46 protein-coding genes, 2 tRNA genes and 2 pseudogenes (1 of these 50 running past the window's edge) are annotated in these 56,963 nt (G+C 34.2%); 10 read left to right on the forward strand and 40 right to left on the reverse strand.

The window, feature by feature from the left end; translation table 11 throughout:
• The 7 genes from ACWG42_RS00880 to ACWG42_RS00910 form a co-directional block, all read right to left on the reverse strand.
• Positions 1-145 carry the beginning of a DUF2752 domain-containing protein gene (locus tag ACWG42_RS00880; protein ID WP_455789566.1) on the reverse strand. The gene continues 254 nt to the left of window position 1, outside the view, so the window shows 145 of its 399 coding nt (coding positions 1-145); the start codon lies at positions 143-145; its stop codon lies beyond the left edge, outside the window.
• Positions 146-149: 4 nt separating this feature from the next.
• Positions 150-482 (reverse strand): DUF4234 domain-containing protein, encoded by a 333-nt coding sequence (locus tag ACWG42_RS00885; protein ID WP_455789567.1) that lies wholly within the window; start codon positions 480-482, stop codon positions 150-152.
• A gap of 161 nt (positions 483-643) precedes the next feature.
• Positions 644-2,581, reverse strand: coding sequence for a molecular chaperone HtpG (gene htpG, locus ACWG42_RS00890; RefSeq protein ID WP_455789569.1), 1,938 nt, complete (start codon positions 2,579-2,581; stop codon positions 644-646).
• A gap of 115 nt (positions 2,582-2,696) precedes the next feature.
• Entirely contained in the window at positions 2,697-3,629 is a 933-nt protein-coding gene (locus tag ACWG42_RS00895) for an AEC family transporter (RefSeq protein ID WP_455789570.1), read from the reverse strand.
• A complete protein-coding gene (locus ACWG42_RS00900) occupies positions 3,622-4,002 on the reverse strand; it encodes a VOC family protein (protein WP_455789571.1) in 381 nt (126 codons plus the stop codon). Before ACWG42_RS00900 ends, ACWG42_RS00895 begins: the two co-directional genes overlap by 8 nt.
• A complete protein-coding gene (locus ACWG42_RS00905) occupies positions 3,983-4,486 on the reverse strand; it encodes a YbhB/YbcL family Raf kinase inhibitor-like protein (protein ID WP_455789572.1) in 504 nt (167 codons plus the stop codon). Before ACWG42_RS00905 ends, ACWG42_RS00900 begins: the two co-directional genes overlap by 20 nt.
• A 76-nt stretch (positions 4,487-4,562) precedes the next feature.
• Positions 4,563-4,922, reverse strand: coding sequence for a winged helix-turn-helix transcriptional regulator (locus ACWG42_RS00910; protein WP_455789574.1), 360 nt, complete (start codon positions 4,920-4,922; stop codon positions 4,563-4,565).
• 109 nt (positions 4,923-5,031) lie between these two features.
• On the opposite strand from ACWG42_RS00910, the gene ACWG42_RS00915 reads away from it, so the two are divergent.
• The 4 genes and pseudogenes from ACWG42_RS00915 (at position 5,032) to ACWG42_RS00930 (ending at position 8,006) form a co-directional block, all read left to right on the forward strand.
• A complete protein-coding gene (locus ACWG42_RS00915; RefSeq protein WP_455789575.1) occupies positions 5,032-5,163 on the forward strand; it encodes a hypothetical protein in 132 nt (43 codons plus the stop codon).
• 12 nt (positions 5,164-5,175) lie between these two features.
• A pseudogene (locus ACWG42_RS00920) lies at positions 5,176-5,871 on the forward strand (carbon-nitrogen hydrolase family protein); the annotation flags it as partial.
• A gap of 96 nt (positions 5,872-5,967) precedes the next feature.
• Complete coding sequence (gene proB / locus ACWG42_RS00925) at positions 5,968-6,771, forward strand: glutamate 5-kinase (protein WP_455789576.1); 804 nt, start codon at positions 5,968-5,970, stop codon at positions 6,769-6,771.
• The gene (locus ACWG42_RS00930) at positions 6,762-8,006 is read left to right on the forward strand and encodes a glutamate-5-semialdehyde dehydrogenase (protein WP_455789577.1); all 1,245 of its coding nucleotides are present in this window, start codon (positions 6,762-6,764) and stop codon (positions 8,004-8,006) included. Before proB ends, ACWG42_RS00930 begins: the two co-directional genes overlap by 10 nt.
• Positions 8,007-8,158: 152 nt before the next feature.
• Here the strand turns inward: ACWG42_RS00930 and ACWG42_RS00935 are convergent, their stop codons facing one another.
• On the reverse strand, positions 8,159-9,160 hold the full coding sequence (locus ACWG42_RS00935) for an isocitrate/isopropylmalate dehydrogenase family protein (protein ID WP_455789578.1): 1,002 nt from the start codon (positions 9,158-9,160) through the stop codon (positions 8,159-8,161).
• Positions 9,138-10,496 (reverse strand): citrate synthase, encoded by a 1,359-nt coding sequence (locus ACWG42_RS00940; RefSeq protein WP_455789580.1) that lies wholly within the window; start codon positions 10,494-10,496, stop codon positions 9,138-9,140. The genes ACWG42_RS00935 and ACWG42_RS00940 overlap by 23 nt, the downstream gene beginning before the upstream one ends.
• Before the next feature lie 119 nt (positions 10,497-10,615).
• Here ACWG42_RS00940 and ACWG42_RS00945 point away from each other — a divergent pair, with 119 nt between their 5' ends.
• Entirely contained in the window at positions 10,616-12,538 is a 1,923-nt protein-coding gene (locus ACWG42_RS00945) for an aconitate hydratase (RefSeq protein WP_455789581.1), read from the forward strand.
• Positions 12,539-12,728: 190 nt separating this feature from the next.
• Positions 12,729-13,787 (forward strand): annotated as a pseudogene (locus ACWG42_RS00950) (serpin family protein).
• Between the two features lie 53 nt (positions 13,788-13,840).
• On the opposite strand, the gene ACWG42_RS00955 reads toward ACWG42_RS00950, so the two are convergent.
• The 3 genes from ACWG42_RS00955 to ACWG42_RS00965 form a co-directional block, all read right to left on the reverse strand.
• Positions 13,841-15,163 carry an MFS transporter gene (locus ACWG42_RS00955; protein ID WP_455789583.1) on the reverse strand — a complete coding sequence of 441 codons (1,323 nt, stop codon included), beginning with the start codon at positions 15,161-15,163 and terminating at the stop codon, positions 13,841-13,843.
• A gap of 17 nt (positions 15,164-15,180) precedes the next feature.
• A complete protein-coding gene (locus ACWG42_RS00960; RefSeq protein ID WP_455789584.1) occupies positions 15,181-15,723 on the reverse strand; it encodes a metallophosphoesterase family protein in 543 nt (180 codons plus the stop codon).
• Between the two features lie 175 nt (positions 15,724-15,898).
• Positions 15,899-17,536 carry a DUF1653 domain-containing protein gene (locus tag ACWG42_RS00965; protein ID WP_455789585.1) on the reverse strand — a complete coding sequence of 546 codons (1,638 nt, stop codon included), beginning with the start codon at positions 17,534-17,536 and terminating at the stop codon, positions 15,899-15,901.
• A 130-nt stretch (positions 17,537-17,666) separates the two neighbouring features.
• On the opposite strand from ACWG42_RS00965, the gene ACWG42_RS00970 reads away from it, so the two are divergent.
• Positions 17,667-17,750: transfer RNA gene (locus ACWG42_RS00970), tRNA-Leu, on the forward strand.
• A gap of 417 nt (positions 17,751-18,167) precedes the next feature.
• Here ACWG42_RS00970 and ACWG42_RS00975 read toward each other — a convergent pair.
• From ACWG42_RS00975 to ACWG42_RS01010, 8 genes are all read right to left on the reverse strand, one after another.
• Positions 18,168-25,313: a discoidin domain-containing protein gene (locus tag ACWG42_RS00975; RefSeq protein WP_455789586.1), complete on the reverse strand. Its 7,146-nt coding sequence runs from the start codon at positions 25,311-25,313 to the stop codon at positions 18,168-18,170.
• 476 nt (positions 25,314-25,789) lie between these two features.
• Positions 25,790-29,653, reverse strand: coding sequence for a leucine-rich repeat protein (locus ACWG42_RS00980; protein ID WP_455789587.1), 3,864 nt, complete (start codon positions 29,651-29,653; stop codon positions 25,790-25,792).
• A gap of 410 nt (positions 29,654-30,063) precedes the next feature.
• The gene (locus tag ACWG42_RS00985) at positions 30,064-30,360 is read right to left on the reverse strand and encodes a hypothetical protein (protein WP_455789588.1); all 297 of its coding nucleotides are present in this window, start codon (positions 30,358-30,360) and stop codon (positions 30,064-30,066) included.
• An 11-nt stretch (positions 30,361-30,371) separates the two neighbouring features.
• Complete coding sequence (locus ACWG42_RS00990; protein WP_455789589.1) at positions 30,372-30,824, reverse strand: hypothetical protein; 453 nt, start codon at positions 30,822-30,824, stop codon at positions 30,372-30,374.
• Positions 30,825-31,169: 345 nt separating this feature from the next.
• Positions 31,170-32,372, reverse strand: a complete 1,203-nt coding sequence (locus ACWG42_RS00995; protein WP_455789591.1) for a hypothetical protein — start codon at positions 32,370-32,372, stop codon at positions 31,170-31,172.
• A gap of 3 nt (positions 32,373-32,375) precedes the next feature.
• The gene (locus tag ACWG42_RS01000; RefSeq protein ID WP_455789593.1) at positions 32,376-33,218 is read right to left on the reverse strand and encodes a DUF4097 family beta strand repeat-containing protein; all 843 of its coding nucleotides are present in this window, start codon (positions 33,216-33,218) and stop codon (positions 32,376-32,378) included.
• Positions 33,205-33,822, reverse strand: coding sequence for a DUF1700 domain-containing protein (locus ACWG42_RS01005; RefSeq protein WP_455789594.1), 618 nt, complete (start codon positions 33,820-33,822; stop codon positions 33,205-33,207). The genes ACWG42_RS01000 and ACWG42_RS01005 overlap by 14 nt, the downstream gene beginning before the upstream one ends.
• The gene (locus tag ACWG42_RS01010; protein ID WP_455789595.1) at positions 33,815-34,135 is read right to left on the reverse strand and encodes a PadR family transcriptional regulator; all 321 of its coding nucleotides are present in this window, start codon (positions 34,133-34,135) and stop codon (positions 33,815-33,817) included. Before ACWG42_RS01010 ends, ACWG42_RS01005 begins: the two co-directional genes overlap by 8 nt.
• A gap of 111 nt (positions 34,136-34,246) precedes the next feature.
• Between ACWG42_RS01010 and ACWG42_RS01015 the strand changes: the two genes are divergently transcribed.
• Positions 34,247-34,705: a GNAT family N-acetyltransferase gene (locus ACWG42_RS01015; protein ID WP_455789597.1), complete on the forward strand. Its 459-nt coding sequence runs from the start codon at positions 34,247-34,249 to the stop codon at positions 34,703-34,705.
• A gap of 35 nt (positions 34,706-34,740) precedes the next feature.
• Here the strand turns inward: ACWG42_RS01015 and ACWG42_RS01020 are convergent, their stop codons facing one another.
• The 4 genes from ACWG42_RS01020 to ACWG42_RS01035 all read right to left on the reverse strand — a co-directional run bounded on the left by ACWG42_RS01020 (position 34,741) and on the right by ACWG42_RS01035 (position 39,107).
• Positions 34,741-35,508: a GNAT family N-acetyltransferase gene (locus tag ACWG42_RS01020; RefSeq protein WP_455789599.1), complete on the reverse strand. Its 768-nt coding sequence runs from the start codon at positions 35,506-35,508 to the stop codon at positions 34,741-34,743.
• Between the two features lie 248 nt (positions 35,509-35,756).
• A complete protein-coding gene (locus ACWG42_RS01025) occupies positions 35,757-37,472 on the reverse strand; it encodes a peptidase M3 (RefSeq protein ID WP_455789600.1) in 1,716 nt (571 codons plus the stop codon).
• A gap of 149 nt (positions 37,473-37,621) precedes the next feature.
• Positions 37,622-37,697, reverse strand: a tRNA-Glu gene (locus ACWG42_RS01030).
• A 126-nt stretch (positions 37,698-37,823) separates the two neighbouring features.
• Entirely contained in the window at positions 37,824-39,107 is a 1,284-nt protein-coding gene (locus tag ACWG42_RS01035; RefSeq protein WP_455789601.1) for a neurofilament protein, read from the reverse strand.
• A gap of 273 nt (positions 39,108-39,380) precedes the next feature.
• Between ACWG42_RS01035 and ACWG42_RS01040 the strand changes: the two genes are divergently transcribed.
• Positions 39,381-40,730 carry a S1C family serine protease gene (locus tag ACWG42_RS01040; RefSeq protein WP_455789602.1) on the forward strand — a complete coding sequence of 450 codons (1,350 nt, stop codon included), beginning with the start codon at positions 39,381-39,383 and terminating at the stop codon, positions 40,728-40,730.
• Positions 40,731-40,752: 22 nt separating this feature from the next.
• On the opposite strand, the gene malQ is transcribed toward ACWG42_RS01040, so the two are convergent.
• From malQ to ACWG42_RS01105, 13 genes are all read right to left on the reverse strand, one after another.
• Positions 40,753-42,231, reverse strand: a complete 1,479-nt coding sequence (gene malQ, locus ACWG42_RS01045; protein WP_455789603.1) for a 4-alpha-glucanotransferase — start codon at positions 42,229-42,231, stop codon at positions 40,753-40,755.
• Complete coding sequence (locus ACWG42_RS01050; RefSeq protein ID WP_455789605.1) at positions 42,228-44,507, reverse strand: glycogen/starch/alpha-glucan phosphorylase; 2,280 nt, start codon at positions 44,505-44,507, stop codon at positions 42,228-42,230. The genes malQ and ACWG42_RS01050 overlap by 4 nt, the downstream gene beginning before the upstream one ends.
• Positions 44,508-44,695: 188 nt before the next feature.
• Positions 44,696-45,493, reverse strand: coding sequence for a ZIP family metal transporter (locus tag ACWG42_RS01055; protein ID WP_455789607.1), 798 nt, complete (start codon positions 45,491-45,493; stop codon positions 44,696-44,698).
• A 90-nt stretch (positions 45,494-45,583) separates the two neighbouring features.
• The gene (locus ACWG42_RS01060; protein WP_455789608.1) at positions 45,584-46,072 is read right to left on the reverse strand and encodes a PocR ligand-binding domain-containing protein; all 489 of its coding nucleotides are present in this window, start codon (positions 46,070-46,072) and stop codon (positions 45,584-45,586) included.
• Between the two features lie 87 nt (positions 46,073-46,159).
• Positions 46,160-46,831: an MBL fold metallo-hydrolase gene (locus ACWG42_RS01065; RefSeq protein WP_455789609.1), complete on the reverse strand. Its 672-nt coding sequence runs from the start codon at positions 46,829-46,831 to the stop codon at positions 46,160-46,162.
• A 78-nt stretch (positions 46,832-46,909) separates the two neighbouring features.
• Positions 46,910-48,217, reverse strand: a complete 1,308-nt coding sequence (locus tag ACWG42_RS01070; RefSeq protein ID WP_455789610.1) for an ABC transporter substrate-binding protein — start codon at positions 48,215-48,217, stop codon at positions 46,910-46,912.
• Complete coding sequence (locus ACWG42_RS01075; protein ID WP_455789611.1) at positions 48,217-48,888, reverse strand: response regulator transcription factor; 672 nt, start codon at positions 48,886-48,888, stop codon at positions 48,217-48,219. Before ACWG42_RS01075 ends, ACWG42_RS01070 begins: the two co-directional genes overlap by 1 nt.
• The gene (locus ACWG42_RS01080) at positions 48,881-50,203 is read right to left on the reverse strand and encodes a sensor histidine kinase (RefSeq protein ID WP_455789613.1); all 1,323 of its coding nucleotides are present in this window, start codon (positions 50,201-50,203) and stop codon (positions 48,881-48,883) included. The genes ACWG42_RS01075 and ACWG42_RS01080 overlap by 8 nt, the downstream gene beginning before the upstream one ends.
• The gene (locus ACWG42_RS01085) at positions 50,200-51,150 is read right to left on the reverse strand and encodes a substrate-binding domain-containing protein (protein WP_455789627.1); all 951 of its coding nucleotides are present in this window, start codon (positions 51,148-51,150) and stop codon (positions 50,200-50,202) included. Before ACWG42_RS01085 ends, ACWG42_RS01080 begins: the two co-directional genes overlap by 4 nt.
• Before the next feature lie 101 nt (positions 51,151-51,251).
• Positions 51,252-52,082 (reverse strand): PTS system mannose/fructose/sorbose family transporter subunit IID, encoded by an 831-nt coding sequence (locus ACWG42_RS01090; protein ID WP_455789614.1) that lies wholly within the window; start codon positions 52,080-52,082, stop codon positions 51,252-51,254.
• Positions 52,083-52,922: a PTS mannose/fructose/sorbose/N-acetylgalactosamine transporter subunit IIC gene (locus tag ACWG42_RS01095; RefSeq protein ID WP_455789615.1), complete on the reverse strand. Its 840-nt coding sequence runs from the start codon at positions 52,920-52,922 to the stop codon at positions 52,083-52,085.
• 20 nt (positions 52,923-52,942) lie between these two features.
• A complete protein-coding gene (locus ACWG42_RS01100; RefSeq protein ID WP_455789616.1) occupies positions 52,943-53,434 on the reverse strand; it encodes a PTS system mannose/fructose/N-acetylgalactosamine-transporter subunit IIB in 492 nt (163 codons plus the stop codon).
• Positions 53,435-53,450: 16 nt separating this feature from the next.
• Positions 53,451-53,867, reverse strand: coding sequence for a PTS sugar transporter subunit IIA (locus ACWG42_RS01105; RefSeq protein ID WP_455789617.1), 417 nt, complete (start codon positions 53,865-53,867; stop codon positions 53,451-53,453).
• Between the two features lie 317 nt (positions 53,868-54,184).
• On the opposite strand from ACWG42_RS01105, the gene ACWG42_RS01110 reads away from it, so the two are divergent.
• Positions 54,185-54,682, forward strand: coding sequence for a flavin reductase (locus ACWG42_RS01110; protein WP_455789619.1), 498 nt, complete (start codon positions 54,185-54,187; stop codon positions 54,680-54,682).
• Between the two features lie 80 nt (positions 54,683-54,762).
• On the opposite strand, the gene ACWG42_RS01115 is transcribed toward ACWG42_RS01110, so the two are convergent.
• From ACWG42_RS01115 to ACWG42_RS01125, 3 genes are all read right to left on the reverse strand, one after another.
• Positions 54,763-54,975: a hypothetical protein gene (locus ACWG42_RS01115; RefSeq protein ID WP_455789620.1), complete on the reverse strand. Its 213-nt coding sequence runs from the start codon at positions 54,973-54,975 to the stop codon at positions 54,763-54,765.
• 123 nt (positions 54,976-55,098) lie between these two features.
• The gene (locus ACWG42_RS01120; protein ID WP_455789621.1) at positions 55,099-56,145 is read right to left on the reverse strand and encodes a lysylphosphatidylglycerol synthase transmembrane domain-containing protein; all 1,047 of its coding nucleotides are present in this window, start codon (positions 56,143-56,145) and stop codon (positions 55,099-55,101) included.
• A gap of 117 nt (positions 56,146-56,262) precedes the next feature.
• Positions 56,263-56,670, reverse strand: a complete 408-nt coding sequence (locus ACWG42_RS01125; protein WP_455789623.1) for a hypothetical protein — start codon at positions 56,668-56,670, stop codon at positions 56,263-56,265.
• Positions 56,671-56,963: the final 293 nt, after the last annotated feature.

The raw sequence follows: 56,963 nt of genomic DNA on the forward strand, positions 1-56,963 counted from the left end.
TTAAAAGCCAATATAAAGCAGTAAACATATTACAGCCAGGACAAGGTATTCCAAACATATGTTCAATGGGACAGGCATTTCCAATAAAGAATAATAGAATGAAAATCCCAATACCTAATGCAATACGATCACGATACTTCTTCATAACACTAATAAGAACTTTGACGATCGATTAAGTTATTGATACTGCTTTGTAAAATAACCAATGATATGATTTGAAAACCAAGAACGGCTAAAATTACATTGATGATGGAGTTATCTTCTCCTCCAAGATTTACGAGTTTCTTAGAATACTTCCAATAACAGTAAATTCCCCAAAGACCACATGTAATGATCGTAAGAAGCAAATCTGTACCTGCTGTATCGTTCTCTTTACTAGCATAGTTGATATCCGACATTACTTGGTAAAAATATACTAATTGCATAATACCACAAGTAATAATGGATAATATAACCATACTTACAAGACTACGTTTTCTCATATTAAATCCTCCCTTTTTCTAACTAACATAGTACCATACACTATGTTATTTGCCTAGCAAAAATTCCCCTCTTATGAACTTTTTATTTTTTTGTTCCTGTATTATAGAAAATAACTTGCAAAAGAAAAGACACATGTTGTTTCATATGTCCTTTGCTCTTTTTATTTACTTGCGCGAATCATAAATTCACAGATTTTCTTAGAAAATTCTGTTGGACTTTCAATTGGGAACCCTTCGATCAACAACGCTTGATCATATAATAAGTCTGCATAATCTTTTACAGCATCCTTATCTTGAGCATAAACTTTTTGTAATGCTTTGAAGATTTCATGATCTGGATTAATTTCCAAAATACGAGTCGCTTTCATACCATATGGATTTGCATCTGGCATTGCGCTCAATACCTTTTCCATTTCAAAAGACATTCCCTCTTCACTACTCAAGCACACAGGATCATCAATCAAACGAGAGGATACTTTTACTTCTTTAACTTTATCACCTAATGCTTCTTTGATACCAGTTAACATATCCTTGTTTTCTTCACTTTTCTTTTCTAATTCTTTCTTTTCTTCTTCACTGCTTAAATCCAAATCACCTTGTGAGATATTTTTGAATTTCTTTTCTTTATAAGCACCTAGAATTTGCAATGCGAATTCATCTACGTTATCTGTTAGATATAAGATTTCATAACCTTTTTCTTTTACTTTCTTAACTTGTGGCAATTGGTTAATCGCATCAATTTTCTCTCCACTCATAAAGTAAATAGAATCTTGTCCTTCTTCCATACGATTGATATATTCATCAAGTGTTACAAGTTTCTCTTCTTTTGAAGAATAGAACAACAACAAGTCTTCTAACAATTCCTTATTGGCACCGAAATCGTTGTATACACCGAATTTAATCTGTAATCCAAAATTCTTCCAGAACGTTTCATATTCTTCACGTTCGTTCTTTAACATCAACAACAATTCTGATTTTACTTTCTTTTCAATACGATTTGCAATAACTTTTAATTGACGATCGTGTTGTAACATTTCACGAGAAATGTTCAATGAAAGATCTTGAGAATCAACCAATCCCTTAACAAATCGGAAGTGTTCTGGAATCAACTCTTCTGCATTGTCCATAATGAACACACCACGGCTATATAACTGAAGACCTTTTTTGTAATCTTGTTGGTAGTAATTGTAAGGAGCCTTACCAGGAATAAATAATAGTGTTGAAAAAGATACCGCACCTTCTACACTAGTATGAATGACTTTTTGTGGTTCGTGGAAGTCATTGAATTTATCTTGATAGAACTCATTGTATTCTTCCTTCGTAATATCAGATTTACTACGTTTCCATAAAGGAATCATAGAGTTTAAAGTTTTTAATTCATGAACAGTTTCATATTTTGGTTCTTCATTTTCTTTTTCATCTTCATTTTCAACTTCGATACGTTTTTGTTCTTCTACCATCATCTCAATTGGGAATCGGATATAGTCAGAGTACTTCTTAATCAAACGTTCAATTTCATATTGCTGTAAATACTCATCGTAGTTTTCATCTTCACTATTGTCTTTTAAATACAATGTGATAGTTGTACCATGTTCTTCTTTGGTAGTTTCTTCAATACTGTATCCATCTACTGCGTTGCTACTCCAGATATATGCTTTTTCTTCTCCATACTTTTTGGTATGCACTTCTACACGAGAAGCTACCATGAATGCAGAATAAAATCCAACACCGAATTGTCCAATGATATCTACAGCTTCATCTTTTGCGTCTTCCTCATTTAAGCCTTCTTTAAAAGCTAAAGAACCACTCTTCGCAATGGTACCAAGGTTTTCCTCTAACTCTTCTTTTGTCATACCAATCCCATTATCGCTAATGGTTAATGCACGGTTCTCTTTATCTACATCTAAATGAATCTTAAACTCACTACGATTAATTCCACTGATGTTATTAGATAAGGCTTCATAATATAGCTTATCAATTGCATCACTTGCATTGGAAATTAATTCACGTAAGAAAATTTCCTTATGCGTATAAATAGAATTGATCATTAGATCCAAAAGTCGTTTCGATTCTGCTTTAAACTGTTTGTTTTTTGCCATGTTCGCAACCTCCTATTAGCACTCTTTATATAAGTCTGCTAATAGTATAAAACATTATTTTAGCACTGTCAACATTATAGTGCTAAAAAGAATAAAAAAGTATAAGAGAAAAATCTCATACTCCTATCATTCTCATAAAACTAATCCATAAGAATAAAGACAGAATACTAAATAGCGTTGTAAACACAACGATTTGTCCTGCTAATTCGTGATCCATATTCATACTTTGTGCCATTGTAAAACTTGACACTGCCGTTGGACTTGCACTCATCGCTAGTAAAGCAATCAATGCTTCTTGTCGAAATCCAAACCACCATGCAAGTCCTACCACACATCCCGGTAAGATCAAAAGTTTTCCAATACTTACAAGCATCAATACATGAAGATTATGACGAACCTTAGCACATACAAAACTAGCCCCTAGTAGAAATAAGGCAAGTGGCGTTGCACTACTTGCAATCATTTGTACGCTAACTTCTATGGGTTTCAACAACTTTACATTGCATACGACGCATATAAAAGCACATACTGCCCCAATAATCAAAGGATTGCTACATGTCTTCTTCAATAAGGTCATTCCACTACATTTGCTATTTCCATACCCTTGTAAAACAAGAATTGATAAAACATTGTACAAAGGTATTATAAACGCAATTAATATAGCAGTCGTACCTGCATGTTGTTCACCAAAGAAAGAAATGGTTAATGGTAGTCCAAACAAAATGAAATTGCTACGAAACGTTCCTTGTACAACGACACCTTTACGAATATTTTCCATAGATGTACGCTGTATCAACCATAAAACAAGTAGAAAAGATAGGAGCACTACACCCAACGCAAATAGAATCAACTTCCACGATATGTTTTCCCACGAGCTATGATACACGCTTGAAAATAAAGACATTGGTAAAAACAAATAAAAACAAACCTGATTCATCTGTCGTACACTTGTCTCTTGTATCCAACGAAGCCTTTGTGCTAAAAAACCTAACATCAACATCGCACATAAAGGAAACACAGTTTCAAATGCAAATAGAAAGCTATTCATAACTACAGAATTCTAATAAATTCTGATCCGGATCACGCACATAAAAGGAATGCATCTCCCCCAATACTCCATGTTTTATTCCTATTTCAGAAGTCTTTATCCCCTGTTTATCCAACGCATGTATCATTTCATCTAAAGAGCCCTCAATTTCAAAACATAAATCCAATGTTCCAGGTTTTGCAAGATATGCATTGGGCTTTAACTCTTGTCCTTCTATATGCACATTCAATTTAAAATCTCCAGCATATAAGGCAAAACGCTTATCTTCCTCTACAGCTTTAAATCCCAACATTCTATAAAAGCCAAGACATTCTTCTACATGTTTGCTTGTTAACACTACATGATCAATCTTCTTAATTTTCGTATACTCCATATAAAACACCTTCTTCTAGGATATGTCCCTTCATCTTATGAAACATTTCATTCATATAGAATCCATTTTCTAATTGCAACAATGTATCCAATGCATAAACATGAAGTTCATATTCATGCGGCGCATTTGGTGGTGCCATACCTCCATAATAACGCGACAATTCTTTCGATTGTTCTCCTCCTTGTATACTTGTCCAACTATTGAGTCCTTGCACAAAATCTAGCGCACTTTGACTTTCATTTTCCATCATCTCTGTTCGAGTGATATTTGCCGCAACCCAATGTGTCCATACAAAACCACCAGATACTGGAATCGCATCTTTATCTTCTAATACAATCGCAAAACTTTTTGTTTCTGCTGGTGCTCCTTCGATTTTAAAAGGCAAAGAGTATGTTGGCATTCCATTTTCGTTAAACTGTGTGCCTCTTTTCCCATACACATTCTCGATCTTACCATTTATTATTCCTGTACTTGTTATGTCCATATAAAAATCCTCCTCGTTCTACCTATAGTGTAAACAAGGAGGATAACTTTGTAAATTACCCACTTTTTTGTGTGTATCAAAGAACCCCTTTTTCTTCTAATACATCTTCCATACCGTGGGTCTTCATATAATGTATTCCAATCCTTTGAAGAATACTCAGTGCTTGTAACATCTCATTTCCTAATTCCGGAGTAAGAAAATATTCCACACGTAAAGGATATCCTTCGTATACTTCTTTATCTACTATGGAAAAAGCCATCAGTTCTTTTAACTGTTCCAACAACATCTTCTGCGATATTCCTTCGATATCATGTTCTAGCTTAGACAAGGAAGTTGGTCCTAATCGTAAACGCCATACGATGATTGGTTTCCATTTCCCTTTCATCATATCATGTGTTAACTCCAAGGGACACGTATATACATCTCGTAATTTCATAAAACCACGACCTCTCTTATTGAATACAGTATATCATTCCTATTGCGCAAGTAAAACTCTTTTACTACTAGGTAGTTGAAAATTATGTTACTATGAATATGGTGATATTATGAAAAACTTTAAAATAGGTGTTGCTCAACTTTTATCAGAAAATGGAAACTTAGAAGGAAATACAAACAAAGCTCTTTTCTATATGGAACAAGCTGCCAAGGAACAGGTAGATTTACTTCTTTTCCCATAATGCTTTTTAACTGGTTATCATTTCCCTATTTCTACTTATGAAGCTCTAGAAGAAGATTCTTGTTATATACAGCGTATTCGTACCAAAGCGAAAGAACTTTCCATCAGTGTTGTGATTACGACGTTTACAAAAGGAATAAAGAAACCTAGAAACACTGCATTTATAATTGATTCTAAGGGAGATATTCTATTACGTTATGATAAAGTTCATACGTGTGATTTTGCGGATGAGAAAATGATAGAAAATGGAACTTCCTTTCCTGTATGTACATTAAATAATATACAACTGGGAGTGATGATATGTTATGATCGGGAATATCCTGAAAGTGCTCGAGAATTGATGCTAAACGGTGCAGAGATTATAATAGTACCAAACAATTGTGGATCTATGAAACCTCGCCTATGTGCACTACAAACACGTGCATACGAGAACATGACAGGAATTGTGATGGCAAATGCGCCAGGGAACAATGCTGGAAATTCTTGTGCATATTCTCCTATTGCTTGGGACAGGGATGGAAATTGTTTAGATATGGAAATGATGATGGCAGACGATATGAGTGAAGACGTATATTATGTAACATATGATATGGAACAATTACGCTTTTATCGTGAACATGAAATGATGGGAAATACCTTTCGAAAATGCATCGCATATAAAAACTTACAAAATGAGGAAGTAAAAAAACCCTTCCTACGTCATATATAAAGTCCTCCTACATATTCTAAAATGAATGAAATAGTTGCCTATGTGTAGATTCTCGTCTATAATATAAGAAAACATTTACAAAGGGGTTGTAAGAAAATGAAACAAATGAAAGATATTAACAGAATTGTTATAAAAGTAGGTTCATCTACCTTAACTCATGCAAATGGCGGATTAAATTTTCAAAAGATCGATCAATTAGCTATGGTGTTGAGTGATATTAAAAATAGTGGTAAGGATATCATTCTTGTATCCAGTGGTGCAGTTAGTGCTGGAGTAAGTAAACTACAAATGAAATCACGCCCAACTTTGATGCGCGAAAAACAAGCAGCTGCTTCTGTTGGTCAATGTGAATTGATGTTTATATATGATAAGTTTTTCTCTCAATATGGACAAAAAATCGCACAATTATTGATAACAAAAACAGTTACCAATGACGAAACATTGCGAACAAACGCAATTAACACATTAGAAACTCTTTTAGAATATGGAGTGATTCCTATTGTAAATGAAAATGATAGTGTCGCTGTAGATGAAATTGCATATGGTGATAATGATACATTAAGTGCTGTCACTGCTTCTATTATCCATGCAGATCTTTTAATATTGTTAAGTGATATCGACGGTCTCTTTGACGATGACCCTTCAAAAAACCCAAATGCAAATTTGATACCTGTGGTAAGCACTATCGATGAATCCATCGAATCTATGGCAAAAGGTGCTGGTAGTAAACATGGAACTGGTGGAATGGTTACGAAAATACATGCCGCAAGATTTGCGAATGAACGAGGTATTCCTATGATTATTGGTAATGGAGAACGCCCTGCCATACTGTATGATATATTAAACAATGACTATCGAGGCACTTTATTCGATATTGAGGAGGAATCATCATGCAATTAGAAGAACTAGGGAAACGTTGTAAATCTTCAAGTGCGCAGATTATGAACGCAAGTTCACTTGAAAAAAACAAAATACTAGAAACAATCGCAAATGAATTACGCAATCATAGCGCAGAAATTATAGAAGCCAATAAAAAAGATATGGAGGCTGGAATCGCAAATCAAATGAATGCTGGTTTGATTGATCGTATGAAGTTAGATCAAGCGCGTATTGAACAAATCATTGAAGGAATTTATCAAGTTATGCAACTAGAAGATCCTATAGGTGAAATCAGCGAAATGAAGACTACATCTAATGGATTGCAGATTGGTAAAATGCGAGTGGCGTTAGGGGTTGTTGGAATGATTTATGAAGCACGTCCCAACGTTACGGTTGATGCGGCCATTCTATGTTTAAAAGCTGGTAATGCAGTTATGTTGAGAGGGTCTAAGGATATTCTACATTCGAATGTAGTGCTTGTTTCTCTGATGCGAAAAGCATTAACAGATTGTGGATTCAACGAAGATATTATCACTTTGCTCGAAGACACTTCTAGAGAAACAGCAACAAAGTTTATGAAATTAAATCAGTATTTAGATGTTCTAATACCAAGAGGTGGCGCAAATCTAATAAAAACAACCGTGGATCAAGCAACTGTACCAGTGTTAGAGACAGGTACTGGTAATTGCCATGTGTTTGTTGATAAAGAAGCAGATTTAGAAAAAGCTACTGCTATCATACTGAATGGTAAAACAACAAGAACTTCGGTATGCAATGCGTTAGAAAGTGTTTTGATTCATGAATGTATAGCCGATGATTTCACCATAAAATTACTTCAAAAACTAAAAGAAAAACATGTTGTCATACATGCGGATGAATATATCACTAACCTTGATAAAGAGTGTATTCTTGCTACTGAAGAAGATTATTACAAGGAATATCTCGATTTGGAAATTTCTATTAAACGAGTTATTTCTCTTGATGAAGCTATCCATCATATTAATAAATATAGTACTCATCATAGTGAAAGCATCATTTCTGAAAACTATACGAATGTTAAAAGATTTTTGCGTGAAGTTGATAGTGCTTGTGTATATGCGAATGCTTCCACTCGCTTCTCAGATGGTTTTGAATTTGGTTTAGGTGCTGAGATAGGTATAAGTACACAGAAATTACATGCTCGAGGCCCTATGGGGCTTAAGTCTTTAACAAATGAAAAATTCATTATTCTTGGTGATGGACAAATAAGAAACTAGCACAGATGATGTGCTTTTTCTTTACTTCCAAACGTATAAAGGGAACGAGTGTCGCCTCGTTCCCTTTCTTTATGGTTGTTTTCACAACCTATGCCTGGTATCTATATAATAATCAAAACAACTAACGCTATCAATATGATATAAGATATATTCTAGTGCTCTAAATGTGAGATGATTGCATCTCGATAATCCTCTGTCTTAGCATTTCCATGTAAATCAGGAGTTAATGCATTTGCTTCCTGTAGTACTTCATCTACCGCTTTACGAATCTTAAATGCAATTTCATGTTCTCCAAGATGTTCTAACATCATACATGCAGACCATAACAATGCTGTAGGATTTGCAATATGCTTACCAGCAATATCTGGTGCTGAACCATGCACTGCCTCAAACATAGCATAGTCATTTCCAAGATTGCAACTAGGCAACAATCCCAATCCACCGATTAAACCCGAAGTCAAATCAGAAACAATATCACCATAAAGATTAGGCATTACCATAACATCAAATGTTTCAGGACGCATAACCAATTGCATACAAACATTATCCACAATTTTATCATCCGAAATGATACTTGGATATTCTTTGGCGATTTCCTGGAAGATATCCAAGAACATTCCATCACTCATTTTTAAAATGTTTGCTTTATGTACACAAGTAACTTTCTTACGATTATTCATAACTGCATATTCAAATGCATCATGGATGATTCTTGTACTTGCTTTACGTGTGATAATTTTCTTAGCATGAACTGTATCAGCATCTATTTGTTCTTCAATTCCAACGTATAAATCTTCAGTATTTTCTCTAAAAGTAACAATGTCTACATTTGGAAATGGTGTTACTACTGCAGTATTTGATTTTGCTGGACGAATATTTGCATATAAGTCATATTGATTACGCAAGGTAACATTTAATGAACGAAATCCTTTTCCTATTGGTGTTGTAATAGGTGCTTTTAAAAGAATCTTGTTTTTTTCAAAAGATGCGAATGCTTCATCCGGAATCAATTTTCCATTACGGTGATACTCAGCTTCACCAACTTCGAAACATTCATATGTAATTGGGGCTTTTGCAGCCTCCAATATTTTTAATACTGCATCACAGATTTCAGGACCGATGCCATCTCCTTTAAATACTGTTATCGTCTTCATTATTTCTCTCCTCCATTGGTATATATTTCTTTGTTGTTCCTACATATTTCGTCGCAGGACGAACAATTCTTCCATCGTACAACTTATTTTCAATATTATGAGCAAGCCATCCAACAGTTCTAGCCATGACAAACAATGGTGTAAATAAATCTTCAGGAATTCCCATCATTTCATATACAAAGCCACTATAGAAGTCAACGTTACTAGAAACATTAATTCCTTTCACATCTAGGATAACTTCTTTCGCACATTGTTCAAAGCGTTGATAGAAAGCATATTCTTTCTCTTTGCCTTTCTTTTCCGCTAATTTTTCGATATATCCTTGTAATACTTCACTACGTGGATCACTTAACGTATAAATTGCATGTCCTAATCCGTATACTAAACCAGAATAATCATAGAATTGCTTGTGCAAAATACGATAAATCAATGCTTTGATTTCGATTTCATTTTCACAATATCCTATTTCATCAATAACAGCACGCATCATTCCACTTACTTTTAAGTTTGCGCCTCCATGACGTGGCCCTTTTAAAGAACCAATAGCACCTACGATAGAAGCATAGATATCTGTTCCAGTGGAAGAAATCACCACATTGGTAAAAGTTGAGTTGTTACCTCCACCATGATCTGCATGAACAATTAAGATCATATCAAGTAATTGTGCTTCAAGTTTTGAAAAGCTATGGTCTTTACGAAGCATGTATAAAATATTTTCCGCAATTGATAAATGTGCTTGTGCAGGGTGGATTACCAATGACTCTTTATTGTATTTATGCATTTTACTTTGATAAGCGTAGCATAAAATAGATGGCAATTTCGCAACAATATTAATTCCCTGTTCCAATGTGTTTTCCACAGTGATGTTATCTGGAGCGTCATCATAATCATATAATCCAAGAACTGCTTGTTGGATACGATTCATAATGTTTTTACCAGGCATTTGTAAGAATTTAGATTCTAAAAAATCATTTGGCAATTCATAATGAGATCTCAACAATTCACAAAAACCATCCAGTTCTTTTTGACTTGGTAAGTACCCAAAAAGTAATAAAAAGCAGGTCTCTTCATACCCGCATATCGTTTCATAGTTTCTACCCTTGATTATATCACGAAGTTCGATACCACGATAATAGAGTTTACCTTCATCATCCTGTTTTACATTTTCAACTATTTTATATCCGACAACGTCTGCAATCTTTGTTAAACCGACACGTACACCGGTACCATCCTCATTACGAAGACCCTTTTTTACATCAAATGTACGATATAGATCGTTGGCAATATCATTGTGTTCTCTAGCTTTTTGATAGAACGAATTTAATAGATCATTCATAGCATGGCCTCCTTTTGCAATATTCTTTCAATATTATATCATATTTTTCATAAAATCAATGAAATATTTTCATTTTTCATGGTATAATAATCCTTGTATATGAGAAAGGAAGAAGATTTATGCCAACAATTACAGAGAAAATATTAAAAGCACATCTTATCGAAGGTGAGATGAATCGTGGTGAACCAATCGCCATCCATATGGATCAAACATTAACACAAGATGCTACAGGTACCATGGCGTATCTACAATTAGAAGCTATGGGAGTGGATCAAGTAAAAACTGATATATCTATTAGTTATGTAGATCACAACACGTTACAAAGTGGCTTTGAAAACGCAGATGATCACAAGTATTTACAAACCGTAGCTATGAAACATGGAGTTCGTTTCTCTCGTCCTGGAAACGGGATTTGTCACCAAGTTCATTTAGAACGCTTTGCAAAACCAGGAGCAACCTTATTAGGAAGTGATTCTCATACACCAACTGCTGGAGGTATCGGATCCATTGCGATTGGTGCTGGTGGATTAGATGTTGCTTGTGCAATGGCGGGTATGCCATTTCATTTGAATATGCCGAAAATCATCAATGTGAAACTGAGTGGAAGTTTAACAAAAGGTGTTAGTTCAAAAGATATCATACTTAAAGTATTACAAATTTTAAGCGTTAAAGGCGGCGTTGGAAATGTAATTGAATATAGTGGAGATGGTGTTTCTACCCTAAGCATTCCTCAACGTGCAACCATTACCAATATGGGTGCTGAATTAGGCGCAACTACTTCCGTTTTCCCAAGTGATGAAGTCACTTATGAATTCTTAAAGAAACAACAACGTGAAAATGATTACACAGAAATCAAGGCAGATGAAGATGCTGTTTATGATCAAGTAATTGAACTTGATTTAAATACTTTAGAGCCAATGATTGCAATGCCTCACTCTCCAGATAATGTATTACCTTTATCTGAAGTATTAGGTTTAAAAGTGGATCAAGTTGCGATAGGAAGTTGTACAAACTCTTCTTATATGGACATGATGAGTGTTGCCAATATGTTACATGATAAAACAGTAGATCCAAGTGTTTCCTTAGTTGTATCTCCTGGTTCTCGTCAAGTTCTTCACATGATTTCTCAAAATGGAGGACTAGCGGATATGATTTCTGCTGGAGCTCGTATTTTAGAAAGTACTTGTGGTCCTTGTATTGGTATGGGACAATCCCCTATTACGAATGCATTATCTCTTCGTACCTTCAACCGTAACTTCTATGGAAGAAGTGGTACCTTAAGTGCTAAAGTATGCTTAGTTTCTCCTGAAACTGCTGCCGCAAGTGCATTGGCTGGATACATTGTAGACCCTAGAACTGTGGATTATACATTACCAGAAGAACCTGCTAGCTTTACCATCGATGATCGTATGGTAATCATTCCTGACAAAGAAACAGCAGAAGAAACAGAAGTTATTCGTGGTCCAAATATCAAACCATTACCAATCAATACACCACTAGATGATACAATTGTAAAACAAGTTATGATTAAAGTTGATGACAATATCACAACAGATCATATTGCACCTGCAGGCGCAAAAGTTCTTCCTTATCGTTCTAACATAGAAAAAATAAGTGAATTTATCTTTATGAACGTAAAAGAAAGCTTCCATGATGATTGTTTAAAATATGGTGGTGGATTTATCATTGCTGGAAACAACTATGGTCAAGGAAGTTCTCGTGAACATGCCGCATTAGCTCCTATGTATTTAGGAATTAAAGCTGTGGTTGCGAAAAGTTTTGCTAGAATCCATCGTGCAAACTTAATCAATTTCGGTATCCTTCCTTTTACCTTTATCAATGAAAGTGATTACGATACAATCGATGAAATGGACGAATTAAAATTAAGCGATTTAATGAACTTAAAAGAAAACACACCTGTCACAATGATGAACCTTACAAAAGGTATCTCTTATCAGATTGCTCATAATTTAACAGCTTTAGATATTGAAACTATTAAAGCAGGTGGAACATTAAATCTTATCCGACAAAATCAAAAATAAGAAAAGATGCGAAAGCGTCTTTTTTTGAAACATTTTCCTTTCCCATAGGGTATAAATAGTAGAATGGAGGGATTTTATGAAATCTAAACGTATAGGTTCAATTTTACTAGTTTCCTGTGTATTGCTTGGATGCTCTGTTAATAATGCAACAAGTGAGCCAAAGAAAGAAATACCATTATCAAAGGATATGATGAAGTCCACAAAGCAATTTTCTAGTAAGAGTGCAGCCTTCCTACTAAACAAACAAGAAAACATTTGTTATTCTCCTATGAGTGCATATCTTGCCTTAAGTATGAGTGCACAAGGCGCACAAAATACAACACTAAAAGAAATCCAAGAAGGATTAACCTTCGATGGTACAAATAAATCTTTAGCAAAACAAAGTAAAGATTTAATTCAATCCCTAAAACAAAACGAACATATCCTTTTAGGAAATTCTCTTTGGATAGATGCTCAATTTAGCTTAGATTCCGCATGGAAACAAACATTAGAAAAACAATATCTTGCGGATACCTTTTCAGTTGATTTCAATAACGAAAACACAAATATACAAATGGTGGATTAGCTCAATAAGCAAAGCAAAGTAACATGGAATATCGACTTACCTATTCAAAAAGATACCAAACTATCTATCATGAATACGATCTCCGTGCTGAATGAATGGGAACAGCCTTTCACACAAGAACTTACAAAACAAGATGATTTCTATCAAGCAGAGAATACTACTATAAAAGCAAATTTCATGCATATGTTAATAGCTAATCCATACTTAAAAACAGAAGACTACGAAAGAATACAACTTCCCTTAAAGGATGGTAATCTAATGTATTTCTTCCTACCAACACAACAAACTACAGTAGAAGATGTATTACAAAGCGATTGGTTAGAAGAACTCGATAATAAACAAGCAGAAGAAAGTAAGTTAATAGACCTTGCTCTTCCTAAATTCAAATACAATACAGACTTAAATTTAAAAAGCATGTTTCAACACCTTGGTGTTCAACAAGCCTTTGAACAAAATGCGCAATTCAAAAATAACATATATATTTCCTCCATCCTACAAGGCACACAAATGGATGTGAACGAATTTGGTGTAACAGCCACAAGTTATACAAAAGTTGATTTAATAGAAACCGCAAGAAATCCGGAGGGTAAAGTATCATTGAATTTCAATCGTCCTTTCTTATATGTTCTAACAACCAAAGATTGTCTACCTCTATTTACCGGTAGTGTCTATCAACCAAAATAAGCAGACTCCATATGTGGCGTCTGCTTTTCTTTCATTCCTATATACAATATGTATTATGCTTTGTTCTTTTTGTAATTCTTCTTCATTTCTTTTTCACTTTCTGGGTCTTTCACAAATGCTAAGAAGATAGCCCCTAAAATCATAAGTGGAATAAGTCCTAAAATACCATAACGCGTTTCTCCTGTCATCATGATAATCACAGAAACTGCGATTGGTCCTAAGATTGCAGAGAATTTAGAGAATACAGAGAAGAATCCAAAGAACTCATTACTATCTGCTTTATCTGGAATTAGCTTCGCAAAGTAACTTCTTGATACGGATTGAATTCCACCTTGGAATAACCCTACTAAGATTGCCACTGCCCAAATGAAGTTTGGATTGCTCTTAATCATAACTCCACTCGCTACAACACCAACATATCCAATAATACCTGCATAAATCATTTTCTTAGATCCGAAACGACCTACCAACCGACCAAAGAAGATAGATGCAGGGCAAGCAATAACATTAATAAAGATAACGACAACCAAGCTCATAACATCACTGATACCCATTTCCGTTGCTAGGCTTACTGCCATTTTAATAACCGTATTTACACAGTCGATATAAAAGAAATAGGATATACAAAACAGAAAGATATTTTTATTCTTCTTTACATCTTTAAACGTATGATATAAATGTGAAAAGGATTCTTTGACTACATTGGGTACTGGTTCATGATAATGCGTTTGTTTTACATTTTTCAACATTGGACGTGAATACACCCACCACCAAATAACCGCCATCCCCATTGTTAGACCACAAGCTAAACGATACGACAATGTAAATCCACCAAGTACTAAATCCCCATTCGCATCCCCAAACAAAGTAACTGCAGCGAAAGGAATAATAAATACAATAAAAGGTAACACACTTCCAATATATCCCCATGCATATCCTGCAGCAGATACTTTATCAACACGATCATCATCACACACATCTACAATAAATGCATCATAGAAGATAATAGAACCATTGTAACCTAGCATTGCGATAATAAAAATTACGATCGCCATTTTATAGTCGATAAAAGGTAGTGCTAAACCAAAACCTCCCGCAATTCCAAGAAAAAGAAAGAATTTAAACATCTTCATTTTCTTATCTTTATAATCTGCCATAGTACCTAATACTGGAGATATCAGCGCCAATATAATAGCATACACTGCATTTGCCCATCCCACATACACACTACTATCCCCTGGTGTGATCTTAGCGATTAACATTGGAAATATAACAGTACAAGTGGTTAATACTTGTGCACTATTTCCAACATCATAAAGGATCCAACTTGCCTCTTCTTTTGTGAATCCTAATTTCTTTAATAATTTTGTGAACATACATTCTCCTCTTTCTATTATGAATCCAAGCTAGATTCTTCATCACAATGATAAAGTCTAGTAACCATTTCCATATGTTGTATCTCTACAATAGCATATCCACTTTGTGGTGTACCAAAACATACAGAACCTGGATTCACTAATGTAACACCATCTACAACTCCTGAAAACTGATGATGTGTATGTCCGAAAAATACAGTATCGCACCCTTTTCTTTTTGCATAGGATGCAATTTTACCATATAAGGTGGACATACAAAAATCCATTAAATCCTCACTCTTAATATTCTTTTGTGATAAAACTTCTAGAATGGTCTCATCGTCAAATCTATTTCCATGGATACATAACACTTTACGTTCCTCTAAATCCATAATTAGTTCCATAGGCAAAGAGGAATCTTTATCGTGATTTCCACACACCAAATGAAATTTCGATAATTCTTGTAAAGGAAACCCTACATCTCCCAAATGAATAAACACATCTATACACTCACTGTGGTTAACTATCCTTTTTGTTTTTTCAAGTTCTCCATGGGTGTCACTCATTAGTAGTATTTTCATTTCCTTAATCCTTTCATCAATTTAATTATAATATGAATAGGAAGGAATAGAAATAAGAAATATGGCTTTCTTTCCCATTTTACGAAAAATTAACATTCTCTTGCCGTTTCATTAAAAGTTTTACTATGCCATGGGCTTTTATATATCAAGAAAAGAGTAAAGGGATAATCTCCATTCACTCCTTTATATATTTAAACCTAGGCACCATTTTTCCATCAACTTCCACGTTTTCTTTAAACATGCTTAGTGGACGTACCCACACACTACCTTCTCCATACAGTTGGCGATAAACAACATATTTCTCTAAAGTTTCACTATGGTATCCAACATATAATACAGCATAATGTTTTCCTTTAAAATGTTCATAGCGTCCTAAAGGAATATCTTCATTTATTTCTACCACAAGTGGTTTCTGTAAAGGTTCCTCTGCTATGATAGGTTTCTTTTCTTCTTTCTGAATGGGTGTTTTTAAAGGTGATACACTCTTTTTTTCTATCAAAATACATGAACTCTTTGCTTTCACACATATACGCACAGTATCCTTTATACAAGGATAAGATGTATCTTCTAACACATCAAATAAATCCATTCCTTGAGATGCGATATCCACTTCACAATCAGTATCCGCAACGTTCAACACAATAGTAAGACTCATTTCTTCATTATAACGCTTAAATACGAACTGTTCATTCTTTAATGAAATAGATTCATACGTCCCATCAAATAACACTGGATATTGTTGTCGTATACTTCCAAGTTTTGCAATATGTTTACTTAGCGGTATGTCCTTCATCTTTTCGATTTCTATCGAAGGACGAATATCCGCATCACTTCCATCATGTTTCTTACCTTCCATCGCCCATTCACTACCATAGTACACAGAAGGAATGCCTGGCATTGTATAGAGTAAGGTATACACGTTCACTAAATCTATTTTATCTTTCAATGTGCTCGCCAGTCGGTTAACATCATGATTATCTACAAAGTTGTATAAATGTAAGTGTTCATAGATTCCCCCTTTCGCAAACTGTCGATTAAGAGAATGTCCAATTTCAAAATAATTCTTATCATTATGAGATGAATATAGCCCCTTATAACATTCATAATTCGTTACTGAATCTAAAGTATCATTATTAGCCCATACAGTATAATCCCCATGAATGATTTCTCCCATCAACCAAAAAGATTCATCTTTTCTCTTACAATACTCCTTCAAACGATGGAAGAACTCTAAATCAATACAATCTGCCGCATCCAATCGCAATCCATTCACATGAAAATCATCCATCCACATGCCAACAGATTCTAATAAATATTGTACAACCTCCTCATTTTTTAAATTCAACTTTATAAGGTTATGGTACCCTTGCCATGTATCATAATTGAACCCATCATTGTATGGATTGTTTTGATCAAATCGAACATTCACAAACCAATTCAAATACTTAGAATTTTCTCTATTTTTTAAAATATCCTTGAACGCAAAAAATTCTCTTCCCACATGATTAAACACTCCATCCAACACAATATGAATACCTTCTTCATGAAGAGCATCACACACCCTCTTAAAATCCTCATTATCCCCTAAACGACGATCAAGCATACGATAGTCACTTGTATCATATCCGTGTTCATAACTTTCAAATACAGGTCCTAAATATACCGCATTTATTTGCATCTGTTTTAGATGTGGTATCCAATCCAATACTCTGGTAATAGAATGGGTAATCGTTTCTTCATGGAAACGTGGGGCACCACATAATCCTAAAGGATAGATGTGATAAAAGACAGCTTTGTTAATCCAATTTTTCATAAATTCACCTCATATAATATATATTAGTATATCATATCTTGATGATAGAAATGCTTTCACTAAAAAATTTAAAAATTTTCAAAAAAGTAATTGCAACATTTGAAAAATATGCTATAATAAACAGGCACATGCGGGCGTGGTGAAATTGGCAGACACGCTAGACTTAGGATCTAGTGCCTTGCGCGTGCAGGTTCAAGTCCTGTCGCCCGCACCAGTTCAAAGATAACTCTCAACCCCTTAAATAAAAGGCTTGAGAGTTTTTTTATACTCCATTACTTAATAATGTCTACTAACCTTATCTTTTATGCTCTTTTTAATTCACTAACTATGTGATATCTTTTATTTGCGAAGAGTTTGCTTTTATAACTGTTTCATTAACTTCCTCAACAATTGTAAATTCTTCTTCTGCCGACCAATTTTCTTTCTATTATAATTTTAATATATGTCTTCTTTTAGCTAATATATCTAAAGTCCTTGCTAAAGTTTTTTTGTTCCAAAAGAAATCAACCAAATGTTATAGAACCTAAATTCACAATATAAAAAGATAGCATATATGCTGATGAGGAACATATATGCTATCGATTATGATTGTTCTATTGTAAATTTATAGAACAACTTTTTAGAAATATGCTTATTTTGCTTTTTTCTTACGGAAGAATGCAAATACACCTGCGATCACTACTAGAAGTGCTGCTAAACCAGCCATAAGGAAGGATTGATCATTTGTAGTTCCCTTAGCTTTTGGTGTAGCATTTTTCTTAACTGTAGTATTAGCATTTGAATCTTTTTCTGCTTTTGTATCTTTTTTATCGGCAGTGTCTTTTTTATCTTCTGTATCATTTTTAGCATCTGCATTGTTATTTGCATTTGCATCATTTCTATTTGCTGGAGTTCTTACTGGAGTTCTTGTTGGACCATTGTTTGTATTTCCACCAGCTGCCGTATCATTTCCTTTATTATCTTCAGGTTGTTTTGGTTCTTCTGGCGTTGTTGGTGTTTCTGGTTTTTCAGGTTTCTCAGTATCTCCTACTGGTGCTTTCACAAGTGCTTTGATAGCCGCTTCAATACCTTCCACAGCGGTGTCAACAGCGTCTTGTGATACAGAATCATTATTCATAACGATTTCTGCATTTGATAATGTGTTTCTAAGTGCTGTAGCAGTAGCAATTGTATAATCATTGAAGTTGATTGCTTTAGCTTTGTTAATAGCTTCAACTAAAGATGATTTATCTGCTTTTGCTCTAGCTCTCATGTTTGCTTTTGTTAATGCAGTTGTCATATCATCGACTTCTGCTTGTGTTGCTGTTTCATTTGCAACAATTGCTTGTGCTTGTGCAAGTAAATCTTCTAATCCACTAACAGTTCCAGGGATGTAGTTTCCAATATTTGTCACAATATTTTGAGCAATTTGAATCTGAGTTACTAAGTTTTCTTTATTAGCAACGCGGATTAGATTACTGATTGCATTTGATAATGTATTGAATGCAGCATCTACTTCCATCGTTGTAGCATCGTCGTTTGTAACGACTACCTTCGCACTATTGATTGCTTCTACTAATGCAGCTTTAGAACTTTCTGTATAAATACCATCAAGTGCTTCTGCTTCTTCAATAAGGCTAGCTAATGGAGTTTTATCTACGATTAGCCACAATTCATTTGTTGCTTTAACAATTGCCTGTGTTGCTGCCTTGATAGCATCACGATCAGTTGAGTTCGCATCAACTAATTTCTGTCCTTCAGCTATAGCATCTTGCAATTCTTTCACTTTTCCAGGACGTACATCGTTGATACTTTCATCTGCTAATACTTCATTACCCAAAGAAATTGTAATTTCAAGACCTTGTAATAAGCTATCAATTGGGCCTAATTCATCTAATTGTAGTTTAGCCTTAGCCATAGCTGTTCTAGCTTGACCTGCTTCTGTACCAGAGATATCTTTTGCACCTTTTGCAAGGATTGCTTCTGCATTTGCTATCGCATCTGCCATCACTTTGAATTCTTCAGGAGAATACTTCTCTTCTAATAACTTGAATTTTTCCACGTCACTTGCTAATCCAGCAACCATACCTTCTGTTGCTAGTTTTTGATTTGCTAAATCTGATGTAGCTTTCTTCAAATTTGCAACAGCTGCTACAAGTTCTTCGATTGTAACACCTTCTTTTTCAGAAGTTGCTAATGCAGCATTATAAACTTCTACAAATGCGTTCATACCACTGATTGTATATTTGTAAAAATCATTATCAATTACTTTCTTAGCTTTTGTTAATGCTTCATCAATACGAACGACTTGCTTTCCAAAGAAATTCAATTCAGCTATAGATGCATATGCATTTTTCGTTCCACCTAATGATTCTAAGGCAATAAAGCGTACATAACGTGCATTTACTTTATCGAATTTAACTTCTTTTTCTACACCTGGTTCATCTAGAGAATTTCCATCGTTTTCAAAGTATCCTTCAACTACAGGTGTAAACTTCTTATCTGTACCTTCATCATTACTAATTTCAATACGATAATGTGTAATGTGTCCATTGGAACTTTCTTGACGCGCTAACATATTAATTTGTTCTAAGCTATATTCTGCACCCAAGTCAATTGTTACATATTGTGGTAATTTATATCCATTATTATAGTTAGAATGCCAAATCGTATCTGACTTACCATCAATTGTATATTCAGCACCTTGTTTTTCTGATGCAGACATACTAGATTCATCCACTTTCATCATTCCAGATTGATTAATCAAATCTGCACTAGAAGGTTGCTCAGTATTAGAACCTTTTAATTTAAGAGTTTTTATTGCTTTTACAAGTTTTGCTGTAACCTGATCAATTTCATCTTGTTTTACACCAGGTTTTTCAATCAATACTCTTGCTTCATTGGCAATTGTCTTCACTGCATTATAAGATTCTTTTGTATAAAGGATTTCATACAATGCATCAAACGTCGCAAGTTCGGCATCTAGTTTAGTTGTATCTGCACCTGCAATAACTGTGAATTCCATAGTATCTGTAAAGTTACCATCTTGAGATGTTGCAGTCAATGTTACAGTTCCTGCTGAGACCCCTTGAATTGCATAATAATATGCAGTTTCTGTTGGCACCTTAATTACTTTTGCAATATTTTCATCGCTACTTGTAATATTGTAGAATGGATTACTTACATTATTAGGAGCTACTGTTGCACTTACTTGTGCCAAATTGTTAATGCTAACCTTTTTCGCATTATCTTTATCCAATGTGATTTTTGTTGCATCTACTTTTGAATCTGTTTCAAATTCAATTTCGTATAAAGATAACATACGATTTTTCTCTGAACCTGAAGTAACTCCTGTTGCAGAACCAAGGGATTCTTGAGGTGTAATTACTACACGATCAATACCATCTTTTGCTTCCGCTGGAACTTTAAATTCAAAGATTGCTTGTTTCGCATTGAATGTTCCTAAATCATATTTCGTGTCCCCTTTATAACCTACTGCTTTGATTTTTGTAACACTACCATTACCATCTGCACGGTTATAAACTCTTACTTTTGTAAGTGGTTCAACTTTATTAAATGTAAAGGTCATATCCGTTGGTAATTTTACTTCTTCAGGGAATGTTGCTGCTGATTGGAACCATTTAAATTCTGCTAATGTTCCAGAAGTTTTTCCATCGAATAAGATTTCTTTCCAATCACTTTGTTGCCATAAATCAGTTCCTTTAATATCTTTTTTCACATCATTATCAAAAGCGATAGATTTTAAATCTGATGCCTTAAGGATATTTACAGTTTCAGGAGCAATTGGTTCAATTGTGTTATCAATCGTAGCATTTACTGTTGTTAAATCTTGACCAACTAATACTGCATGTGTTTCTGTTGTATCCCATGTGAAGTCTGTTTTCGCAGTAATGCTTACTTTTGCTAAGCTTCCTGTTCCATTGATTAACTCTTGTTTACCTAAGTTTGTGAAACTAATATAGTTATCAATGCTCATGTCAGTATGAATTCTCTCTTGTGAAAGATTCTTCATAAAGATAGATGCTACAGATGCACTCGCTGCAGATGTAGTAAATAGATCTTTATCGACTGGTAGTTCAACACTGAATGAGTTAACATTCTTCAATCCAATACCATATACATCAACAGTGAATACATCACCTGCTTTGATATCTGTTTTTGAAGGAATTAATTTAATTTTTCCATCGACACCTTTTTTCGCTTCTGTGACAGGATCACCAAGTTGACGAGCTACATAAGATACATCATATGCATCGATTGTTTCATTTTCATCAATATCTGCACCTGCTGGTACGATATAGTTATCCCAATCACTATCCGCTGGAGTTAATCCCATGTAGTTTTGGTAGAATGTTAAATCGCCTTCATCGATAGCACCTGAATTACTCACATCGCCTACAAGTTTTCCTCTAGACCCTTCTACAATATAAGGTCGAATTGCATATGCTTGTAACATACCTGCTGCTGAATTCTTCACCGTTAGTTTTAAATAACGAGCGTTGAATTTCGTAGAGAATTCATGCATGAATTGACGTCCATCTTCATTGTTATCAACGATGACACTTTGCTTAACATCGTTTACAAGATCTCCGTATTCTTTCCAGTTAATGCCATCATTACTATAAGATACACCAAATTTAGTTACAGCTCCATTCGCCATATTTTCACGACAAATGTATTCTAATTTATCCAATGTGTATGATTTTTTAAGATCAATAATCATAGCTTTGTTCTTCCAAGCATCCGCTGCGGCAGAACTATATTCAGATTTATTATCTTCATCAAACATATTTTCGAATTTACCACTATATGCCTTTGGTACTTCTCCATCTTCAAAGGTTGCTTCCAATCCTTGAGGAACATTACGATATGGATTGTCTGCAGTTTTTACAGTGATTAATTCACCCCAATTAGAATATCCTTCAGGAGTGACTGTTCTAACTCTGTAGGTATGATCCGTTAAGTATGTTAATTCTTTTTGTGTATAAGATGCCTCTAGGATGTTTCTATATATGTTACCATCAACTTCGATATCATAAGTAGTTGCACCTTCAACTGCATCCCAACCTACTGTGATTTCACTATCTGTTTTAGCGACTTCCTTGATACCTGTTGGTACTGCTAAAGATTCATTAAGTACATCTTTTCCTAAATCTTGTACATTTTCAAATCCTTCGACAACTACTTTGAATCCATGTTCTGTAATATCCACTTTTTCAGCTGATTTTACATATAGTTTTGGAGCAGTTGTTTCTTCTGTGTTTTCATATTTAGAACCTTTTGATGCGTATTCTTTCATAATGATAGAAGGTTTTTCATTGTAGAAGTACACATTTTCTGTTGCTTTGTCATACTCTTCTTGTGTTTTAACTTCTTTAAATGTAACGTTTTCTCCTGCTACATTACCTTTTACAGATGTAGGAGCTTTAGATACATTTACAATGAATTCATTGGAACGTTCTTTTACCATTCCTGTATAGCTACCGATTGCTTTGTCAATTGTTAATGTAGCAGTTCCTTCTTTTACATTAGAGCTAATATTTGTTGATACAGTAGCACCACCCAATGTTTTTCCATCATCTTCGTGTGCAACAAATTCTGTTTTTCCACTTGGATAGAATTCAACAATACGTTGTGAACGATCAAGTCCATCTGTATTTGTTTCTGTTTTTTCTTCTGGGTTGTTATTTTCTGGATACATTGGAATAATCGCACCATTTTTTACGAACAATGGAAGTTTCCAAATTGGAGCGTCAAAGTTATTTAAAATTTGTCCTCCACGATATTGTTTTCCAGTGAAATAATCTGTCCATACATCACTTGTAGAAGGTAGATAGATATTATTACGAATATCATTTCCTTCTGCATCTGCTGCAGTTTCTTGATAAACTGGAGCAACTAAGAAATTATCTCCATACATGTATTGGTATTCTGTTGCTTTACCTAAAGTATATGGATTTTCTTCTTCCAAGAACATAGCACGAATCATTGGAAGTCCACCTTCTGCTGTCGCAGTATGTGAAATTGTATTGGTATATGGAGCTAATTGTGCTTTTAATTTAAGGTATGTACGGTTGATTGATGTTCCATCTTCTCCTAATGCCCAAGGTGATTTTTGATTAGATCCCCAACCATCCATGTCTAGCATATACGTTGTGAATGCTTTCCACTGGAAATCACGTGTCCATACTTTTTTATTTTTCCCACCAAAGATACCATCCATATCACTACCAACATTTGGTTGTCCTGATAAAGATGTTCCAATATATGTAGGAATATGGAAACGAATATACTCCCATTGTCCACCAGTTTGGTCTCCTGTCCAGATTCCACCATAACGCTGTGTACCTGCCCAACCATTTAATGTAACAATATTTGGTTTCATTCCTGATTTCGAAGCAATTGCATCATATGCTACAGAAATACCATTCAATGCCATTGAGTAACCAGGTCCAACCCATGCAACGTCTGTCTTTACAGAGTGAACACCTGATTCAACTTCTTTATAAATATCCCTTTCACCTTTTTGTGGGTTATTAGGATCCGCTGGCCACAAGTTTGATTGTGTCCATAATCCTGTTTGTACACCATTTTCAATTGCATAATCTGAGAAATCTTTTAAGTTGTCAAGATCTCCTGATTGTGATGATGATTGTCCATAACCACAACCATAACCATCATTTGGAAGGAACCAACCTAATGGCATATCGTTTGATTTATGATCTTCGATTACTTGTTGTGCAGTCGCATTTGACTCACCCAACAAGGTTTCTTTTTCTCCACCATTATCTGTTGTGGATTCTTTGTACCATTTATCGCCTAATTTAACTGCCCCTGAATCTGTTTCTTTTGCCTCTACCCAATAGTCACGATTATAACAGTTCAAATGACCAAGATAGGATGCATATTCAGGTAACTCTGCAGGATTTCCTGTTAACTCATAGTAATCTCCAAAGATATCCTCAGCTCCATCATCAATAAAATAATATGCATCAAAACGTTTTTCATTATGATCCGTTGTGATAGTATCAGCTGATGTCTTTGCGAAATCATAAGTTCCTGGTTTCCAAGTATTTCTTACAACACCATATCCATCTGTTGACCAATAGAATGGATTAGGACTTGCAACACCTTGGTCTGTCCACGTTCCTTTTTTCTCTACTTCAACAATATTGCCTTTATGTGAGAAACGTCCATTTTGTGTTCCTCCACCATAGAAATATTCATCTTTGTCTGTTTTTAAAGTTTGTACTGTGCTTCCGTTTTTATATTTAAGGGGTTCTGTTTCTTCCCAAACAACAGTTCCATCCGCTTTCATAACTTTTAGTAAAGAATTTTCTTTTTGAACTCTGATGGTAACTTTCTTTGTTGTAATTGTATAATGTGTTCCCTCATCCACAACTTTTGGTTGAACATCATATTCAGCTTCATAATCAGAATCTGTTTTTGCTGTTATAGTTGCTGTATGATCCTTTGATGATGGTGTTGGATAGTCTTGAAAATCAGATCCATCTGGTGCCATATACATTCTAAATACATTTTCCTCTAAGAATGTAAAACGTAATCTCTCTCCAGTAGAGATATTGAATGTAACTTGATTGCCATCTTTTGTCATAGAAGCAACAGAACCTAAAACGTTGTAGCCTTTACTGTCGGCTTCTTGAGTTGAAATATTTTCTTTTGCAGATAGATTAACCGTTGTAGAACCTATTGCGGACAGTGTCATTGTTGCAGCTAAGGAAGCTGTACCAATTTTCTTAATTGTCTTATGTTTCATCTTCGTTTACCCTCATTCCTCTTTCATTCGCTTTTTTACTGCTGATAAAGCTATTCAGTTGTGTGTTCTATATAAACATTTCTACAGCCTATACACCTCCTATACAATCGAATATAGAAACCTCCCACTATCAAATATATGTAAACGGTTTCACAGAATACAAAATTATTATAGCTTGATTTTTTTTATCTGGCTATGTAATTTTTACCATTCTTTTTGCACTTTTTAACATTTTATGTGATAAAAATGCCCATTTCTATGTCAATTTGTCACAGATAGCGTGTGCTTTTTGTGATATTTATGTGACGGCATATTCTATATCCCCTTTATTTATAGTAGTTTTGAAAAAAGCGTTTTCATAAATTGTGGAAACTCACTAAAGTTTGCACAAAACCATTGCATTTTTTACTTTTTTCATAGAAAAAAGAATTTCATTAGAAACATTTCAATGAAATTCTTTTTCGATTTATATCTTTCTAGATAACTTTTTTACGAGCCTTCATGATTGCTTTGAGTACATTTGTATTCATTTCTTTCACTTGCTCTTTTGTCGCATTCGAATTTTCAATTAACTCTTGCGCATCTTGTACTTGTTGCTCTAATCCTTTTATAGTGGATGCTATATATTCTGATTTATGAGATAGAATATCCAGAGCCATTTCAACATTGGAGATAAGTGATGATTTATCTACTTTTATTTTCAAGTTCACAAATGCATCAAGAAGTGCTTGATACGTATCATTTACCTCTTGTTGTGTTGCAAAGATATCATTATATACATCGAGTGCATCGCTCTGTGCATTAGCAAAGATCGTCCAGCTATCTACTGTATATGCGTCTTCTTGATAGGTTGTACATATATCCATAAAGTCTTTTAAAAATGTCTTTTCTACAGTAACTTTACATTCTTGAATCGCATCTTTTAAAGACTGTGTAGCTTCCTTTAACATATCGATGGATGTTGTTCCAGCATTCAATAGCTCTTCACTTTTAAGAATAGCATTCTTTAAGTTTTCAATGCTCTGAGGAAGCATTCCCTCTACATCGCCATTTACTAGATCCTTTGCCAAAACAATTACTTGTAATAATTCATTACGTGCAGCGACTATATCTAAATTACCTTTTTCATCTTGTAGTAATTTATATATATTCAATAGTTCTGTACTCGATATATTGGCATAGTCTATCTTCAACAATGCAGTTGCTTCTTCGATGTAATTTTTCATCGTTTGAAATTCTTCCGTAGTAAAAGAAGTTTCTAATTGACTACAAAGATCTAACAAATGAATAAATTCTTGAATTTGTGTTTCACTCGCTCTTGCAACTAAAGCAAGATAACTCGCTTGTAAACGTTCGTAAACATCATCTATTTCTTTTTGTGTTGCGTCTTCATTCTCATACACTATGTTAGAAACATCACGCAATTCATCAAATACATGATAGGAATCAAGTGTATACTGAGTTTCATCAATATCACGTACTTGATCGATCAATTCTTTTAGTTTTGTTTTATTTACATCGTATATAGTAATCGTACAAGTTGCTTGCATATCATTGCTCGTTGTAACACGTATTTGTACAGTACCTTCACGATGTGCTAATACATTTCCATTTTCATCTACACTTGCAATTTTTTCATCACTACTTGTCCAACGTAGAGTTTTATCCTGCGTTGTATTACTTGGATTGATTTGTGCAGTTAATTTCAAAGTTTTTCCAACTTTTAATGAAGCTGAGGTTACATCTAAAGTTACAGATTCAATTGGTACTGGTTTCTTATTAACTTTCACTTCACAAAGCGCTTCTTTCCCATTATTTGTAGATACACGGATGGTCGCAGTTCCTTCTTTGATTGCTGTAACCTTTCCTTCTCGAACTGTAGCTATAGAAGGATTGCTTGATGTCCAAGTCAATGTTTTATCTTCCGTAGCAGATGCAGGAAGAATAGTTGCTATTAGCGTTTCTTCAAGGCCTTCCTCTAACGTTAACTGTTGTTTGTTTAATTCTAAACGCTCGATTTCAATCACTTTACGTTTCACGACTATATCACAAATAGCACTTAATCCATTGCTCGTTTTTGCAGTGATACGCGTAGTTCCTTCGCCTTTTGCAAGAACTTCACCATCATTTACCTGCGCGACGTTCTCATTACTGCTAGTCCACTGAATGGTTGTATCATCTGTTGTATTATTTGGATTGATTGTTGCTTGTAACATAAGATTATCACCAATCTCTAATTCTGCTTCTTTTTTATCCAAAACGATAGAAGTGATTGGTATATCCACAACAGGTTTTGTAACAGTTACTTTACATTCTGCTTTTTTATTGTTGATTGTTTTCACCGTAATAGTAGCCGTACCTGGAGCAAGCGTAGTTACTTCTCCATGTTGATTCACAATGGCCACTCGTTCATTACTTGAGACCCAAGTTAAAGAAGTATCTTGCGTTGTATCATTTGGATTGATAGTTGCTCGTAAACTTTGTTTTGTATCAATATCAAGAACCATCGCTGTTTGATTTAAAGATACAGACTTAATATCACTTTTTACTTCCACAGTACATTCTGCAGTGATTCCATTTATTGTAACTGCACGAATAGTTGCAGTTCCTGGACGTCTTGCAAATATTGATCCTGTAGAATTTATGGTCGCAACTTCAACATTATCAGATTCCCAGCGTATAACTTTACTCATCGTTGTATTGCCCGGATTGATTGTAGCACGTAGTCCAAGAGAAGTATTGATTTGCATTGATACTCGCTCTTCACTCAATGTAACTCCACTGATTGGTATCAATGTATCATCTACATTTACTTCAGCATTAATTGCATTACCGTTAGAGTTCTTAGCAGTAATAATCGCAGTTCCAACATTATTCGCAACTACATTTCCCATAGAATCAACACTCGCTACCTCTGGATTACTTGATGTCCATGTAAGAAGTGAATTATCAAGAATTGTATAAGGAGATAATATAACTGTTAATTTGCTTTGTTCTCCCAATTTCAAGTTCAACGTTGATTGATCAAAATTAATACCAGACTCAATAAGTTTAAATTTGATATTATTTTGTCTTGCATATTTGTGTGCGACGCTATTATCGCTAACCATCATAGTCGCATTGTTTGAATTTGATAAGATTCTACTACCGATTGCTTTATCCTTGATTGAAGTAGGGAAAGATACACTTGCTAAATTTGGGCAGTCCGCAAAGGCAGTTGCTCCAATTTCCGTTACCCCATTCGGTAGTATGATAGATTCCAAGCTATCACAATATCGGAATAAGCTTTCATTTATAATTTTTAAACGCTTTGGTAATCGAATAGTCTTTAAATTACGACAATATGAAAATGCTTGCATTCCAATCGATTCAACACTATCTGAAATATAAACTTCCTCTAAACTAATACATCCACTGAATGCATAACCACCGATACTATTAATTGTATCTGCAATATATATAGATGTTAATGAACTACAACCACTAAACGTAGCATCACTAATTTCAGTGACCTTAGGTGGTATTTTGATGTCCACTAAAGATGTACATCCAGTAAATGCACCATAGCCAATTGCAATCAAGTTTTCTGGTAAATCTATCGTTTGTAGCACGATACAATCTTTGAATGCACTTTGTGAGATACTCAATAGTGTACTTGGCAGTTGAACAGAGGATAGCGATAAACATCCAGAAAAAGCACCAGACCCAATCGTTGTAAGACCTTCTGGTAATTCAATAGAGGCAAGCATAACACAATCCGAAAATGCATTGCTATCCAAGCTAACAAGTGTACTAGGTAATTGTATGGTCGTTAGTGATTTACAATTTCCAAAAGCAACACTTCCTATCGTTTCCATTCCCTCTGGCAAAACAACTTCTGTCAAAGACATGCAATCGAAGAAGGTACCATAACTTAAACTACGTATATTTTTAGGTAGTCTTATACTTTTTAATCGACTATTTCCAGCAAATGCATATTTCCCTATAGAGACAACATTGTCAGGTATTACAATCGATTGAATACTATTACACTGCGAAAAAGCATATGCATCTATAGTTCTTATAGTATCCGCAATCACGAGTGTCTCAATACTTTTACATTCTGCAAATGCTCCATATCCTATTTTTGTAACCTTTTTACCATCGATTTCTGATGGTATTACTACATTCTTATCTGCTCCATTATAATTTGTGATTTTAACATTGTTATCATCTACAATTTCATATGCATAATTGCCACTTACTTTTGCTGCAATTACAGTTGTCTCATTATTAAATGTTACGATTGTAGTTGGTATAATGAGAGATAATGCCAAACATAATTTAATTGTTTTTCTCATAGTTTCCTAATTTCCTTTACATTTTATTTTACTTGTATAAATGAATGCCGTATGCAAAAACACCATCACTTTCTATTCTTCTGCAAAACACGTTTCATTTCCATTTATCACATATAAGTATAAATAAAAACACCAGCAATGATCTGGAACAATTTCGGATAAACCATTTTGATATTTGATAGTAACCATAGTATAACATGATAAAAATCATATGTAAACGCATTCTTATGTGTTTTAATGTGAAAAATGTATATTTCACATGCTCCCTATAAAGCTTAATTATAGCATCGAATAATCATCTTATTTGTGACAATCACAAATAAGACCCTCTCTTTTTAAATCCATTTGAACAATTATGGTACAAAAAAAGGTGGAATTTAAGTTCGCACCATATTTCATGTTCTATACGTTTATGCATTCCCTTTTTTTATGAGATACCCAATTCCATACATTGTAGCGGCATACGCCAAACAAGGTATAATATTTGCTAATACACTTTGGAATAACATTCCCATTTGATCCGATGTATTCAAATTATAGCTTGCACAATAACTCACAAAAGTTTGGTATGCAGTATATGCAGCATACCCCATGTATAGTACTAACAATACCGCTAACACATAAAATATTACATGCGTATTATCCTTTTTCAACACTTCTTTTTCTACGATAACATTTCCGTTTTCATCTACACTATTGTTTTTCATTTTCTTCTCCTTCATTTTTTACTATCCAATTCATATTCTTGAACCCATTCATCAAATAATGCTTCATTTACTTCTTTCTTTTCATCCGATAAAGAATTTACAACTTTGCCTTCGCTTGCGTAATAAATTCCTGGTGTTGTACGGAATGTTGGAAAATATCTATGTATGATCTCTAAATTTTGACTTTCACTTAATGGTTCCGCCGTTAAATTTACTTCATACATTGTTACATTATGATTCTCAAGATATGTATTCAACATCTTATGATATTGAGCACAGGCCCCACATAGTTCTTGTGAGAGGGTAACTATAAATGTATCACCATTTTCCATCTTAGAAGCCATTTCTTCCAAAGTGATGGTACTCACACTACCTTTGCTTGTATCTCTTTCATATGGAGTCGATGAACATGCACTTAGAAAAAGACACAATAACACCATCCATATACAATTGATTTTTTTCATATTATCACTCGACTTTCTATAACAGAATAATACGAGCTATTATACTTTGTCAAGCCTACTTTTTTTATATGAAATTCATAAATCGACCGATATCACATATGTATCTCAAACTCATCGCATTTTATTCTTTAAGGAAAAAAATCATATACAATTATAGTTTCCTATCCTTTGATAGCCCAAAAATAGTACGAATGTTTATCTAAATTATCCCAGTATCATGATAATTAACAAGCCTATAAATAGCAGAAAGCCATACTACAGTAAAGCTTTGCAATATGGCTTATCGAATATATTTAAATATGGTATTACAAGGAACATTGAAATCATTTCACAATGATAAATTTGTTACATATTCATACCATCAATTCGTAAATACATATCGAATTTTTGAATGAACTCTTCATGTGAAAATGCCCATTTTTCTTGATTACTATTCATAGACTGCAAGAAGGATGTTCTAAGAGGAATCCTTTTTTGTACCTGATATAAGAAACTACGAGTATAATACTGCGTATTCTTTAAAAGGGAGAAAAAAATTAACAAACGGCAGTTCTCTTCAATAAAATCTCTTAATTTCCCATCCTTATTTGGACAAATATCATGAATCACAGAATGTACATATTGGAAGTAGGCATTGCAAAGAGAAACGCAATCTCTTTTTTGTCGTTGTATACTTGCCAAGGTATGAAATCCATTTTCATAATCTTCATGAATATCCTGGATATCATCTGCTATTTGTAACATAAAGCCAAAAGAAATACAGAACTTGTACTCCTCATCACTCAACGTTCCATCCATTAAATACCCATCTGCTAATACAGAGGCTCCCCCTTTTTCAATTGATATCTCTAATAGTGTTTGATAATCCTCAATATCACTCTGTAGCAACGATTTCTTTTGTCCATCTTGTATATGCAACAAGGAACGGTATACATCCTCGTAGCTATCCCTAGGGTAAGTACTTTCAATCATAGAAACAAGTTCGTTCACTTTCTTTTGATTCTCTTTTTGATACGTTGTATCTATCCCCATCAATCGATTACTTAACCAGTTATTAAATTCTTTTTTATCTTTGGTTTCAATATCTTTATCATCTAAAAAATTATCGGTATAAGGATATAACATACTATAGGCAAAAATTGCTTTATGATAAGACAATGGACGATTGCATACTTTTTCAAGAATTAAAATAATCCAGACATTTCGTAATGCTTGTCCTATGTCTTCGATACAAATGTTATCATCAAAACTTCTCGCATCTCTCATAAAGCTTTTACTAATTTGGTAAAATGTTTCTCTTTCTTCTTCACTTAACCAAGATAAATTCCAAACTTCATCACGTTGAAACCATTGTTTCATATGAGCATCCAACATTTCAAAATCTTGGCCTTCATAAAATCCTTCTATTTCTTTTAGTAACTCTTGTAAATAGGTTTCATTTTGAATCTGCTGTTTTTGACTTATTTTAGGAAAGGAAGAAATAGAAATACCTTCTATTTCTTCCCATTGTTTTTTACAATATGCACACGCACTTTCAAAAGCATTCATAGTTTAGTTAAACTCCAGTTCAATATCACCCAACGAGTTCTTAATACTGATAAAGTTTTTGGCACTTGAATTTCCTCCAGCTACATCAGCTTTTCCATCATGATCACTATCCATTATTTGTGTACTTCCTAAAGAGTTCTTGACTTCATAACGATATTCGCTAGGATTTCCTTTGATATTTACATCCGTACTTCCTAATTTATTAGATATTTCACTTCTACCCAACAATACACCATCGATGTTGATTTCTCCACATTTTTCATCAACCTTTGTTTCTTCACTATAAATGTCTTCTAACTCTATATTTCCTAAATCTGCTTTTACGATTAATTCTTTTGTCTTAGTACCATTTATGCTAATTTCACCAACTGCACAATCAACTTTAATTTTATCATATATTTCATCTTTTAATTCAACATAGATACTACCATTATTGTGATTTATGCCTCGTTTATGCTTTAATACAACAGATACATTTCCACTATTTTCATCGATTGATATATTTTGGTTAGATCTTACTCTATAACGTATTTTATTAGTCGTACCACGATGAATTTCAATATCTGCAACATCTGCATCAATGGATAAAGATTTTACATCGCCTAGTTGTTTTTCACTTGTACCAGAGTTTGAGGAATCCATGAAATCATCGTCAAACGCTTCATCAAAGAACCCAACTCCAATATTTCCAAATCCAAAAGGCCACCAAGATACGGTATTGGAATTGACACTTAAGTAACGTAAACTACCACCTTGTACAACACCAGCCCCTAACAACAACGAACCGCATATAATAAGTATAAAGGATATAATAACTGTGATTTTCGCGCCCCTATGCTTTTTCATATTTTTTACCTCCCTTTGCCTTATGATAAATTCCAGTGATTGCTCTTGAAAATGCTGGAATTAAAACACTGATCAATTTGATAAGTCCAACAAGCAACAACAAGGATAATCCGATTGCCAACAATCCTCCGCCAAGAGCAACCATTGCATTTCCTGGATTTGCCATGTTCGTAAATCCAGAAATGATAAGTGGAACTCCTGAGAATAGAACTGCTGCTACAGTAGCAACTGCCGCAAACATCAACGCAACCATAACAAGCATGAATGCAAAGAATAATAGTACAACTGCAAGTGCGAGTGGCAAGGCTAGTGGTAACGCACAAATTCCTAGAAAAATCACTACGATATTTTTCATAGAAGTATGTGGATTTTTGCTCCTTGTGTCAACAAGCTGTCTTTGTGTATTATTTCTAATCGCAAAATCTGCACGTATTTGTGCTGCATACTTTGTAGGAGTCCCTAATTCCTCAATCACTGATTGCTCATTCTCTACTCCCGCATCTTCAAAATATTCTTCACAATATAAAATCGCATCTTCAATATCTTCTTCTCTTAGTCCACGAAGTTTGCTTCGTAGCTCTGAAATGTATTCGTCCCTATTCATTTATGGTACCTCCCTCTAGTATATTGGTAATTTTTGTCGAGAAATCTTTCCATTCTCCTACATATTCATCATATTTTTCTTTCCCTAAATCGGTCAATCGATAATATCTTCGATTACGTCCTAGATGTTCTTGGTCATAGGTAGCCAAGTATCCATCACGCATCAATCTTCTTAAAACTGGATATAACGTTGATTCACTTACACTCATTACAACTTTTACTTCTTGCGTCAACTTATATCCATACGTATCTTCTTTGTGTAGCGTTGCTAGTACACACGCATCTAGCAATGCCGATCCTAATTGAAATGTCATGTTATCACCTTTCTTCAACAATATTATATGGCGTATAGTATTATAAGTCAATACATATTATACAATTGCATTAAAAGATATTGAATGCTATAAATAGAATAGGTGATCATTATGATATATAAGACAGAAACATGTAAATCTGTACAACAACTTTCTATTCGTACAATTTTAGAACAGTTACCACAATGGTTTGGAATTCCCTCAGCACTGGACGAGTATGTGAAAGAGAGTGAAAACTTAACACTTATAAGTGCTTATGATACAACAAATATGATTGGTTTTGTAAGCTTGAAACCAACGAGTGAGACTACCTTAGAAGTGTATGTTATGGGTATTTTGCCCATGCATCATCGTCAAGGAATTGGAAAAGAACTTATCAAACAGGCAATAGTTTATGCACAAACACATGGTATGCATTACCTACAAGTAAAAACATTATCCCCTACTGTAAAAGATACAGGCTATCTTTCTACATACGCTTTTTATAAGGCAAATGGGTTTGAAGATGTGGAAGTGTTACCTTTATGGGATGAGTGGAATCCTTGTCTTATGATGATTCAGAAAGTGTAAGAGTTCACTACGCTTTGCATAGTGAACTCTTTTTTTTATGAACAGGTATATCCTATTTCTTTTAAATAATTCTCAAATTTCTTTTCACTCATGATTTCATTCGTCACATATTTTCCTTGATAAAATAAGGCATAGGTAGTAGATGGAATGGGAGCTTCTTGAGCATCTTCTCTTGTTTCAATTTTATGAACAGTAAGTGGTGCATGATAGCGTTTTGCGACTTCCTCGATAAGTGGAACATATTTTGCGGTATGAGGACATTGATTGGTATAGTATAGAACAATGTTCTTATCTTCAATCTCTTCTTTCTTAGCAGACGCTTTAAATTTAGGTGCTTTTGCATCTTTATGAAATGGTAAGTAATATAATACAAAGAATGGATTTGCACTATCAATAGGTAGAAAGCCTTTATGTTTTAAATATTGTGCATCAGATAGATATGGCCTTTTCTTCTCTGAAGCAATCACAGTAAGTCCATCCTTACCTTTTTCTTTCGCATCCTTTATACATGATTCCAATAAAGCATTTGCATATCCTTGTCCTTTATATTGACCAGAAACCCAAAAACAATTAATATGCATATACTTATCCGCATCAATAGGAGCCCATGCATATTCTGCAGGAATATATTCAATAAATACCTTTGCTCGTTCGTTTAATTTAGTAAATACCAAACCTTCTTCTATTCGTTGTTTTAACCATGCCTTTTTAGATGCTACACAATTCTCCTTTGGTTTATCTGCTATTGCACAACAGATATGTTCTGTTTCTATAGTATCCTGTGTAATTGTTATAAAGTTCATAATTACTTCCTCACTTTCTGTTTATATCTTACCATAGCGAATATGACATATGTATGTCATATTCATACTTTTATTTTCTATTCTATATTTGCTATGCTATACTATATTTGAGGTGATGATATGCAACGAGTAAAACCATTAATTCAACCAAAAATCATTACGACATTAAAAGATAAACAAGAAGAAGCAAAAAGAAAAAAGGATAACAAAGGGAAAAAGAAAGGATGAACGATGTTCATCCATTTTTCTTATAAGTCCATTTCCTTTTTTAATGCGGTCGCAATATCTGACATGATATCGCTTTTAAACGGATTTGATAAACCCACGTTCTTTAGGGCATCCAAATAATGAGAATTCTCTGGGTGTTTTGTAATTTTATCATAAATATCTAAAGCTTCCGTTCTATCTTTCGATGATATTTGCCACAATTCTAATGCAGAAACTGCACTTGTTGCGTAACTAATATAATAAAATGGTGTTTCAAAATGATGGTGAATATCTACCCATTCATAAATCTGAGGATAACCATAGTATTTGGTACTAATACTTCCATGTAACGCATTCATATCATCTAAAGACATCGTTGGATCTTCAAAAACTGCTTGTTGAAATTCATCCTCTGCACATCCTGCAAGAATAGATTGCAACATAGAAGAAAGATTATCATATTCCATTAGTTTTGCATTTTCCCCATATAAGTCTTCATAATATGGATACATTAACACTTCTAATCCTTGGGAATGAATTTCTGCCAAATTCAAATCGTTAGAATCATTCCATTTTAATTTTGCATAATGGAAAAAATTATAATAATGTCCAAATTCATGGAATATAGTAGAAGGATCCGTGTAAACACTTGTATTTACAAACATAAATGGAGCTGAATATTCATTTAACAATGTAGAATAAGCTGCTTGATTAGCATTTGCATCATCTGTATAAAGGTACATATTATTTCTCTTCATGTAGTCTAATGCGCTCATCATATATTCAGGGAATTCTTTTTTTATTGCCTTTTCCAGTGTAGGAATTCCACTATCAAAATCTGCTGTATTATTTTCTTTTGCGTTCGCTATATCACTTTGATAAGCACTTGATACTTTATCATAAAGTGGTGCAATATTTTTCACAACATAGTCTTGAAGTTTCTTCGAATCCTCTGGTTTAAAGTCATAACCTAGTACTTCATAAGCATATTCTGTATAACTGTCATAACCTAATTTTTTCGCAATTTTAACACGTACTTGTACCAACTTACGATAGAGTTCTCCAGTTACGGCATTCTTTTTTTCATATATTTCATAATATGGTGTAGCTGCATCTGGATCACTAAAATCCAAATCATCAACTCCTACTTCTTTTCCCTTCCAAGTAGTCGTATATGGATCCACAGATGCTTTTTTATACTCATTTACTAATGCTGTTTCTTGTTCCGTTAATTCCTCAACTTCTGGTGAATTAAGTTTACTATTAATTTCATAACGTTTGATGAAATCTTTTCCCATCTTATTTTCAAAAGCTTTCGCATACTTTGAATCTAAAATAGTCTTTGTTAAATCCAGCATTTTATTATCTAATTTTGTATAATAATTGGTTAAGAATTCATCTTCATTACTATAAAATTCATCTTTTACATCTTTTGCAGAAAGAATAGAAACAAGAGTTTGCATAGTATCATACTTCATAACGGAAGATAAGATATCGTCATATCCTTTTAATAATTGTTCTTCTGCATCCTCTTTTTGCGATATCTCTTTTACTTGCACAATAAGAGCGTCTAGTGCCTCTGTATCTGGGCGGACATATGTTAACTCATTAAAATCAACATCTGTATGTTCCGTGTTATACGTAGGCTCTACATAGTTTACCTTTTCATCCTTTCCTCCACCATTGTTCGAACACCCCGTGATGAACAATGAAAAAACAAGAATACTACAAATACCTAATCTCTTTAAATTTTTCATAATATCTCCTCTTCTTCAAAAATCTCTTACCTATAGTATATATTATTTTTACCAAAATGAACACACGATACACCAACTTAGTATATTCTCATATAATTCTAATAAAATAGATACAAAAAAACTCGCATTACACGAGTTTATCTTTTACATGGTGACGCGTACGGGATTCGAACCCGTGAATGCTTGCGTGAAAGGCAAGTGAGTTAACCGTTTCTCCAACGCGCCACGTTTCATTGCTTAGATAGTATAACAAAATCTACATATCACGTCAATAAAAAAATGAAAATATTTTTATATTCTACTTTTGTATAAATAAAGAGATATCGCAAGATCACGATATCTCTAAAATCTTTATTTATTCAGGATTTCTATGATGTTTGTATAGTATGTAAAACGATCGTCAACATACTGTAAAGATTCATACGCTAATCCTTTTGCTTTGTTCATATCGATATCTTCATAAACAGACGCAAAACGATAGTAAATATAATCTTTAATCTGATTATCTCTTAGGATATATCCATAGGATTCATCCCCATGTTGGAAATCTCCATGTTTAATATATAGGTCAGCACATTCAATAAGTATTTCTAATTGGTACTTATTATATAAGTCTACATACTGAGATAAAATTGCATATGCAAAGTCTTCATAGAACTTCACATCTTCATATTGCCAAGTAGGTAATATTTCATATGCAAAATCAAAGAAATGTTTCATGAATTGGTCTACATCAGCACCAAGTAATGCAGTTGCTTCTGTAGAATCGATAATGTTCTTGCGTTGTGCAATCATTAAGATTTTTTCTGCAGTCTTAAATTCTTTTAAGTATTCTTTTGCATTTTTCTCATCATCTTTACTCGTGGTTGCCTTGATTGCTTGATTCATATCTTTTTTGATTGTTGGATAATCACTTGCTTTGATATCCAATGTGTCTTCTACTTTTTGTAAAGTAACACCTACCAAATCGATATCATAACCATTCGCATCAAAATCAAAAGATTTATCTTTCAATGCATTTCCATCTACAATATTCTTTTCAACTTTACGTAAATCTGCTTCATCCATTAAAATCATCTTATAATCTTCATAAGAATGCATAACACCCATCGCTTGCATATATGCAATACATTCTTCTAATGAATATGCAGCATATTTTTCATTCTTCGCATTTCCTTTTTTTGCAGGTGCCTTTTTAGCAGGTGCTTTCTTAGTAGATGCTACTGGTTTCTTCTCTTCTTTTGCTGGAGCAGCTTTTTTTACTGCCTTCGCTTTTGTTTCTTTCTTCTCTTCCTTTTTTACAGGAGCTTTCTTTGCAACTGTGCTTTTCACTTCCACATCTTTTTTCAATTCAAGTTTTGTGGCTTCTTTCGTTGCAATTTTTTTCGGTTCTGGTTTTGATGCAATTTTTTCAGGAGCTTTTGCTACCGCAATCTTTTCAGGTTCTTTCCCTACTGCGATTTTCTTAGCTTCTGGTTTTGTTGTAATTTTCTTAGCTTCTGGTTTTGCTGTGATTTTTTTTGCTTCTGGTTTTGCAGCAATCTTCTTAACTTCTTCCTTAATAGTAGCAGGTGCTGTTTTTTTCTCAACTACAGCAGTCTTCGTCGTTTTCTTCGTAGTCTTTGCCTTTGCCATATGGACCCCTCCAGTGTACTTATACCTTCTTGATAGAATGTATAAAGCATTTCCTTTGTAACATACTAATTATAACACATCATGCATATATGGTTAAGGGCTCATTCTATTAGATTAACAATTTCTATGTTATTTTCACATATTCATAAAAAATATTGTTAGAATTCAGCGGAAATTCACATATTTTAGGAAAAATTCTGAGATAATGTTATTGTATAATAAGCACCATAGAAGAGTTGATGTTAAAACCATCAATCAATAGGAGGTTAAATTATGGAAAATGAATTTGAAAAAGATACCATGTTGAATACGGAAGCTACTACAGATGCGCAAGAACCAAAACTAGCGAAAGAGGATGAGGTTATCATTCTTGGTGGTGAGAATCATGCACAACACAGTTCTCAGGAAACTGTATCTGCACAAGATCATGAGGAACCAATCTATAGTGATGATGCACCTACTCCAAAGAAGGAAAAGAAAAAGAAGAAAAAATCAAATAAAGATGAGAACTTCTTTCGAAAACATCGTAATGCGGTGATTATCACAAGTTGTTTATTGATCTCTGCAGGTGGAGGTTTTGGAGGTACCTTATTAGCTTTGCAGTTGAAAGGAGCTAATGGCAATACGGTTTTATATCAATCTGTAAATAAGAAAAGTTCAGGTTCTACAACGAACGCTACCAATACATCCATCAAAGATATCGCCAATGAAACGATGAATACAGTGGTGGAGATTAAAACGGAATCCGTTTCTACGAACAGTTATTTCCAGCAGGCAGTAGTTTCTGGCGCAGGAAGTGGAGTTATCTTGAGTGAAGATGGTTATATTGTTACAAACAATCACGTAATTGATGGCGCAAATAAAATCACTGTTACAACGAAAGATGGAAAAACATATGAAGCAACATTAATAGGAAAAGATTCCTCTACTGATCTTGCAGTTATCAAGATTGAGGCAACTGGACTAACTCCTGCAGTATTAGGTGACTCTGATAAACTAGAAGTTGGAGATACTGCTGTTGCGATTGGAAATCCATTAGGTTCTCTTGGTGGAACGGTAACAAGTGGAATCATTTCTGCATTAGATCGTGAAGTAACGATTGATAATCAAAAGATGCAATTACTACAAACAAACGCAGCTATCAACCCAGGAAACAGCGGTGGTGGATTGTTTAATGCGAATGGTGAACTAATTGGTGTAGTGAATGCGAAAAGCAGTGGAGAAAGCATTGAAGGGTTAGGATTTGCGATTCCAATCAATCATGCAAAAACGATTATCACAAACTTAATTGAAAATGGATATGTAAAAGGAAGAGCATCTTTAGGTGTTACACTTACTACAGGAAACAACCCATTTGAACAAGATTCTCAAGTTTATATCTATAAAGTAGAAAGTGGAAAAGCGGCTGATAAAGCTGGATTAAAATCAGGTGATCAAATCCTAAAAATCAATGATGAAAAGATTAGTAGTATTAGTGATGTTACAAGTATTATAAGTTCTCACTCTGCTGGAGAAAAAATCACGATGACAGTACTTCGTGATAATGCGACAAAAACAATTAACATTACACTTGGTGAAGCAACCAACACATCTAGTACAGAACAAGAGAATTCACAACGATAACAAAAGGAGCGCGAGCTCCTTTTTATATGCGATTGCTTTCTTTCATCCATTCACCAATCTGAGGTAATACTTCATAGACTTCTTTCAAGTTCTTTAATTTCCATTCCCAATTTGGGGAACCTATAGTGCTAGGTGTATTGATTCTTGCCTCACTCTTCAATCCCAAGATATCTTGGACAGGAAGAATCACCATAGAAGCTTCACTATTCAAACAATAGCGAATAACAAGTTCATGGAAGGTTCTATTTTCATATCCAAGGTTATGGAAGAATCTACGTAATGCAATCTTATGATTTGGGGATAATGTTTGGTAAAATCCTTCTAATGTATCATTATCATGTGTTCCAGGATATAATACAACATTAAATTTACGACGTTTCTTCAATAGTTTTGGCATCATTTCAAACTGTAAAACGTTCATTCCCAATAGATGATAATGATCCCTTAATTTACCAACTTGTTTACGTAAATCACCAAGATCTTCCGCAATAATATTGATATCTGGCATCTTTTGATATAGTTCATCGAAGAATTCATAAGATGGACCTAATACCCATTCTCCTTGAATTGCGGTTTCACAACTTGCCTCTATTTTCCAATACGTATCGAAAGCACGGAAATGATCCAAACGAAGAATATCGAAAAAGCGATCATTCCAAGCCAAACGTTCCATCCAAAATTGGTAATGTCCTCGACGCATCACTTTCCAATTATAAATAGGATTTCCCCATCGTTGTCCACTTGCACTAAAATAATCTGGTGGTACTCCTGCAATATAGGTTGGATTCCCTTGCTCATCCAACAAGAAATCTTGTTGATTTTGCCATACATCTGCACTATCTAATCCTACATAGAAAGGAATATCTCCCATAATGGAAATTCCCTTTTCATTAGCGTAATCCTTTACTTCTTTCCATTGTTTATAAAAGATAAATTGAATGAATTGTTCATAACGAATTTGATCTTCTACCTCACGAAGTGGAAAACGGCGATTTTTAATCCATTCTTTTTGTTCTTTTGGCCACTGCGTCCATGGTTTCATATCGTTATGTTTTTTCAATGAAATGAAGACTGCATATGGATAGAGCCATTCTGCTGTTGAAACAAACAATCGATATTCTTGTTCAAAGGTTGAAAACATCTTTAAGAATGTCTTATATGCTTTCTTTAAATAAGGTGCTTTAAAGGCTCTAACTTCCTCATAGTTTACACGTTCTTCAAACTTATTACAATTACGAATAGAGCTTTGTTTCAATAGACCATAATCCGCTAAAGTATCCACACTGATATAGAGTTCATCTCCAGCAAAGGAAGAGAATGGTTGATATGGAGAATTTCCATACCCCAAAGGATTTAACGGTAGTATTTGCCATATTTTGATATGTTGTTTATGCAATGCATCAATCAATCGAAACGTATGTTTACCAAAATCTCCTACTCCTTGATTACCTGGTAATGATGAAATTGGTAACAGTATTCCTGCACATGGTTCTACTTTCATAATTTCTCTCCTTTCCTTAATTTCCATATATCTTCTTCATATTCCATAATGGTTCGATCACTTGAGAAGAATGCACTTCCTGCGATATTATGAAGCATCTTCTTAGCCCAAAGCATACGGTCTTCATAGTCAGCTATCATGCGTTCTTTACACTCGATATACTCCTCTAAATCAAGAAGAGTCATAAACCAATCTTTATTTAGTAGTTCATGATAAAAACGTTTTAAAGAAACTTCATCCCCTATCTTCATCATTTCTTTTCCTATAATAAAATCCACTAATTCTTGGATATGTTCACGTTCCTCATACAACGTTTTTGCACAATAATCACCACGTTCATAATGTTGAATCACTTCTTCACTGCTCTTTCCAAAAATATAAATATTTTCTTCTTTCACAAGATCTGCGATTTCCACATTTGCACCATCTCGTGTTCCCAGTGTTAATGCACCATTCAACATAAACTTCATATTACCAGTGCCACTCGCTTCTTTACTCGCAAGTGAAATCTGTTCAGAAATATCCGTTGCTGGTACGACAATTTCTGCTTCACTAACGTTATAATTCTCAATAAAGCACAACTGCAAGTAAGGAGCGACCGCTTTATCCTTCGCTATGATTTCCTCTAAACATAACAGGATATGAATAATGTCCTTCGCGATGGTATACGCAGGGGCTGCTTTTGCGCCAAAGATACATACAAGAGGTCGTTTTGGAAGATTTCCTCTTTTGATATCCAAATATTTATGAATGATATACAAGGCATTCATTTGTTGACGTTTATACTCATGAAGGCGTTTTACTTGTGTATCAAAGATTGCATGTTCCAATAAGGTAATGTTTTGTTTCTTCTTCATATGTTTTATAAAGGCTTGTTTTTTATACTCTTTGATATCCAATAGTTTTTGTAAAACTATGTTATCGTTCTCATATCCTTTTAATTTCGATAATACATTGGCATTATCGAACACCTCTTTTCCAAGTGTTTCTACTAGAAAAGAGGTTAATTGTGGATTGCTACTATAGAGCCATCTACGGAAGGTAATCCCGTTTGTTTTATTATTAAACTTCTCTGGATACAACTTATAAAACTCATGTAGTTCTGTATTCTTTAAAATATCACTATGCAATGCAGCTACACCATTTACACTCTTTCCAAAATGAATATCCATGTGTGCCATATGAACACGATGTTCTGCATCAATAATTGCTAATTTTTCATTACTTCCACGTTCATGTGCAATTGCATCAAGTGAAATGATAATCTCTAACAGATCTGGTACAACTTTTTCTAAATATGCCATTGGCCAAGTTTCTAATGCTTCTGCTAGGATTGTATGATTGGTATATGCACATGTTTTTTCCACAACCGCCAATGCTTCCTTTAACAACATACCTTCCTTTTGTAGTAAACGGATCAATTCCGCGATGATTAAAGAAGGATGTGTATCATTGATTTGAATGACAACATGTTCATCTAAAGTGCGTAGATCATACCCTTTTTCTTTACAATCTGCAAGTATCATTTGCGCTGCACAAGATACCATAAAGTATTGTTGATAAATACGTAACAATCTCCCCTCATCATCACTATCATCTGGATAAAGAAATAAGGTTAAATTCTTTTCAATATTAGTTTTATCAAAATCGATTCCTTGTTTTACTAAGCTTTCATCAATACTTTCGATATCGAACAAATGAAGCGTATTTTTTCCTTTTTCATACCCTATGACATCCATGTCATATACTACAGGATGTAACGTAAACTCTGGAAAAGGTACTGTAAACTCCGTCTTTTTCTTTGTAAACCAACTCGTCTTTGAAATCCAAGAATTTGGAACTTCCACTTGTTTATAATCTTTGAACTTCTGTTCAAAAAGACCAAAATGATAATAAAGACCAATTCCATCTCCACATAACTGCAAACTAGCAATGCTATCTAAGAAACAAGCTGCTAATCTACCAAGTCCGCCATTTCCAAGGGATGGTTCTAATTCTACTTCTACTATGTCATCCATTGTAAAACCAACGGATGTTACAATCTCCTCTACCTCATCATATATTCCTAAGTTGATCAAATTACTACTCAACATTTTCCCTAATAAAAATTCTGCAGAAATGTAGTATAATTTCTTATCCTGCTTTATCAATGGACGTTTTTCCATTTCCTCTTTTACAACTTCTACCACACATTCATATATTGTAGATGCATTCAAATTGTTATGTTTGTTCATAATCTCTAGCTTTTTCTGCATATTTCCGTTAATTGTATCCATACTGTCTCCTTTTTCAAATAATGTAAGCGTTTATCATTATTCTTATTTTATCATAAAATCGCCATAAAATATGCTTGATATACAAAAAAAATGAATTTTTTTCCTTTCTGAAATAAAAATACGACAAAACACTAGGTGTTCGCCGTATAAATAGGATTTATTTCCATTTCGTAACCTTCTTTTTGTATCTAACCCAACGCTACATCCATTATCATCATGACAAGAAATCCAATCATTACCCCTGCTGTTCCCGCATGAGAATGATCTGATAAATGCGCTTCTGGAATCAATTCTTCCACAACAACGTACACCATAGCACCTGCCGCAAAAGATAACAACCATGGCATAAAGTAAATCGCAGTTCCTGCGATTGCGACTGTCGCAATACCTGCAATCGGCTCTACGATCCCACTCAAACTACCATACACAAACGATTTAAGTTTACTACATCCTTCTTTTTTCAAAGGAAGTGATATTGCAGCTCCTTCAGGAAAGTTTTGTAAACCAATCCCAATTGCCAAAGCAATTGCACTCGCTAAGGTTACATTCGCACCAGCATTCACAGACAATGCAAAAGATAAACCAACAGCCATACCCTCTGGAATATTATGCAAAGTTACCGCAAAGACCAACATTGTCGTACGTTTCAAAGACGATGTAGGACCTTCTGGTAACTCACTTCCCGGATGCAAATGAGGGAGTGCATGATCTAAGCCAAACAAGAAGAGTCCTCCAAGAATAAACCCACCACCTGCCGGAATCCAAGATGGCATTCCTAAGGCTTCTGCTTGTTCCATTGCTGGAATCAACAAGCTCCACACAGAAGCCGCGATCATCACACCAGCCGCAAATCCAAGAAACATAGATTGCAAACTTTGTTTTACTTCTTTTTTTATTAAAAATATAGTCGCAGCACCTAATGTGGTCATCAAAAATGTAAAACCTGTCCCAATCGCTGCTAAGACATAAGGATTTGTTATATTCATTATTTCACCTACCTTATTCTATTATAGTGGAATCAAAGAGAATGTGCTATTCATATGCAATGTTATCAAAAGAAAACCAGCTTTCGCTGGTTACTTATTCATCGCATAATGATAATCGATTAAATCCTTTAATAATTCGATAGATGCTTTCATCTGTGCTTCATTCATCGTATGAATCACTTTGAAATTACGCAACACCATATCTTCATTAAGCTTGTATTCTTTTGATAAATACTTTGCCCATTGTTCTGCTTCTTCCATTTGTTTTTGTGCAATAATACCTTCTGATACGATAACACAACGATAATCCTCAAAATTTACAGGTACTGCCCATTTTATCAATCCAGCATGACAAGAATAAATACACTCTTTATCAATGTCCTGTGTTTCCGCAAATGTTTCCTTTGTACACTCTTCGCATTTTTCAAGAGCTTTCCCAGATAGTTTTAAACACTTACAGAAATAGTTTTTTTCACTGGCGCTTTGGACATCTCCTTCTTCATATACGATGTAACTACGTAATCCAGTAATTCTACGATAATCATCCAGCACTTTCTTTAAAATAGTTTTCGCTTCCATATTCGTTTCCCTTCTTCTAACAAACGTATGTTTTTCATACTTAAAATATATCACAAACAGAAAGAAACTTCTAGAGATTCTAAACAGTTATAATAGAAAGATCTGGTTTTTATATGAAACCTTTTGCATACGATTCTTATAGTCTTGACAGACAGGATGTTCAAATAGTTTTTCCACGATCGTGTAATCATCCCAAAAATGCATTGGAAATACAACCGAAATATCCACTTTCCCCATACACGCATCAAGTCCTTTGTAGAAGTTTTCCTTTAATCGCGCATCTACTGGAAGAAAGGCGACATCAACTTTATAACGTGAAAGAATCTCAAGTTCTTTTTGGTAAGCTTCTTTCATATCTCGGCTTTCTTCTTCACTATCTTCCTCTCCCCAATCCCACCAATTCAAATCTCCTGCATGATACACTGTTTTTCCTTCCACTTGCACAATGAACGCTACCCCCTCATCCGTAGATAATAAGGTAGAAATATGCATATCATCAACGTTTAAATCTTGATGAGCACCCATTCGTTCAACATCCTTTTCCACTGGTATATCATCAGATAAGATATAGGTGATTTGAGGGTGATCGATTGTAAAAATCTTGCGAGCAAAATGATCCTGATGGCGATGACTTGCGAATACATATAAGTGCTTTTTAGGATCTAGTTTTGGTAAGGTTCCTTTATAATAATCAAAAAGCAATATTGTATGTTCTAATTCTATAAGATAACAGCTATGATAAATATAGGTGATTTTCATATCGTCACCTCCTATAATTTAGTTTATCTTCTTTGTGACGTTAACACAAGTCTTATACTTTCCACGATGACGCATACTTTATTTGTGTAACATCGCATTGAGTTGTCCTTGCATATAAATCAACGCATTTTCAATTTCTTGATCACTCTCTAATAGTGTTTGTATTTGTCCATTGATACTTTGCAACACTTGTTCATACTCTTTTGTACGACGTAGTGCGACACCCTGTTTCATAATATCATCCACAACTCCTAATTCAAAACTACTATCACCTGGATTATCCTTCTTTAAAGCATTCAATACTTCTTTTGTGGTCATAATTTCTTTTAAAACAGAAACTCCTTGTGCAGAAGTAGATAATTCTTTTTGAAACGCTTCATCACTACTTAGTTGTTTCATGAATTCCCATGCAAGTTTCTTTTCTTTCGAGCGTGATGACATTCCAATCATCAACGTATCAATTTGAGATATATTCCCTCCATTTGGACCAGATGGCATCATAATACAATCCCATTCAAATGAGGAATACTTCTTTACTCTCCAAGGATATGGCATATAGGTTCGATAATCACTATAATCCATTAGACAAAATGCCACTTGTCCTTTATCAAACATTTCTGATGAAACTTTCTCTTTTTGTAATCTAGAAAGTTTGCGCATAAAGGTAGTTGCTTCAATGATTTGTTCTTGATCCAATGTCACGCTATTTTTTTCTTCATTGTAAATTGTAACACCATTGCTATATACAGCATCTTCCCATCCATATCCATAAAATCCAAATTGATCTTGTATTCCATCTCCGTTATTATCTTTACTTACTTGTTTACATATTTCATAAAACTCTTCCCATGTCCATGTATTCTCAGGCATTTGAATTTGTTCTTTTTCAAGTAAAGTTTTATTCACAAACATTAAGTTAGGAACACTTTCATAAGGCAAAGCATAGGTATTATCTTCCAATTGCCCCTCTTTGAAAGAAGCTTCATAATATTTTGAAGCATCGAAATTTTCATCATCCTTTATATAAGACTCCAAGTTCTGTAACGTTCCATTTTGTGCTAATGTTGAAAAAATTTGAGAAGGCACAAAGAAAACATCAGGCGCATCATCGTTTAAAATTTTCCCACTTAGCCATTCCTCATAATCATCAGGACGTGTTCCACTTTCATATGTGATGGTCACATTGGGATGTTTTTTCTCGAACGCTTTGATTGCATTATCCAATAATATATAACTATCACTTTCTGGTGCGTTCCATACATTCCCTGACATTAGTCCTAGTTTTAACTCAATATGACGATTCTCATGTTGATTCCATAAGACAAAACTAGACACTCCACATACCATGCATAGAAAAAGGAGTATACCTTTTTTACGCTTTTTCATTATTCCATTCCTCTTAAAATAACCTTTGGATTTTGTACAGCCCATATTGCCAATTGCGTACGATCTCTAAGTGTCAACTTATCTAAAATAATACTTAAATAATTTCGTATAGTCCCTTCAGTAAAGCTTAATTCCTCAGCAATTTCTTTGTTTGATAAACCATTTCCAACTTTTTCAATGATGCGCCATTCTGTTTTGGATAAATGGTGAATTGGAAGTTCTTGAGAAGGTGTTTCCAATTGTTGATTTGCAAGTGAAGAAAACATGTGCATGGCTTTAATCGCAACATCTGGATGTATGACTCCACCACCCTCATATACCGTGTGAATTGCTGTATAAAGCTCATTTAAAGAGACTCCCTTTAGGAGATAACTACTCGCACCATTTTTAAGAGCATCATAAATATACTCATCATCGTCAAAGGTTGTTAATATGATAACTTTAATTTCTGGGTATTTTTCTTTCACATATTTCGTACAAAGTGTTCCATCCATTCCAGGCATACGAATATCCATTAAAATAACATCTGGTCGACAAGATTTTAAAAGTTCCATAACTTCATTTCCATCTTTGGCAAAACCTGTAATTTCAATATCTTCTTTAGAACGTAATAAAATACTCAAACTATCACGCATCAATTCTTGATCATCCGCAATCATAACCTTAATCATTTACTTCACTCCCTTTTCTCAATGGTAACTCAACAATCAATACAAACCCTTCGTTTCCATAACAGCGCACTTTTCCATTTAATAAGGCAACTCGCTCTTTCATATGGTGCAATCCAAAGCCATCTTCGATGTGTCCACACCCTACTCCATCATCTTCAATCATCAAAATCAAAGTATCATCTTCTTTTCCAAAAGAAATATAAATTTTATCTGCTTTTCCATGACGTACTGCATTGGTCAATCCTTCTTGGATAATGCGATATATAGTATCTTCTTCATCCTGTTGAAAGATAAGCGAAGATAAATGACACACAAAGTATACAACCACCCCTGTAGAATTGATAAATTCTTGTATCATCGTTTCTAATGCTTCCTTTAAACTATGATTTTCTAGAGCATCAGGACGTAATTTATTCACCGAACGACGAACATCTTTAAGCCCATCTCTTGCCACACTGCTCAACATACTCAATTGATTTTTAGCCAATTCCTGATCTACTTCTAGCAATTCTTTACATGCCTCAAGTCCCGTAGATAATCCCGTTAAAGTATGTCCAAGAGTATCGTGTATTTCTCTTGCGAGACGATTTCGCTCTTTTGTTTCTCCCATTTTTTCACGATCTGCGGCATAATCTTTTAATTGTTCATTGAGTTCTTTTAGTTCATTATTTAAATTATTTATTTTTCGACTTTCATCATATTGCGCCTTGATTAGAAAGAGCATATACAAAATGAACGCAAAGATACAAATCGTACTCAATACATTATTCAGTGCTAAAAATAATGATTTAGCTCCTGCATTGTACATCGCTAAATAATACTGAACATCAGTAACCGGAATAAAGTTTGATACCACACTATAATTCGTTAATAGAAAGATTAACGATAACATCACTAATGAAATACTAATATTTCCCTTATTTCTTGTACGAGCCATCATATTTGCGATGACAAACAATAAAACCATATTACTAGAAAAAGATATCACCCATAGTAAGAACATACAAATTCCTAGTTCCAACATCGTAAATACAAGTGTACTCTTAGTGCTTTCTTTTACATACACACGTATTCTCATAACAAGCAATAACAGTATAAAACTAATACAAGCATATACGGGTATTTGTTTATATGACATCGGCACAACATTTACCTGTTGTAGGAACTGACTGGCTTGTGAAGAATCTAAAATAAATTGTGTTGTAAAAAAGATAATACAACATAAAAATGTGATTTGTAAGAGTACGGTAATACATAACAACCAATAGGTAATGGCAACCTGTTGTTCATTCTTTATTCTTGTGAAACGAATCATTGCCATCCCTCTAATGAAAACTCACTGATATTGTTTTGATCAATCATGACCACATCAATTTTTTCTTTTTTAACATTGCGTTTTCCATCTAAAAATTGATATGCTGCATCGATCGCCTTTTTTGCCATTTTCTTTGGATATTGTGCTACTGTACCTTGTAGAAATCCATCTCTTACCAATACTTTTGCCTCTGGTGTTCCATCTACTCCATAAACCATAACATTACTCAACATATCTTTCTCTTGTAATGCCGCAATTGCGCCTAATGCAGAAGGATCATTCAAGGCCATTACCACATCAAATTCCAGCTTATCTTCAAGCTTTCCTTTGATGATGGGCATACTCTTTTCTAATTGTCCTTCACATTCTTCTTCTCCCACAATACGATAGTTTGCATTTCCTTTAATGGTATCCTTAAACCCTTGTATCCTTTCTACAGCTGAATGTGCACTTTCATGTTTCAATAAAAAGATATTCGCTTCTTTTTTTTGTGCCATCATCTTTTGTGCACATAATACACCTGCCTCATAATTATCTGAAACTACACTATAATCTACAAAGCTATCACTCTCATATACATTCGTATCAATTGCGATGATATAAACACCTTGTTTCTTCGCTTCTTTTAAAACATCTGCCAATCCTTTTGAATCTACAGGATTTACAATGAGCACTTGACAACCTTGCTCTATTAAATAGCGTACTTGTTCTCTTTGACGTTCAATAGATAATTGAGGATCCATGGTTGTTAAAACATCTCCATTTGCTTCTATCACATTACGTAATTCTGAATCAATTAAATCAAAAAAGGGATTATTTAATGTCATATACGTTGCTCCAAATTTTATAGGTTTTGCTTTGACTGCCGAAATTTCATTCTGTGCATAATTTTTAAATTGCAACACCGTGAGTGATAGCACAAAAAATGACAGCAACGTTATTCCCATTATAAGCCATTTCTTTTTCACTTTATTTCCCTCTTTCTTTTTTTATATTATACCGTAGATTACGCAAAAAGTCTTTATTCAAAGAACAAAGACTCATCGTTTTAATATTGTAATTGTGGATCGAAGAATCCAAAGAAAACTCCTACAAAAGCAATCACAACTAACAATAACATAACCTTTAAAGGACTCACTTTTTTCTTCGCAATCAAGTACCAACAGAACAAAATGAAGATTGCTGTTAAGCCTTTTGGTAAGACTGCGTTGATTTGATCATTCAATACCAAATATGGTTCTTTTGTATCAGGATTTGTCATTTGAAATACTGTATTTACACTTACCCATGTTGCCGCAACTGCCCCAATTACCATACTTCCTAACATCATAACAGATTCACGTAAAGCTTTTGATTTTTCTCCTGTTAAAAATTCAACTGCTTTTCCACCAAACTCATATCCCTTTAGATAAAGCATACGCATTCCAAAAGTAACTAATAGATTCCAAACGATAATATAGAAGATTGCTCCTACTGGTGAACCATCCGTAGATAGTCCTAACGCTATTCCTAGAATCAATGGAATTAGGACACCAACAACCAAGGAATCACCAATACCTGCAATAGGCCCCATTAACCCAGCACGTAAACCATTGATGGTTTCTCCATCTACATTTTCCCCATTCGCTTTCGCTTCTTCTAATCCAACGCTAACTCCAACAATAACACTTCCTAATTGTGGCTCTGTATTAAAGAATGCTGTATACGTTTGTAATGCTTCGATTTGTTCTTCTTTTGTATCGTATAATTCTTCAACGATAGGTAACATTGCACATAGATATCCAAATGTTTGCATATGTTCTTGTGAAAAACATGTAAGATGCCCATAGTACCAATTACGAAATGATTTATTTAAGGTTTTCTTTGATAGCTTTTTCATTTAAATATCCTCCTCTTCATCTTCATCAACACTCACGCTATTGCTTTTTGCTATCTGCGTGATTTTTATTTGGTAATTCATATAGGCAAATAAAGATGCAATAATAGTAGATACTACAAGATTGATTCCTAAAGAAGCTGCTAACGCAAATCCTACAAAGAAAGGAATGAAGTCTGTTCCCTTTAAGATGATTTGTTTCAATAAAATCGCAATCCCAACACATGGTAATAAAGATCCAACGGTAAAGATTGTTTTCATAGCTAATCCATCCATTGGTAATACCTCTTTAATGGTATCAACCATACCAGCTCCTGCCAAACAAATAACAAATGTTGGAATGAAAGAACATACGATATGAGAAATCCAAGGTAAACCCATGTTTACTACATACAGTTTTTTGAAATCCCCTTTATCTACCGCTTTCCAACCGATATGTTGCCAAATCAAGTTCATAGTTGCTGTTCCATAGAATAACACTGTTCCAAGTGTTCCTACCATTGCACCAAAACTCGTTGCTAATCCATTTCCATCTGCACTTGCAGCATCCAATCCATAAGAGTTTAAAGCCAACATAGCAAGTGGAATTCCAATATAACTAACTGCTCTGACATCAGCAGAAACTGTTCCTCCAGGTGTTACAAGGGCAATATATAATAATTGCATCGCAGCCCCAACAAGAATCCCAGTACGAACATCACCCAAGATGATTCCACATACAAGTCCTCCAATCAAAGGTCTTCCTAACGTATAGTTACCAATAGCGCTCCCGCCCATTCCAGGCATGCTCGCCAAACAAGCAAATAAGCCTAATAAGAAAGCTTGAAATACATTAATTGTCATATCATTTCTCTCCTTTTCAATTAATAGCCAAACTGGCCTTTAAATTTATTCCATTCTCCAATAGATACATCAGGCAACAAACGAAATTCTACCTTGTATCCATGTTTTTCAATCTGTTCAAGAGCATCTGCTTCCTCTTGTGTAATAGATTGATTGTTTCCTAATTTGATAGCATTCGCACGATCATTACAAGGTCCAATTACCACTTTTTCGATATCGCATTGTAACCCTTGTTCTACTAAGATTTTCTCCATATCTAATGGATTCTTTGTGATTAGAAAATATCGATCATTTGAATCTAATACTTTTTGACATTTATTTCTCCAATCCTCCATCGTCCAAATAAAGGTCTTCTTAGAACTCGCCCCTTTATAGGCAGCCTTTAATACGCTGTTGTTGGCGGCTGCGTCATTGACCGCTATGATCCCATCACAAGGGTATTCTAATGCCCATCTTGTACAGGTTTGTCCATGAATCATTCGATCGTCTACTCTAATAAATGAAATTGACATATGACATTCCTCCTCTCTATATGTCCTCTTCTTCTTCGTTTGTTAAAATCATTTCTTTCATGGCTTCTTTTCCTTCTTTAAGTGCCATTTCTTTTGCTTGTGTGAAATCTTCTTTCATAAGGATTGCATTTAACGCCATTGCTAAGTTCATCCCACCAAGCACAACCGCATTCTGTAATAATCCCTTTTGTTCCAAACAATCCAACATGGTTGTTAGTGGAGATCCTCCAATCAAATCGCCCAACACCAACACTTCATCCTTTGTGTTCATTGCTTCTAATAAGTTTCCCATTCGTTTCGCAAGTGAATCCACGTCTTCTCCCACATGCAACCCGATTGCTAAAACATCATCACGTTCTCCTAAAAACATAGTCAATGTCTCTTTTAAACCTTCCGCAAATTGCCCATGAGATACTAGTACGACATACTTCATACAACTCCTCCAATCTTGTTCTTCTGAATACGATTACATTATAGCTATTCAATAAATTAAAAAATACTGAACATTGTCAGTACTTTTCATTTACATTTGTTAATCAAAAAATGACAAATGTTAGTTTTCTAATTATTTCCACCTCAAATAAATACACTTTGTTCTATTTCAAAAAAGATTTTACTATGCTATAAGTAGGTGCTCTTACTTAATCAGTACCTTCTTTATAATGTCTTCGTAAAGATAGATACGTAGTTTACTTGCCTTTTAAAATTAGGTGCTCTATAATTAGAAAAACAGAAGAAAGGATAAAACATATGAAAGAAATAAAACCAGAAGAATTACATGGTGATGTATTCACTATGATAGGAAAAGAATGGATGTTAATAACGGCTGCACAAGGGGATCAAGTGAATACCATGACGGCATCATGGGGTGGTTTAGGCATCCTTTGGAATAAACATGTTGCCTATATCTTTATACGTCCACAACGCTACACAAAAGAATTAATTGATCAAGGAGACACCTTATCTCTTGCCTTCTTTGATGAAAGTGAAAGAAAAATGCTTTCTTATATGGGAAGTGTTAGTGGAAAAGAGGAAGATAAAATAACAAAATCAAATCTTCATGTCGCATATGAAAACAACACCCCTTACTTTGAAGAGGCAAATACGGTATTACTATGTCGTAAACTATATGCACAAGAATTAAAAGAAGATTGTTTTATTGATAAAGATTTATTACCACAAAATTATCCATTAAAAGATTATCATACGATGTATGTAGTAGAAATCGAAAAGGTACTCACAAAATAATATCAAAAGAGGACAGCCCCCGTCCTCTTTTTTCTATTTTGAAAAGAAGAAAAAACAATGAACCAATGTACTACAAACGACTAGTCACAATCCCTTTGACATCTGTGCACACAATTACGATATTGACAAGCACAACGGTGTTCGCAACATCTCATTTCGCGATTTTCTTCTCGAACGAAACGTTCTGCAGCACAAGCTAATTGACGCACGTTTTGATTGTCCCACATATTGCATCTAGAACATCCTCTTGATTCTTCATACAACATAGATTGACATCCACAACGATTACACATAGAAATCCCCCCTTTTTTTCTTGGTGATGTTTCCATCACACTCTAGAATATGTCAAAAAAAAAGGCGGATTAAGGTCATCCGTCTTCATTTCTCCATAATCATTATAGGGAAGTACACAGCTTCTATACGTTTGTACTACTAGTACCCTCTACTTGCTTCTTTCTAGATTTCACTACTAAAAATGTAATGCCTCCAATCATGATATGAATATAATACGTGGCCATACGCCAAAGAATCATAATACTACTTGCGTACACTCTTTGAAATACAATACCAAAGATAATGATAAATACACTTTCTGTCCATCCTGTATCTCCTGGTAAAGGAGTAAGAGCATTCAACATATGAATACAACAAGACAATAAGAGAACTAATATAAAGTCTCCCATATCCAAAGGAATACCCAATCCAATTCCTACAAAGAATGGAATACTATAATAAATGACTTGTCGAAATATATTAATTAAGATTCCTTTGATTAATAATTTTTTATCTTTCTTTAAACTCTTCACTTCATCCGCAAAATAATGTACTTGATAATTCCATTTCTCTAAAGTCGCATTCTTATTCTTCACAATATGCATACGGTGTAACAGATTCACAAAGATACTACTAATCTTCGCATACAAAGCAGGAAAATGAGACATCGTCCATAATATGACAATCACGGATGCATCAATGATCAAACCCAAATACACCAACCAAATCCATTGTGGAAACATTTCAAAACAAAATGGCATAAACACCAACAACAAGACAAGCGCAAATACAACTACAACACTTTGATAAACAAAAAAATCTTTCCACAAAATACTTGCGATATCGCGATAACTCACATGTTTCTTATGAAACACATAGGCTTGTGCGACTTGTCCTCCACCCAGTGGTGTTACTCCATTAAAAAACGCTGCACAATACGCATTTTCCAATCCATCCAAATAAGTCAAATCATGCTTATACTTCTTCCCAATGGTATAGAGCATATACCCTTGTAATGCATAATATAAAACACCCATTGCTAGTACAATAATTAACCAGAAAATTGACACATGACGTACATTAATTAGTACTTCTTTCATATCATCTTTTAATGCGAACCAAAACGCAAAAACAATCAGAACACTTAACAATATAAATTGAAAGATATTTTTACTCATTGTATTTTTCATAAACATCCCTCATCCTCTACTATATGCATAATATTTTCTTTATTATACTCTATCCAAGCGAAAACATTTATAAACAATTCATAAATAAAGAAAAAGACATCTTACGATATCTTAATTTTATACACTACCCATTAACAAAAATATACAAAACCCTATGATTCCTACAATGATAATTCCGATGATTTTCATCAACACATTGTTTTGCATATTGACTTGTTGATAAGAACGACTGGAAGAAGATGTTTTAGAATTGGATTTCCTATTCTTAAATGCGTGCATGGAAACATTTTGAGAAACACTATCCAAATCCTCTTGTGTTTCTTTTGGATTGTTTTCATAAATATGAGTATTTACTTTATGTGTACTTTGAATATGATCAAAGGATGCGATATCATCCGCAACCAAGTCTAAATCCTTTTCTTTGTAACGTTCCTCTATTGGTTTTGTAAGACGTTCACAAATATCGCAGTGCATATCATTAGTCTTGGATCCACATTGTGGACAGTACCGTGCTTTATGTTCCATTTTAACCCCTCTTTTTCTATCTCTATTATACGCTACATTTCCAATAAAAGGGTATAAAAAAGATGTCCTGAAGGACATTCCGAAAGATTAAATTTCGCCTGTAGATATAGTATACTATCTATAGGTGATTTTTTTGATTAAAGACTCTTCTGTTTTCGCTAAAAAAGAACTTGCTTCTAAACATAATCATTGTGATTCTTATCGTCCTGGTGAGAGTCATATTTCCATTGCTCATATCTTTTTTGAAAACCTACATAAGCTTACTTACCACTTCCATCTTTTCCCTGACTTAA

It is taken from the genome of Amedibacillus sp. YH-ame10, assembly GCF_053848885.1.

Excerpts from the sequence above, each read along its gene's own strand:
- ACWG42_RS00885 (WP_455789567.1), bottom strand. The coding sequence starts at position 482 with ATGAGAAAACGTAGTCTTGTAAGTATGGTTATATTATCCATTATTACT.
- htpG (WP_455789569.1), bottom strand. The coding sequence starts at position 2,581 with ATGGCAAAAAACAAACAGTTTAAAGCAGAATCGAAACGACTTTTGGAT.
- ACWG42_RS00895 (WP_455789570.1), bottom strand. The coding sequence starts at position 3,629 with ATGAATAGCTTTCTATTTGCATTTGAAACTGTGTTTCCTTTATGTGCG.
- ACWG42_RS00900 (WP_455789571.1), bottom strand. The coding sequence starts at position 4,002 with ATGGAGTATACGAAAATTAAGAAGATTGATCATGTAGTGTTAACAAGC.
- ACWG42_RS00905 (WP_455789572.1), bottom strand. The coding sequence starts at position 4,486 with ATGGACATAACAAGTACAGGAATAATAAATGGTAAGATCGAGAATGTG.
- ACWG42_RS00910 (WP_455789574.1), bottom strand. The coding sequence starts at position 4,922 with ATGAAATTACGAGATGTATATACGTGTCCCTTGGAGTTAACACATGAT.
- ACWG42_RS00915 (WP_455789575.1), top strand. The coding sequence starts at position 5,032 with ATGAAAAACTTTAAAATAGGTGTTGCTCAACTTTTATCAGAAAATGGA.
- proB (WP_455789576.1), top strand. The coding sequence starts at position 5,968 with ATGAAACAAATGAAAGATATTAACAGAATTGTTATAAAAGTAGGTTCA.
- ACWG42_RS00930 (WP_455789577.1), top strand. The coding sequence starts at position 6,762 with ATGCAATTAGAAGAACTAGGGAAACGTTGTAAATCTTCAAGTGCGCAG.
- ACWG42_RS00935 (WP_455789578.1), bottom strand. The coding sequence starts at position 9,160 with ATGAAGACGATAACAGTATTTAAAGGAGATGGCATCGGTCCTGAAATC.
- ACWG42_RS00940 (WP_455789580.1), bottom strand. The coding sequence starts at position 10,496 with ATGAATGATCTATTAAATTCGTTCTATCAAAAAGCTAGAGAACACAAT.
- ACWG42_RS00945 (WP_455789581.1), top strand. The coding sequence starts at position 10,616 with ATGCCAACAATTACAGAGAAAATATTAAAAGCACATCTTATCGAAGGT.
- ACWG42_RS00955 (WP_455789583.1), bottom strand. The coding sequence starts at position 15,163 with ATGTTCACAAAATTATTAAAGAAATTAGGATTCACAAAAGAAGAGGCA.
- ACWG42_RS00960 (WP_455789584.1), bottom strand. The coding sequence starts at position 15,723 with ATGAAAATACTACTAATGAGTGACACCCATGGAGAACTTGAAAAAACA.
- ACWG42_RS00965 (WP_455789585.1), bottom strand. The coding sequence starts at position 17,536 with ATGAAAAATTGGATTAACAAAGCTGTCTTTTATCACATCTATCCTTTA.
- ACWG42_RS00975 (WP_455789586.1), bottom strand. The coding sequence starts at position 25,313 with ATGAAACATAAGACAATTAAGAAAATTGGTACAGCTTCCTTAGCTGCA.
- ACWG42_RS00980 (WP_455789587.1), bottom strand. The coding sequence starts at position 29,653 with ATGAGAAAAACAATTAAATTATGTTTGGCATTATCTCTCATTATACCA.
- ACWG42_RS00985 (WP_455789588.1), bottom strand. The coding sequence starts at position 30,360 with ATGAAAAACAATAGTGTAGATGAAAACGGAAATGTTATCGTAGAAAAA.
- ACWG42_RS00990 (WP_455789589.1), bottom strand. The coding sequence starts at position 30,824 with ATGAAAAAAATCAATTGTATATGGATGGTGTTATTGTGTCTTTTTCTA.
- ACWG42_RS00995 (WP_455789591.1), bottom strand. The coding sequence starts at position 32,372 with ATGAATGCTTTTGAAAGTGCGTGTGCATATTGTAAAAAACAATGGGAA.
- ACWG42_RS01000 (WP_455789593.1), bottom strand. The coding sequence starts at position 33,218 with ATGAAAAAGCATAGGGGCGCGAAAATCACAGTTATTATATCCTTTATA.
- ACWG42_RS01005 (WP_455789594.1), bottom strand. The coding sequence starts at position 33,822 with ATGAATAGGGACGAATACATTTCAGAGCTACGAAGCAAACTTCGTGGA.
- ACWG42_RS01010 (WP_455789595.1), bottom strand. The coding sequence starts at position 34,135 with ATGACATTTCAATTAGGATCGGCATTGCTAGATGCGTGTGTACTAGCA.
- ACWG42_RS01015 (WP_455789597.1), top strand. The coding sequence starts at position 34,247 with ATGATATATAAGACAGAAACATGTAAATCTGTACAACAACTTTCTATT.
- ACWG42_RS01020 (WP_455789599.1), bottom strand. The coding sequence starts at position 35,508 with ATGAACTTTATAACAATTACACAGGATACTATAGAAACAGAACATATC.
- ACWG42_RS01025 (WP_455789600.1), bottom strand. The coding sequence starts at position 37,472 with ATGAAAAATTTAAAGAGATTAGGTATTTGTAGTATTCTTGTTTTTTCA.
- ACWG42_RS01035 (WP_455789601.1), bottom strand. The coding sequence starts at position 39,107 with ATGGCAAAGGCAAAGACTACGAAGAAAACGACGAAGACTGCTGTAGTT.
- ACWG42_RS01040 (WP_455789602.1), top strand. The coding sequence starts at position 39,381 with ATGGAAAATGAATTTGAAAAAGATACCATGTTGAATACGGAAGCTACT.
- malQ (WP_455789603.1), bottom strand. The coding sequence starts at position 42,231 with ATGAAAGTAGAACCATGTGCAGGAATACTGTTACCAATTTCATCATTA.
- ACWG42_RS01050 (WP_455789605.1), bottom strand. The coding sequence starts at position 44,507 with ATGGATACAATTAACGGAAATATGCAGAAAAAGCTAGAGATTATGAAC.
- ACWG42_RS01055 (WP_455789607.1), bottom strand. The coding sequence starts at position 45,493 with ATGAATATAACAAATCCTTATGTCTTAGCAGCGATTGGGACAGGTTTT.
- ACWG42_RS01060 (WP_455789608.1), bottom strand. The coding sequence starts at position 46,072 with ATGGAAGCGAAAACTATTTTAAAGAAAGTGCTGGATGATTATCGTAGA.
- ACWG42_RS01065 (WP_455789609.1), bottom strand. The coding sequence starts at position 46,831 with ATGAAAATCACCTATATTTATCATAGCTGTTATCTTATAGAATTAGAA.
- ACWG42_RS01070 (WP_455789610.1), bottom strand. The coding sequence starts at position 48,217 with ATGAAAAAGCGTAAAAAAGGTATACTCCTTTTTCTATGCATGGTATGT.
- ACWG42_RS01075 (WP_455789611.1), bottom strand. The coding sequence starts at position 48,888 with ATGATTAAGGTTATGATTGCGGATGATCAAGAATTGATGCGTGATAGT.
- ACWG42_RS01080 (WP_455789613.1), bottom strand. The coding sequence starts at position 50,203 with ATGATTCGTTTCACAAGAATAAAGAATGAACAACAGGTTGCCATTACC.
- ACWG42_RS01085 (WP_455789627.1), bottom strand. The coding sequence starts at position 51,150 with ATGGGAATAACGTTGCTGTCATTTTTTGTGCTATCACTCACGGTGTTG.
- ACWG42_RS01090 (WP_455789614.1), bottom strand. The coding sequence starts at position 52,082 with ATGAAAAAGCTATCAAAGAAAACCTTAAATAAATCATTTCGTAATTGG.
- ACWG42_RS01095 (WP_455789615.1), bottom strand. The coding sequence starts at position 52,922 with ATGACAATTAATGTATTTCAAGCTTTCTTATTAGGCTTATTTGCTTGT.
- ACWG42_RS01100 (WP_455789616.1), bottom strand. The coding sequence starts at position 53,434 with ATGTCAATTTCATTTATTAGAGTAGACGATCGAATGATTCATGGACAA.
- ACWG42_RS01105 (WP_455789617.1), bottom strand. The coding sequence starts at position 53,867 with ATGAAGTATGTCGTACTAGTATCTCATGGGCAATTTGCGGAAGGTTTA.
- ACWG42_RS01110 (WP_455789619.1), top strand. The coding sequence starts at position 54,185 with ATGAAAGAAATAAAACCAGAAGAATTACATGGTGATGTATTCACTATG.
- ACWG42_RS01115 (WP_455789620.1), bottom strand. The coding sequence starts at position 54,975 with ATGTGTAATCGTTGTGGATGTCAATCTATGTTGTATGAAGAATCAAGA.
- ACWG42_RS01120 (WP_455789621.1), bottom strand. The coding sequence starts at position 56,145 with ATGAAAAATACAATGAGTAAAAATATCTTTCAATTTATATTGTTAAGT.
- ACWG42_RS01125 (WP_455789623.1), bottom strand. The coding sequence starts at position 56,670 with ATGGAACATAAAGCACGGTACTGTCCACAATGTGGATCCAAGACTAAT.